The following is a 56,323-nucleotide window of genomic DNA, read 5'->3' on the forward strand; positions in this document are numbered from 1 at the left end:
GGCCCGCGCCGCCCCCACCCCAACCGCCCCCCGCCCCGCCGCCCCACCCCCCCCAACCGCCCCCGGCCCCCCGCCAGGGGGGGGGCCCCGGCGCTCCGAGCGGGATCAGTCGGGGATCAGTCCTGCTTCTCGATCTCACCGCGCATGTTGACGAACTCCGACTGGAGCTCGGACACGGACTTGAAGTAGACGACCACCATGCCGAGGCTGCCCTTGTCGGACCAGATGCAGACACCGACCGGGATGTCCTGGGCCTTGCCGTCGCCGCACTTGGCGTCGCCGCCGAGCGGGCCGGCGTCGACCGTCTTGAACTCCTTGGTGCCCAGGTCCGGGGTGACCGCGGCGATGGCGTCCGCCATCTCCTTCTTCGGGTCGGCGATGACGCCGGAGACGGCGACGATCATGACCAGGTCCTTCTTGGCCGGGTCGCCGTAGAACGCGCCCGCCGTGCTGGTCGCGTTCGGCACGTCCTTGCCGAGCTCGGACTTCATCTGGAGCGCGGTCGACTGGAGCTGCGGCTCGGTCGCCTTCGGCCGGCCGCCCAGCGTCGTCGGCTCGACGACCCGGGTCTTGGTGGCGGTGACGACGTCCTTGACGTCGTCACCGGCGGCGAGCCAGAAGGCGACGCCGCCGCCGACGCAGAGCACCAGCACCACGGCCAGGACGATCAGCAGGATCTTGCCGACCCCGAACTTCTTCTTCGGCGGGACCGGGGCGCCGAACTGGTCGCCGCCGTACTGCGGCTGCTGCGGGTAGTCACCGCCGTACTGCTGCTGCGGCGCCGGCGGGTGCTCACCGCCGTACTGCTGCGGCGGCTGGTAGCCACCCGGCTGTGCGGAGGGGGAGGGGTTGTGGCCGGGGTAGGGATTGGACGGCGGCTGGGACATGAAGGCAGCTCCTGTGAAGATTCTGGACGCGTGATGGTAGCCAGAGCCGCCGACACCCTGCCGTCCGGTCCGGGGCGGTGTGATCAAACCGGAACCGTCCCGTGACCGGCCCCGGAACGCCGATCGCGGTGCCCGCACCGTCCGGAACGGACGACGCGGGCACCGCGATCGATGCGTGGAACGGTCAGCGCAGGCTGGCCACACCGCGCGGCAGGAACCGCCGGCCGGTCACCCGCTCGGAGGTGCCGGTCCGGTCCAGGTACGGCGTGACGCCGCCCAGGTGGAACGGCCAGCCGGCGCCGAGGATCATGCACAGGTCGATGTCCTGTGCCTCGGCGACCACACCCTCGTCGAGCATCAGCCCGATCTCCTGCGCCAGCGCGTCGAGCGCGTTCTGCCGCACCTGCTCGGCGGTGAGCGGCTGGTCGCCGACCACGAGCAGCTTGGCGACCTCCTCGTTGACCTGGTCGTCGACCACGATCGGCTGGCCGGAGTCGGCGATCCGCTTGAGGTTCTCGCTGACCGTGAACCGCTCCGGGAACGCCTCGTGCAGGGTGCCGCCCACGTGGTACGCCACCGCCGGCCCGACGAGCTGGAGCAGCGCGAGCGGGCGCATCGGCAGGCCCAGCGGGTCCAGCGCGCTGTCCGCGACGTCCAGCGGGGTGCCGGCGTCGACGGCGGCGAAGACGGTGCCGAGGAAGCGGGTCAGCAGCCGGTTCACCACGAACGCCGGGGCGTCCTTGACCAGCACCGACGACTTCTTGAGCTGCTTGCCGACCGCGAACGCGGTGGCCAGCGTGGCGTCGTCGGTGCGCTCGCCGCGGACGATCTCCAGCAGCGGCAGCACCGCCACCGGGTTGAAGAAGTGGAAGCCGACGACCCGCTCCGGGTGCTCCAGGTCGGCCGCCATCTCGGTGATCGACAGGGAGCTGGTGTTGGTGGCGAGCACCGCCTCCGGCGCGACGATCTTCTCCAGCTCGGCCCAGACCTGCTTCTTGACGCCCAGGTCCTCGAATACGGCCTCGATGACGAAGTCGGCGTCGGCGAACACCGACTTGTCGACCGAGCCGGACACCAGGCCGTACAGCTTGGCGGCGGTGCCCTTGTCCATCCGGCCCTTGCTCACGGCCTTCTCGACCTGGGTGTGCACGTAGGCCACGCCCTGGTCCACCCGGGCCTGATCAAGGTCGGTCAGCACCACCGGCACCTGGAGCCGGCGGGCGAACAGCAGCGCGAGCTGGCTGGCCATCAGGCCGGCGCCGACGATGCCCACCTTGGTCACCGGCCGGGCCAGGCCCTTGTCCGGCGCGCCGGCCGGGCGCTTGGCCCGCCGCTGCACCAGGTCGAACGCGTACAGGCCGCTGCGCAGCTCCTCGGAGAAGACCAGGTCGGCGAGCGCCTCGTCCTCCGCCGCGGTGCCGGCCGCGAAGTCCGCGTCCTTCGCGGTCTCCAGCAGGTCCAACGCCTTGTACGCGGCCGGGACCGCGCCGTGCAGCCGCTGGTCGAGGGTCTGCCGGGCGAAGTAGAGCACGCCCGCCCACATGTCCTTGTCGACCTCGGGGCGGGTCACGGTGACCTCGCCCCGGACCACGCCGGCGGCCCATTCGAGCGACTGCTCCAGGAAGTCGGCCGGCTCCAGCAGCACGTCCGCGATGCCCATCTCGGCCGCCTGCTTCGGCTTGAGCATCCGGTTCTGCATCAGCGGGTTCTGCAGGATCACCTGGGTGGCGGCGGGAATGCCGATCAGGTTCGGCAGGAGCTGGGTGCCGCCCCAGCCGGGCACCAGGCCGAGCGAGACCTCGGGCAGCGCCAGCGCCGCCGCGCCGGCCGACAGCGTCCGGTAGTGGCAGTGCAGCGCCAGCTCCAGGCCGCCGCCCATGGCCGCGCCGTTGACGAACGCGAACGTCGGGACGTCGCTGTCCTTGAGCCGGGCGAAGACCCGGTGGCCGAGCCGGCCGACCTCCAGCGCCTGCTCGCGGTTCTCCAGCTGGGGCAGGCTGGTGATGTCCGCGCCCACGCAGAAGATGTACGGCTTGCCGGTGACCGCGACGAACGCCGGGTTCGCCGCCAGGGCGGCGGTGATCGCCTCGTCCAGGCTGGTCAGGCCGCCCGGACCGAAGCTGTTCGGCTTGGTGTGGTCGAAGCCGTTGTCGAGGGTGATCAGGGCGGCCGGGCGGTCCAGCCCCGGTACGGCCACCTGACGCAGCAGCGCCCTGGTGACGACCTCGTTCGGTGCCGCGAGCGCGCTCACTTGTCCTCACCCTTCCAGTTCGGGTTCTCCCAGATGACCGTGCCGCCCATGCCGATGCCGATGCACATGGCGGTGACGCCGTAGCGGACCTCGGGGTGCTCGGCGAACTGCCGGGCGAGCTGGGTCATCAGTCGCACGCCGGAGGACGCGAGCGGGTGCCCGATGGCGATCGCGCCACCCCAGGCGTTGACCCGGGGGTCGTCGTCGGCGATGCCGAAGTGGTCGAGGAACGCGAGCACCTGCACCGCGAACGCCTCGTTCAGCTCGAACAGGCCGATGTCGTCGATGCTCAGGCCGGCGATGCGCAGCGCCTTCTCGGTGGAGGGGATCGGGCCGACGCCCATCACCTCGGGCTCGACGCCCACGAAGCCGTACGACACCAGCCGCATGCCGACCGGCAGGCCCAGCTCGCGGGCGGTCTCCTCGGCGACCAGCAGCGCGGCGGTGGCGCCGTCGTTCAGGCCGGCCGCGTTGCCCGCGGTGACCTTGCCGTGCGGGCGGAACGGGGTCTTCAGGCCGGCCAACTTCTCCAGTGAGGTGTCCCGCGGCGCCTCGTCCACGGTCGCCAGGCCCCAGCCACCGTCGGCGTCCCGGATGGCCACCGGCACCAGGTCGCCCTGGAGCTTGCCGTTGGCGTACGCCTTGGCGGTCTTCTGCTGCGAGGCGAGCGCGAACGCGTCGGTGCGCTCCTTGGTGATGTGCGGGACCCAGTCGTGGAGGTTCTCCGCGGTGGCGCCCATCACCAGGGCGGACGGGTCGACCAGCTTCTCCGCGACGATCCGCGGGTTGGGGTCGACACCCTCGCCCATCGGGTGGCGGCCCATGTGCTCCACGCCGCCGGCGATGGCCACGTCGTACGCGCCCACGGCGATGCCGGAGGCCACGGTGGTGACGGCGGTCATCGCGCCCGCGCACATCCGGTCGATGGCGAAGCCGGGCACGGTCTTGGGCAGGCCGGACAGCAGGGCGGCGGTGCGGCCGATGGTCAGGCCCTGGTCGCCGATCTGGGTGGTGGCGGCGATCGCCACCTCCTCCACCTTCTCCGGCGGCAGCTGCGGGTTGCGGCGCATCAGCTCGCGGATGCAGCGGATCACCAGGTCGTCGGCGCGGGTGTTGGCGTACATCCCACCCGCCTTGCCGAACGGCGTTCGGACGCCGTCGACGAAGACGACATCTCGGACTTCACGGGGCACTTGGAGCCTCCCTCGGCACTGGCCATTTCTCCGGATGCTACTCGCCAGTAACCAGTGGCGTCACCACCCCCCGTGTGGCCCACCTCACAACCCGCGTCGGGCCGGCTCAGGACGCCGGGGTGCGCAACGCCTCGGTGAGCGCCGGCAGGAGCAGGCCGAGCTGCCACTCGCGGGCACCCAGCGTGCGCAGGGTCTCCGCCACCGTGTCGTCGGTGATCTCCTCCGGCGGCTGCCAGGCCAACCGGCGGATCGAGTCCGGCGCGATCAGGTTCTCCGCCGGCAGCCGGTGCGCCGACGCGGTGCCGACCACCACCTCCCGGCAGCGGGCCAGCCGACCCGCCGCGACCGGGTCGCGCTCCGCCCACCGGTGCGGTGGCGGCGGGCCCTCCACCGTCGGACTCACCGGCAACGCGTCGTCCGGCAGTTGGCGTGCGTCGTCCAACGCCGCCAACCAGGTACGCGCCAGCCGGCGCACCGAGCGACCACCGAACCCGGGCAGGGTCAGCAGCGTCTTCTCGTCCTTCGGGTCCAGCTCGGCCGCCGCCACGATGGCCGAGTCGGGCAGCACCCGCCCCGGCGCGGCGTCCCGACGGGCGGCGATCTGGTCCCGCGCGTACCAGAGGGAACGCACCCGGGCCTGGGCGCGGGCGCCGCGGACCCGGTGGATGCCGGACGTGCGCCGCCACGGCTCGGCGCGGACCCGGGGCGGGCGGGCGCCGTTGCGCACCAGCGCGGCGAACTCCTCCGCCGCCCAGCCGGACTTGCCCTGCCTGTCGAGTTCGGCGTCGAGCGCGTCGCGCAGGTCGACAAGCAACTCCACGTCCAGGGCCGCGTACGTCAGCCAGGACTCCGGCAGCGGCCGGCTGGACCAGTCGGCGGCGGAGTGGTGCTTCTCCAGGCTGAAGCCGAGCAGCTGTTCGGTCAGCGCGGCCAGGCCGACCCGCTCGAAACCAGCCAGCCGGGCGGCCAGTTCGGTGTCGAACAGCCGGCGCGGGCGCAGCTCCAACTCGGCCAGGCAGGCGAGATCCTGGCTGGCGGCGTGCAGCACCCACTCCGCCTCGGCGATCGCCGCGTCGAGCGCGGACAGGTCGGGCAGCGGCAGCGGGTCGATCAACGTGGTGCCGGCGCCGGCCCGGCGCAGCTGCACCAGGTAGGCCCGCTGGCTGTAGCGGTAGCCGGAGGCGCGTTCGGCGTCCAGGGCCACCGGGCCGGTGCCGGCCGCGAAGCGGGCCACGACCGCGTCCAGCTCACTGGGGGTGGCCACCGGCGCGGGGGTGCCGTCGCGCGGGGCGGTCAGCGGAACGGCTGCGCTCGCGTCGGTCTCGGTCCCCGCGCCCGCCGGCTCCGGCACGGCCGTCGACGGATGCGGAGACACCTCTCCCGTACGGCTTTCGGCGGCCCGACGGCGCAGGGGTGGTTCGTCGGTCACCTGACAACCCTAGTAGGCCGGACGATCCGGTGCGCGCAGCCGGTCCGTTGCGTGTCGACGAGATGTCCCCCAGGTGTCCGGAACGCGCCGGGTTGCGCGGGGGTGAGAGGGTCGGACATCGGGGAAGACAAACCCCGTTCCCGCCGGTACGGTCCATCGAGCCGTGGGCGGCGCGGGGGCGGCCGGGTAACGGTCGGCGCGCCGGCGGAGCCGGCGGGGGAGGACAGGCGATCATGGCAGGCGGGTACGAAACCGGCGACGGCGTGCCGGGGCAGGGCGGCGACGGAACGGCCGACCGGCCGGGGCCACTGCCGCCACGCATCGCTCCGCCCGGCCGGGCGGCCCCGTTCCCCGGCGCGCCCACCGGCCCCGAATTTTTCTCCGGGGGCGTCGCCGCACCGGAACCACCGGCCCGGGGCACTGCCGCGCCCGGCTCGACCTGGGACGCCGCGCCCGGTCCGGCCTGGGACGCCGCCGCGCCCGACCCGGGTCGGGGCGTTGCCACGCCGGATTCGGCCTGGGGCGGCGGGGCGGGCCACGCCGGTCACCCGCCGTTCGGCGGGGCGTCCGCGGCATCGCCCGTGCCGACCCAGCCGAATGCCGGTTCGGCCTGGTCGGGCCAGCCCGCCGCGGGGTCGGCCTACCCGTCTCGACCGGCCCCGGCCGCGCCGTCGACCGGTCAGCCGCCGTCCGGTCCGGCATATCCGGGTCAACCGGTCTCCGGTCCGGCGTATCCGGGTCAACCGGTCTCCGGTCCGGCGTATCCGGGTCAACCGGTCTCCGGTCCGGCGTATCCGGGTCAGCCGGTGTCGAGCCCGGGTCAGCCGACGTCGAGCCCGGCGTTCCCGGGTCAGTCGCCGTCCGGTCCGGGATATCCGGGTCAGCCGACGTCGAGCCCGGCGTTCCCGGGCCAGTCGCCGTCCGGTCCGGCGTCTCCCGGTCAGCCGACGTCCGGTCCGGCGTTCCCCGGTCAGCCGTCGTCCGGGCCGGCCTGGCCGGGTCAGTCGGGCTCCGGGTCGGCCTGGCCCGGTCAGCCCACACCGGGGTCGGCGTATCCGGCCGGCGTGTCCGGCCAGACCGGATTCGGCGGGTCGCCGCTCGCCGGTGGCCCCGACCCCGCCCGCCGCCGGGGCCGGCTGCCGGTGGTGGCGCTCGTGCTGGCCGGTGTGCTGGCCGTGGTCACCGGCGTGCAGGCGTACCAGATCCACCGGCTCGACGACCGACTCGCCGCCGCCGACCGGCGGACGGCCGAGGCCCAGGGCGCGGACGCCCGCCGGCTCGACGGGCTGGAGCAGCGCGCCGGAAGCCTGGAGAAGCAGGCCGGCGCCGCGTTCAATCCCGAAGCGGTGGCGAGCGCGGTGCTGCCCAGCGTGTTCCGGGTCCGGGCCGGCCAGTTCACCGGCACGGCGTTCGCGGTCGGCAAGGCGCCGGCCGGCGGTGGCACCACGCTGCTCACCAACTTCCACGTGGTGGAGTCGGTCTTCGCCGCAGGCGAGCGCAAGGTGTTCCTGGAGCGCACCGACCAGCGGTTCGAGGCGACCATCATCGACACCGACAAGGAAAAGGACCTGGCGCAGTTGCGCACCACCGCGACGTTCGGCGGCCTGGTCGCGGCCCGGACGCCGGTGAAGTCCGGCCAGCAGATCGTGGTGGTCGGTGCCCCGCTCGGCCTGCAGGACAGCGTCACCACCGGGGTGGTGAGCGCGTTCCGCAAGGACGAGGGAGGCTCCGGCCCGGTGATCCAGTTCGACGCGCCGATCAATCCCGGCAACTCCGGCGGTCCGGTGATCAACGGGTCGAAGGAGGTCGTCGGCATCGCCACGGCCAAGGCCCGTGACGCCGAGGGCATCGGGCTGGCGGTGCCGATCAAGACCGCCTGCGACCGCTTCAAACTCTGCTGAGTCGCGGCTCAGCGCGGCGCGCGCCGTGCGGGTGTGGCCCCGACCACGCCCCGTCGACCCCGGCCCACCGGGCCACCCCGCGGGGACCAGCACAACTGGAGGAACGACATGTCCCAGCCACCCACCGGAGCGGAGGGCCACCCGCCCCAGCCGCCGGGCGGCACGGTCTACGGCAACCCGTACGGGAGCCAGCCCTCGCCCCCGCCGTACGGCCCGGCGCACCCCGACCCCACCCGGCCCCAGCCGCCCGTGTCCGGCCCCGGCGACCACGGTTCCGGCGCACCCGGCCCGGGCGCGTACGGTTCCGGCGGGTACGGCGCGGGCGGTCCCGCCCCGGGCGGGACCGGTCCCGGTGCCTACGCGCCGGGCGCCGCCCCCGTCCCGGCGCAGCCGATGTCCGCGCCGCCGGTCTCCGGCGCCGGCTACCCCCCGCAGCCGATGTCGGCGCCGCCCGTCTCCGGGCCGGGGTTCGGCCCGCAGCCCGTCTCCGGTCCCGGGTTCGGCCCCCAGCCGATGTCCGGGCCGCCCGGCGCCGCGCCCCCGTACGGCCCGGCCGGTTACGGCACGCCGACGGGTGCGCCGGCCGGCGGTGGCCGGGGCCGGGGCCGGACCACGCTGATCCTCGCCCTCGTCGCCGGGCTGCTCCTCGTCCTCGGCGGCGTGATGACCGGTCTCTACGTCACCACCAACGGCAAGCTGACCAGCGCCGAGCGGCAGGTCAGTCAGCGTGACGGCACCATCTCGGCGAACCAGCGGGAGATCGAGAAGCTCAAGGGTGAGGTCAAGGCGGTGCAGGAGCGCCTGGCCGACACCGAGCAGGACCTGACCGGCACCAAGAACGATCGGGACGAGCAGGCCCGGCAGAAGAAGGTCATCGCGAACTGCCTGGACAAGCTGACCACCGCCATCACCGCGGCGTCTCGTGGCGACAAGGCGGGCTTCGAGGCGGCCAACAAGGGTCTCGACAAGATCTGCGACGAGGCCGAGAACTACCTCTGAGCCCCACCCACCTGATCGATCATGAAGTTGGCGGCCGTCCGGATCTCCGGAACGGCCGCCAACTTCATGGTCAACAGAGCTGGCCGAAGGGCCGGGTCAGGCGGCGCCGGCGGGGCGGCGGATGGGCAGCGCGGTGACGCCCGGTGGGGGCAGACCGGCTGTCGAGGCCAGCAATGTGCACCAGCCGAGCAGGTGCGGCCCCAGGTCGGCGCGGAGCGGCGTCCAGGAGGCGCGGATCTCGATGTCGCCGGCGGCGGGTGGCCCGGCCAGCTCACCGAACCGGGTGGAGAGCGTCTGGGTGACCGTGCCGCCGATCGCCCGGTGCCCGGCGCCCTGCGCGTCCAGCGCGTCGGTCAGCCAGGTCCAGCCCACGCCGGGCAGCAGCGGGTCGCTGGCCAGGTCGACCTCCAGCTCGGCGGTGACGTACGTGACCAGGCGCAGCGTGCCCTGCCAGGCCTCGTGCCCGGCCGGGTCGTGCAGCAGGATCAGCCGGCCACTGGCGATCTCGTCGTCGCCGCGCATGACCGCCGCGGAGAGGGCGAACGCGTACGGGGCCAGCCGCTGCGGAGCGCCGACCTCCTCCAGCAGGATCTCCGGCCGGGGTGTGGCCGACCGCAGTCCCGCGACCGCGCGGGCGAACGTTTCCGGGAGCGCGATCGGGGGGGCCATGCCGGCAGCCTATGCCGCCTCCGCCGCGCGGTGGGTGACGCCGCGCCGGGCGCGTCGCGGACCCGGGTGTTAAGCGGGGCCCCCTCCTCTACCGGATGCGTTAAGCGGGGGCCCCTCCTTTCACGTCACATGTGGGGGCGGGGGCGTGAGGGTGGGCGGGGGGCGTGGCACGATTGCGGCGATGACCACCGACACCACGGGCACTGCCGCCCGAGACGGAGAACCCCGCCGCGGCGGGCCGGCCGACTCGCCGTTCGTGCGCGCCTGCCGGCGCGAGCCGGTCCCGCACACCCCGGTCTGGTTCATGCGCCAGGCCGGCCGGTCCCTGCCGGAGTACCGCGAGATCCGGGCCAGCGTGCCGATGCTGGAGTCGTGCCGCCGCCCCGAGCTGGTCACCGAGATCACCCTCCAGCCGGTCCGCCGGCACGGGGTGGACGCGGCGATCCTGTTCAGCGACATCGTGGTGCCGGTGGCGGCGGCCGGGATCGACCTGGACATCGTGCCCGGAACCGGGCCGGTGGTGGCCGAACCGGTGCGCACCGCCGCCGACGTGGAGCGGATCACCCCGATCGGCCGCGACGAGGTGTCCTACGTGGACGAGGCGGTCCGGCTGCTCGTCGCGGAGCTGGGCGACACCCCGCTGATCGGCTTCGCCGGCGCGCCGTTCACGCTGGCCAGCTACCTGGTCGAGGGCGGGCCGTCGCGGACCCACGCGAAGACCAAGGCGCTGATGTACGGTGACCCCGACCTGTGGCACACGCTCTGCGGCCGGCTGGCCGACGTGACGCTGTCGTTCCTGCGGGTGCAGATCGAGGCGGGCGTCTCCGCCGTGCAGCTCTTCGACTCATGGGCCGGCGCGCTCTCCGAGGCCGACTACCGCCGCTTCGTGCTGCCCCACTCGGCGTACGTGCTGGGTGGCCTGGAAGCCGCCGGCGTGCCGCGCATCCACTTCGGGGTGGGCACCGGCGAGCTGCTCGCCGCGATGGGCGAGGCCGGCGCCGACGTGGTCGGCGTCGACTGGCGTACGCCGCTTGACGTCGCCACCGGCCGGATCGGGCCGGACAAGGCGGTGCAGGGCAACCTCGACCCGACCGTGCTGCTCGCACCCTGGCCGGTGGTCGAGGCCGAGGTGCGGCGCATCGTCGAGCAGGGCCGCGCCGCGCCCGGCCACGTGTTCAACCTCGGCCACGGCGTCCTGCCGGAGACCGACCCCGACGTGCTGACCCGGGTGGTCGCGCTGGTGCACGAGCTGTCCGCGCGACCGGCCCGCTAGGGGGAGCCGTGGCGCGGCCGTGGCGGGTGGCGATCGTCGGTGGCGGGATCACCGGGCTGGCCGCCGCCGTCCGGTTGCGCGACCGCGCCCCCGTCGGCATCGAGATCACCGTGTACGAGCAGTCCGGCCGCCTCGGCGGCAAGCTGCGCACGGGTGAGCTGGCCGGCGGGCCGGTCGAGTTCGGGGCCGAGTCGTTCCTGATGCGCGACCCGGCCGGCGGGGAGTCGGCCGCGGTGACCCTCGCGCGCCGCCTCGACCTGGCCGCGCAGCTCGTGCACCCGACCGTCGGGCAGGCTGCCCTGCTCGTCGACGGCGGGCTGCGCCCGGTGCCGGGCGGCACGCTCGTCGGCGTACCCGGGGATCTGGCGAAGGTGGCGGCGGTGGCCCGGCCGGCGGCGGACGCCGACCGGGACGCGGGCCGCCCGCTGCTGGCCCCCGGCGAGGACCTCGCGGTCGGCCGGCTGGTCCGGGAGCGGCTCGGCGACGCCGTGGTGGACCGGCTGGTCGACCCGATGCTCGGCGGCGTGTACGCGGGCCGCGCCGACGACCTCTCCCTGGTCACCACCATGCCGGCGCTGGCCCGTGCGGCCCGTCGGGAGCACACGCTCGTCGGTGCGGTACGCGCCGCGCAGGCCGCCGCGCCGCGCGCGCCCGGCGCCCCGGTCTTCGGCACCCTGGCCGGCGGGCTGAGCACGCTCGTCGAGGCGGCGGCGCGGGCCAGCGGGGCGACGATCCGCCGGGACGCGGCGGTACGGGAGCTGCGCCGCACCCCGGACGGCTGGCGGCTCACCGTCGGCCCGACCCGGGACTCCGAGCTGGTGGACGCCGACGCGGTGGTGCTGGCGGTGCCGGCCCGGCCGGCGGCCCGGCTGCTGGCTGGCGAGGCGCCCGAGGTGGCGGCGACCGTCGGCGCGCTCGACTACGCCAGCGTCGCGCTGGTCACGCTCGCGCTGCCCGCGCCGGAGCTGCCGGAGCTGTCCGGGTTCCTGGTGCCGGCCGGCGAGGGCCTGCTGATCAAGGCGGCCACGTTCTTCACCACCAAGTGGGGGCACCTGCGCCGGCCCGACGGGTTGGCGCTGGTGCGCGCCTCGGTCGGCCGCTACGGCGACGAGACCTCGCTCCAGCTCACCGACGACGACCTGGCCGCCACCGTACGCCGGGAGCTGTCGGCGGCGCTGGGCACGGCGCTGCCCGACCCGGTGGCCCGGCACGTGCAGCGGTGGGGCGGCGCGCTGCCGCAGTACCCGCCCGGGCACACCGGCCGGGTGGCCGGGGCACGGGCGGCGTTGCGCGCCGCGCACCCGACGCTGACGCTGGCCGGGGCCGGCTACGACGGGGTCGGCATTCCGGTCTGCGTCCGCTCCGGCGAGACGGCGGCCGAAGAGATCATCACAGCACTGGGAGGATCGGCGACATGACCGAGCAGACCAACGCGGCCCGGCTGCGGGAGCTGAACGAGACCATCCGCTACACCATGTGGTCGGTGTACCGGGCGTCGAGCCCGTTGCCGTCGCTGCGGGAGAACGTCGTCGACGAGGTCGAGTCGCTCTTCACGGAGCTGGCCGGCAAGGACGTCACGGTCCGGGGCACGTACGACGTGGCCGGGTTGCGCGCCGACGCCGACCTGATGATCTGGTGGCACTCGTCGTCGAGCGACGCGCTCCAGGACGCGTACCTGCGGTTCCGCCGCACCACGCTGGGCCGGGCGCTCACCCCGGTCTGGTCGCAGATGGCGCTGCACCGGCCGGCCGAGTTCAACCGCAGCCACATCCCGGCGTTCCTGGCCGACGAGCAGCCGCGCGCCTACCTCTGCGTCTACCCGTTCGTCCGCTCGTACGAGTGGTACCTGCTGCCCGAGGGGGAGCGGCGGGAGCTGCTGGCCGAGCACGGGAAGATGGCCCGCGGCTACCCGGACGTGCGGGCCAACACGGTCGCCTCGTTCGCGCTCGGCGACTACGAGTGGATGCTGGCGTTCGAGGCCGACGAGCTGCACCGCATCGTCGACCTGATGCGCGACCTGCGGGCGTCCCGGGCCCGGCGACACGTCCGCGAGGAGATCCCCTTCTACACCGGCCGCCGCCGCCCCGTCGCCGACATCGTCACCTGCCTGGTGTGAAAGGAGGGGCCCCCTTTTAACGCCTGCGGTAGAGAAGGGGCCCCCTCTCACACCGGAGTGTTAAAAGGGGGCCCCTCCTTGCCGGCCGGCCGGGGTCAGGCTGGCGGCCTGGCGGTCAGGCGGTCGTCGTGCAGGAGAGGATCCCGGGCACCGGGTTGGTCCCGCTCGACGAGCCGGTGAAGCCGAACGAGGTGCTGGCCCCCGGGGCGAGCGCGCCGTTGTAGGCCGCGTTGCGTGCGGTGACAAGCGTTCCGCTCGTGGTGACCGTGGCGTTCCACGCCGAGGTGACCTGCTGGCCGTTCTGGTAGTTCCAGCTCACCGACCAGCCGCGGATCGCACCGCCGCCGTTGGTGACCTTCACCTCGGCCTGGAAGCCGCCGCCCCACTGACCGGTGACCTGGTAGGTCGCGGTGCAGCCCCCGGCCGGGTTCGGCGTCGTCGGTCCACCGGTGGGGGTGGCGGTCGGCGACGTGGTCGGGCTGGTCGTCGGCGACGCGGTCGGCGAGGTGGTGGGGGAGGCGGTCGGCGACGGGCCGCTGCCGCCGAAGTCGACGTCGCTGCACAGGTAGTAGGACTGGTCCAGGTGGCTGGCCTGCCAGATGGTGTAGACGATGTGCCGGCCGGTCCGGCCCGGCGCGTTCGCCGGCACCTGGATCGACACGCCCGACGTCTCGGGCGTCCACTGGCTGGCCGGGGTGTTGCCGATCTGGCCGACCTGCTCCAGGTCGCTCCAGCGCAGCGGCGAGGTCAGCGCGTTGAAGCCCTGCTTGGTCACGTACACCCGGATGTAGTCGGCGCCGTGGCTGGCCTGGTCGTACAGCTTGATCCGGAAGTTGTTGGAGATCGGCGTGGTCTTCCAGGCGCCGACCGTGTCGAGCGCGTTGTAGCGGCCGCTGGAGGTGCGCCCTCCGCTGCACAGCTGGCCGTCCGGGATGGCGCCCTGGTGGTTGCCGGCGACGCCCTCACGGAACAGGCCGTTCCAGTTCCACATGGCGGCCGGGTCGGCCTGCCAGGCCTGCCAGCACATCGGGTCCTGGGTGGCCATCGCCGGGTTCTGGAAGTCGCTGCCCCAGCGCTGCCAGCAGCCGTAGTTGCGCGAGGCCGGGTCGACCACCGATCCGTGCGCCGAGGCCGGGCCGGAGAACGCGGTGGTGAGCAGCGCCGCGACGACCGCGCAGACGCCGAGGATCGCCGCGCCGAGCGGTATGCGGCGACGGTACGGAGTGGACATGGGAAGCCTCCGGGGGTGGGGTGTCGGTGCACGACGCCCGGACTGTGGGGAGTTGCCCTCTCCCGCGTGGCGGCTCGACCCGCACGCTGCCACAGAAAACGATACACGTCAATTAGTTGGGATTCCGGCGCATCGGGGTGTGCGGGATGCCGTCCTCGACGTAACCGGGCCCGCTGACCGTGAAGCCGTGGCCGGCGTAGAGACCCACCAGGTGCGTCTGCGCCTCCAGCACGCACGGCCGTTCACCCACCACGGCCAGCGCCTCGGTCAGCAGCGCGCCGGCCAGGCCCGCGCCCCGGGCCGCCGGCGCCACCACCACCCGGCCGATCCGCGCCACGCCGTCGGGGTCGGCCAGGATCCGCAGGTACGCCGCGACGGCGCCGTCGCGGGCCAGCCAGAGATGGCGCGTGCCGGGCTCGACGTCCCGACCGTCCAGCTCCGGGTACGCGCAGGACTGCTCCACCACGAACACGTCGATGCGCAGCCGGAGCAGGTCGTGGAACGTACGGGTGTCCAGCTCGGCGAAGCCGGCCTGGTGGAACTCGACGGACATGCCGCCAGGTTAGGCCGCGGTCCGCCGGTGATCCACGCCGGTCCGACCCGCCGGGCCGGCGGTCAGCGCGCCGCCGCCCGCAGGTCGGCTCCGGTGGCGACGGCGGCCCGGTCGAACCAGGTCGCGGTGGCGGCGGTCGAGCGCGTCCACACCCCCACGCACTGGGTCACCCGCCCCCGGTGCAGACAGCCGTAGCGGTGCGGGAAACGGGTGCCGTCGGGCAGCGTCATGGTGGCGGCGACCGCGCGGCCCGACACGCCCACCCCGGCGGGCAGGTCGACGGCGGAGTGCCCGGCGGTCACCTGCCCGTCCTCCTCGTCCCGGTCGCACGCCGCCAGCACCTCGAAGATCCGGCGTACGGCGTCGGCGGCCACCGTCGCGTCCGGGTAGACCACGGTCTCCTGGGCCAGCTCGACGAACTCCTCCGGCGGAGCGCCCTTCGGTGTGCCGAAGACCCGGGTGGAGGCCACCAGCCTGCGGTCGAGCAGCGGCAGCGGCCGGCCGCAGGCGATCCCGTCCGAGTCGAGCCGCTCGCTGGCGTGCTCGGGCTTCTCGGCCAGGCCGGCGAGGCTGCCGGTGGCGGCATGCCGGTCCCGCAGCGCGAGAGCGACGCCGCCGTCGGTGGGCGCCGGTGCGGCGAGAGCCGGTGCGGCGTCGGCCGGCCCGCTCGGAGCGGGAGTCGGGGCGGAGGTCGGGGCGCAGCCGGCCAGCGTGGCGAGGATCGCCGTCGCGGCGATCATCCGTCGGTTCACCGGAGGATGCTAGCCGTCGATGAACGCGGGCCGCCGCACCGGACAGCCGGCAGTGTGGGCGGGCTGGCCGGCCGGTCGCGTGGCCGTGGCGTTAGCGGTAGCCGTGCCGCCCGGTCGTGCAGGTCGCGGGGTGGCTGTTTCGGCGCGAGCCGGCCCGCCGGCGTGGCGGACGCCCGGCTCCCGGGTCGGGCCGTCCGGTCAGGCGGGACGGGCGCCGACCGCGTCGCGGATCTCGGCGCCCTGGTCGCCCTCGACCGCGCGGGCGCAGTGGGCGCAGCAGAAGAAGCGGCCGGAGACCTCGACGCCGTGTCCGACGATCTTGATCTGACAGTGTTCGCAGATCGGTGCCATCTTGTGCACCGCGCACTCGAAGCAGTCGAACGTGTGCCGGGCCCCGTCGACCGTGCGCACCTCGAACGCCATCCAGTAGTCGTTGCCGCAGACCTCACAGGCAGCCATACGAAACCCCCCGAAAACGGACTTGTGATCCCAGGGTCGGGCAACGGACGTGCCGGAGCGACCGGAACGGCGAACCCGGGCCGGCCCCGACGGCGTGTCGCTGCCGGCGTGTCGCGCGTTGACCCGGGTGGACGGCGAGAATCAGGAGGAACCGCGCCGGGACGGCACCCGGACCGTGACCGTACGGCTCGGCCCGGGTGAGTACCGCTTCCGCTACCTCGCCACCGGCGGCGTGTGGCTGGACGACGAGAGCGCCGACCGGGTCGACGAGGCCGGCAGACTGCTGCGCCTGTAGGGCCGCGCGGTCAGCCGCCGCTCGGCTCCAGCCGTACCGAGATCGAGTTGACGCAGTGCCGGGTGTCCTTAGGGGTGAAGCCCTCGCCCTCGAAGACGTGCCCCAGGTGGCTGTCGCAGCGCGCGCAGCGGATCTCCACCCGCCGCATGCCGAGCGTGTTGTCCGGGATCTCCTTGACCGCGCCGGGAATGGCGTCGTCGAAGCTGGGCCAGCCGCAGTGCGAATCGAACTTGTCGTCGCTGCGGAACAACTCGGCCCCGCAGGCCCGGCAGTGGTAGACGCCAGGGGTCTTGGTGTCGACGTACTCACCGGTCCAGGGCGCCTCGGTGCCGGCCTCGCGGAGCACCCGGAACTCCGCCGGGCTCAACCGGACCCGCCACTCGTCCTCGGTGCGGGGCAGTTCATTGTCGGAAAGACTCACCGCTCCACGGTACGTCGGCTGTCGGTGGCATCGCATATGGTCGCCTGATGGCGGGCAGCAGAAGCGCGGTCGAGGAGATCGAGGTCGCCGGCCGGGCCGTGCGGCTGAGCAGCCCGGGTCGGGTGATCTTCCCGCAGCACGGCTTCACCAAGGCGGACGTCTTCCACTACTACCTGGCGGTGGGCGAGGGCATCACCCGGGCCCTGCGGGACCGGCCCACCACCCTGCAACGCTTCCCCGAGGGCATCGAGGGGGAGATGTTCTTCCAGAAGCGGGTGCCCGCCCGTGGCGTACCCCCGTGGGTCCGCACCGCGGAGATCAGCTTCCCCAGCGGCCGGACGGCTCAGGAGCTGTGCCCGGCCGACCTGGCCCACGTGGCCTGGGCGGCGCAGATGGGCACCGTGGTGTTCCATCCCTGGCCGGTGCGGGCCGCCGACACCGACCGTCCCGACGAGCTGCGCATCGACCTCGACCCGCAGCCCGGCACCGACTTCGCCGACGCGGCGACCGCCGCCGGTGAGCTGCGCGGGGTGCTGGACGAGCTGGGCGTGCCGGGCTGGCCGAAGACCTCCGGCGGCCGGGGCGTGCACGTCTACCTGCGCATCCAGCCGCGCTGGACGTTCGTCGAGGTGCGCCGGGCCACCATCGCGCTGGCCCGGGAGCTGGAACGGCGCCGGCCCGAGCTGGTCACCACCGCCTGGTGGAAGGAGGAGCGGGGCCGCCGGGTCTTCGTCGACTTCAACCAGATGGCGCGGGACCGCACCATCGCGTGCGCGTACTCACTGCGGGCCAACGGGCGGGCCACCGTCTCCACCCCGGTCGACTGGGACGAGCTGCCCGAGGTCGACCCGGACGACTTCCACCTGGGCACGGTGCCGGCCCGGTTCGCCGAGCGGGGCGACCCGCACGCCGGCATCGACGACGCCCCGTGGGACATCACGCCGCTGCTGGAGTGGGCCGAGCGGGACGCCGCCGACGGTCTCGGTGACCTGCCGTACCCGCCGGAATACCCGAAGATGCCCGGCGAGCCGAAGCGGGTCCAGCCCTCCAAGGACCGGGACCGCCCGAAACCGTCCTGACCACCCCGTCCCTGCCCCGCATTCAGAGGAGCGCCCGGACGGACCTCCGGATGTGGTTCGGGCGGCGGTAGAGATCGGTGGCGGTGTAGATCCGGATACGCCAGCCCTGCTCGGCCAGCCAGTTCAGCCGGGAGCGGTCGTGGTGCAGGCGGTCGGGGTCGAGGTGGGAGCGGCCGTCGTACTCCACGCCGACGCGCTGCCGGCGGTAACCCAGGTCGAGCCGGTACACCGGCACGCCCTCCTCGTCCGGCACCCAGAGCTGCGGCTCCGGCGCGGGCAGCCCGGCGTCGATCAGCAGCAGGCGTAGCTGGCTCTCCTGCCGGCACTCCGCACGCGGATCGGCCAACTCGGCCAGCCGGCCGGCCTGGCGTACCCCGCGCAGCCCGGCGTGCCGGGTCACCTCCGCCAACAGGTCCGCCCGGCGGCACGCGCCCACCCGTAGGCACAGGTCCAGCACCGGGAGGGCGTCCGGCCGACGGAGCACCCGGGCCAGGTCGACGGCGCAGCGGGCGGCCGGTGCGCACGGCACCCCGGCGACCTCCACCGCGTCCCTGACCGGCAGGACGGTCTGATGAACGGCCACGCCCCGGATGCGCGGCACCGGGCCACCGGCCGGAACGACCACGTGCACCTTGTCGCCGGACACGGCACCGAAGCGGTGCAGCCGGGCACCGGTGTGGAACCCCGCCACGGCGTCGGGCGGCAACCGGCGGAAGAGCGCCCGCAGCCGGCCCGTCTCGTCGTCCGCGCGTCCGTAGACACCTCTCGACAGCCGGCCCAGACGCCCCGCCTCCACGCGGTGTCGCACCGCCCCGCGGCTCACCCCGCCGGCCCGCAACTCCTCGTACCGCCACACCCCGCCACCCTCCCGCGCCTCCCGTCCCCCCGTCCGCCCCTGTGGACAACCCCGCCCCCCGCCTCGTCGATCTAGCAGTTGTGGCACCTCACAAAAGCCGCATGAAGCGCATTCCATGGCACCACAACTCCAAGATCGACGAGGCGGGGTGGGGGCGGGGGTGGGCGGGGGTGGGGGTGGGGGTGGGGTAACGATCATGTAACGGGTGCGAACCTTTTCGTGGGGGTGGCGGGTCTTCCTGGTCATCGGCTCACCCGGGCCAGGGAAGGACGTCGGATGAAGCTGGTGTGGAGGCGGGCGGTCGAGGCCCGTGGGCTGCTGCTCGCCGCCGCGGTCGCGGCGCTCGTCGCGGTCGGGCTGGTCACCGGGCTCTCCGACTACAACCGGCGGGCGGTCGAGGCGGGCGCCCGGGCGGTGCTCGACGCCGCCCCGCCCGAGGAGCGCAGCCTGCTGGTCAGCGGCTCCGGCGGCGCCGACGCGGCGGCGTTCGCGGAGCGGGACCGTGCGGTCCGGGCGCAGTTCGCCGGCCGGTTGGGCGGGGTCCCGGTCACCGTGGCCGCCGCCCGCTACGGCACCGGGCGGGAGCTGACCGGCGACGTGGGCGCCGCCCGCACCGACGACGACCCGATGTTCGCCAACCTCGCCACCCTTGACGACCTGCCGGCGCGTGCCGAGTTGACCGCCGGGACGTGGCCCACGCCCGGCGCCGCGCCGTTGCAGGTGACCGTGCCGGAGAAGGTGGCCGCGCGGCTCGGCCTGGTGGTCGGGGAGCGGGTGCCGCTGTTCGACCGGGCGGCGGAACGGCCCGGCGCGGTGACTGTCGTCGGCACGTGGCGGCCCCGCGACGCGGCCGACGCGTACTGGCGGCTCGCCCCGGGCGTCGGCGACAGCCAGGGCGACGCGGCGAGCACCTCGTACGGGCCGTTCGCGCTGGATCCGGCGGACTTCGCGCGTACCTTCCCGGGCTCGGTCTCGGCGGCCTGGCTGGCCGTCCCGGTCCTGACCGGCGTGGAGCCGGGCCGGCTGCCCGCCGTCACCGCCGCGCTGGCCGACGTCACCGGGCGGCTGCCCGCGGCCACCGGCCTGGGTTCCTCCGCGCAGCAGGTCAGCCACCTGGACCGGCTGGTGGACCGGCTCGGCCGGGCCGACCTGGTGGGCCGGTCCGCCCTGCTCACCCCGCTGCTGCTGATCGTGGTGCTCGGCGGGTACGCGCTGGTGCTGGTCGCCGCGCTGCTCAACGAGGACCGGCGGGCCCAGACCGCGCTGCTGCGGGCCCGGGGCGCCGCGCGTGGCCAGCTCGCCGGGCTCGCCGTACGCGAGGCGACGCTCGTGGTGGCGCCGGCCGTGCTGCTGGCCCCGGTGCTGACCGGGCAGGCGGTCCGGCACCTCGGCGCGGACCTGGGGCTGGCCGACGGCGGCGCGGCCCGGGTCTGGCTGGTGGCGCTCGCCGCCGCGGTCGGTTGCCTGCTCGCCATGGTGGTGCCGGCCCTGCGCCGGGCCGGCACCTACGTCGCCGACATGGCCGCCCGCTCCCGGCCGAGTCGGGGTGCGGCCGTGCAACGCGCCAGCGTCGACGTGGCCCTGGTGGCGCTGGCCGTGCTCGCCTGGACCCAGCTGCGGCAGTATTCCTCGCCGCTGGCCGGCGCGAACGGCAGCCTCGGCATCGACCCGCTGCTCGCCGCCGCGCCCACCATCGGTGTGCTGGCCGGCGCCGTGATCGCGCTGCGGCTGCTGCCGCCGGCCACCCGGCTCGCCGAACGGCTCGTCGACCGGCGACCGTGGAACGCGACCATGTTCGGCATGTGGCAGGCGGGCCGCCGCCCGCACGCCGGGCCGGTGCTGCTGCTCGCGCTCGCCGTCGGCGGCAGCACGCTGGCCTGGTCGCTGGTGGCCTCCTGGGAGCGGTCGCAGCGGGACCAGGCCTGGCACACGGTCGGCACCGACCTGCGGTTGACCGAACGCGACGGCACCGCCCCCGACGGCCGGGCCGCCGCGCTGGCCGCCGCCCCCGGGCTGGACCGGGTGCTGCCGGCCTGGCGGGACGACATCCGGGTCGGTCGGGAGGCCCGCCCGGCCACCGCGGTCGCGTTGGACGCCGCCGCCGCGCGCGGGATGCTCCGGCTCGACGACGCCGACGGCGGGGCGTCCACCGCCGCGCTGCTGGACCGGCTGGCGGGCGGCCGGGGCACGCCCGCCGGGACCCTCCTGCCGGCGGCGGCGCGCACGCTGTCCGGGACCGTCAGCACCCCGGTCGACACCGGGTACACGCCGCCCACGGTGGCCGTGACCGCGCTGTTCACCACCGACGCCGGTGCCGCCTGGCGGGTGCGGCTGGCCGAGGCCGACGGCGACGGCCGGCCGGTGCGCTTCTCCGTCGCGCTGCCCGACACCGGTGGCGTGCCGCTGCGGCTGGTCGGCTTCGAGGCCGACGGCGGCGACGTGGTCGGCCGCTCCTACCGGCTGCTGGTGGCGGGGCTGCGGCTCACCGACGCCGGGGGCGTCGCGCTGCCGCTGCCACGCACCGGCGCCTGGCAGGTGGTCGATCCGGCGAGCGGGCCGCAGGGCGGCGCGCAGACCACCCCGACCACCGTGGACGCCACCCGGAGCTTCCGGGTGCCCGACGGGCTCCTCCAGTACGCGGGCACGCCGCCGTCCCGTTTCGCGGTGGTGCCCCGCTCCGACGCCCCGCCGGTGCCGGTGCTGATCACCCCGGGCGTGGCGGCGGCGCTGAGCGTACGCACCGGTGACTCGCTCAAGCTGTCGCTGGCCGAGGTGACACTGGACGTCACAGTGGTCGGTCAGGTCGCCGCGATCCCCGGCACCGAGGGCGACGGGGTGCTCCTCGACCTGCCCGCCGCCGCCGGCCAGATGCTCCAGCAGCGCGGCGGCGTACGGTCGGTGGCCGAGTGGTGGCTGCGGACCGGGCCGGGCGGGCACACCGCCGCCGCGCGGGCGCTCACCGGGGCCGACGGAACCGTCCTGCACGACCGGCGACAGGTGGCCGAGGAGGCCGCCCGGGACCCGTACTGGCGGGGGGCCCGCACCGGGCTGCTCGCCGCCGCGCTCGGGTCGGTGCTGCTGGCCCTGGTCGGCCTGGCCGTGGACGGGTGGGCCACCACCCGACGCCGGCTCACCGAGTTCGCCGTGTTCACCACGCTCGGCGCGACCAGCCGGTTGCTGGCCCGCGCGTACCTGGCCGAGCAGACGTTTCTGGCCGCGATCGGGGTCGGCGTCGGGCTGCTGGTCGGAGCCGTGGTGGCGGCGACCATGGTGCCGCTGGTGATCCTCACCCCGGCGGCCGGCCGGCCGGTGCCCGAGGCGGTCTTCACGGTGCCCTGGCCGCCGGTCGGGCTGACCGCCGCCGGGCTGCTGCTCGCCGCGCTCGCGTTCGCCGCCGTCGTCACCACCGGCATCCGCCAGCGGATCGCCGCCGTGCAGCTCCGGATCGGGGGAGACCAATGAGGCTGCCAGGCGCCGCCGGGCGGGTCCGGGCGTTCGGGGGGCAGTTCCTGCTGCTCGCCGTGCTGACCGCGGTGACCGCGCTGCTGATCACCGGCGTGCCGCGGGTCGCCGACCGGCTCACCGGCCAGGGGCTCACCGAGTACGTGGCCGGGCAGCCGCCGGCCCGGCGCGACGTCACGTACGCCACCGCGCCGACCACGTTCACGACCGGCGGCCAGGTCGCCACGCAGGCGACCCAGCTCGCCGCGATCGAGGACCGGATGCCCGACGCGGTCCGGGACGTCATCGGGCAACGCTGGTACGTCGCGCAGGCCGTGCCGGGTCGGCTGCGCGGCCCGACGCTCTCCACCGACAAGGGGCTGATCGACCTCGTCCTGCGCGGCGGCACCGGGCTGCGCGAGGCGGCCACGCTGACCGGCGGGCGGTGGCCGGAACGCGGCGTCACCGAGGCCGGCGCGATCGAGGTGGCACTCGCGGAAGCGGTGGCCACCGGACTGGGCGTCAGGCCCGGCGACCGGTTCCGCCTGTCGCTGCTCGACCCGAGCGGCGCCCCGCTCGAGTCCCGCCCGATCGAACTGGTCGGCGTGTGGCGGCCGAACGACCCGGACGACGGGGTCTGGGACGCGCTGCCGTCGATGCTGCGGCTCACCCCGCCCGAGGGCGACGGCGACCCGTTCGTGGCGGTCGCCTACACGGCCGACGCCGGGGTGGATGCCGCCGCCGCGGTCGGATGGCCGGTGAGCTTCGGTTGGCGGTACCGGATCGCCCCGGACCGGCTCGCCGCCGGCCGGCTCGACGCGCTGATCGCCGGCATCGACGGGCTGGAGCGGACCCGGCCCGCCTCGGTCACGCTGACCCAGGGCGTGGACGTGCCGCTGCGCCGCTTCGCCGCCTCGCTCGCCGCCGCCCGTACGCTGCTGGCGGTCATCGCCGCCGGCCTGCTCGCCACGCTGGCCGGGCTCGCCCTGCTGGCCGCCCGGCTCGCCGCGCGTCGCCGCCGCGCCGAGTTCCACCTGATCCGGGCCCGCGGCGGCTCGACCGGCGCCGTGCTGCGTCGCGGCCTGGCCGAGTCCGCCCTGGTGCTGCCGGCGGCGGCCGGGATCGGCTGGCTGCTCGCCGGCCTGTTGCCCGGCACCGGCGCGTCGGCGTGGTGGGTGCTGGTCGCCGCGGTGCTGGCCACCCTGCTTCCGCCGCTGGCGGCGCTCGCGGTGGGCCGTCGGGTCGCCGGCCGCGCCGACCTCGGTGGCCGGTCGCCGGCGCTGCGGCTGACCGTCGAGGTGGCGGTGCTCGGGGTCGCCGTCCTCGGGGCGTTCCTGCTGCGTCGGCGGGGGCTCACACCGGGCTCGGTGGATCCGCTGCTGGTCTCCGTGCCGGTGCTGCTGGCGGTGGCCGCGGCGTTGCTGGCGCTGCGCGCGTACCCGTGGCCGTTGCGGCTGCTCAGCCGCGTGACGGCGCGGGCGCGCGGCAGCGTCGCGTTCCTCGGCACCGCCCGCGCCGGCCGGGCCGCCAGCACCGGACCGCTGGTCGTGGTGGTGCTGGCGGTCGCCACCGCCGCGTTCTGCGGGGTGGTGGCCACCGGCATCGAGGCCGGCCGGGACACCGCCGCCGCCCGCGCCGTCCCCGGCGACCTGCTTGTCGACGGCGAGCGGTTCGCGCCGGACACCGCCGGTGAGTTGGCCGCGCTGCCCGGCGTCCGCGCGGTGGCCCCGCTGCTGGCGGTGCGGGCCCAGCGCCCGTACGTCGACCGGGCCGGCCGGCCGGCCCCGATCCGGGAGCTGCGGGTGCTGATGGTCGACGGTGACCGGTTCGCCGAGGTGGCCCGACGCGCCGGCGTACCCGTGCGCGTGCCCGGCCCGCTGCTCGGCGGCGGTGACGGCAGCGCCCCGCTGCCGGCGCTGGTGTCCCCGACGGTCGCCGCGGAGCTGGCCGACGCCGGGCTCGCGGACGCCGAGGGGCGCCGTCCCGCCTGGCTGGACGTGCAGGGCAACCGGCTGCCGTTGCGCGTCGCCGCCACCGTCGACGGGTTCGCGCTCGTCGACCGCGAGGCGACCCGGTTCGTGGTGCTGCCCTGGCCGCGCCTGCCGGCGGACGCCGCGCACCCGCTCGCCCCCACCGGCTTCGTGCTGGCCGGGCCCGGCGCGGACCGGGCCGAGGTGAACCGGGTGGCGGCCGAGGGGCAGCGCCGCTACCTGCGGATCGGAACGGTGGAGAACGGGGACCGGGCCCGCCCGCCGCAGGTGACCAGCCGCGCCGACGTCCGCGCCGAGCTGGGCGGCAGCGGCGTGAACGGGCTGCTGGTGTTCGGGTTCGTGCTCGGCGCCGGCGGCGGCGCGGTGCTGGGCCTGCTCGGGCTCGCGTTCGCGGTGCTCGCCGGCGCCCGGTCCCGGGGGCAGGTGCTGTCCCGGCTGCGCACCATGGGCCTGTCCCGACGGCAGTGGCGCGGCCTGTTGCTGGTCGAGCTGACGCCGCTGGTGCTGGTGTCGGTGCTCACCGGGGCGGTGGTCGGCGCGCTGCTGCCGCTGCTGCTCACCCCGGTGCTCGGACTGCCCGCGTTCACCGGCGGGGTGACCGTGCGTCCGGCGTTCGAACCCGGCCTGGTGGCCGGGGTGTCCGCCCTGGCCCTGCTGGCCCTCGGCTTCGCGATCACCGTGGAGGCCGTGAACAACCGCCGGATGCGCCTCGGCGAGGTGCTGCGGCTCGGAGAGGAGAGCTGAGATGACCGCGACCGCCTCCGGCTCGGCGCGTCCGGCGCCGCGCCACGATCCCGGACCGCCGACGGCCGTGCCGGACCTGGCCGCCCTGCAACAGCGCGCCGCGGAGCGCGCCGCCGAACGGGCCGGCGGACGGGACCGGCTGCGCGGGCACATCGTCTGCGACGGGCTGGTGCGCATCTTCAAGACCGAGGGCGTCGAGGTGGTCGCACTCCAGGGTCTCGACCTGGTCATCGACCGCGGCGAGTTGGTTGCGATCGTGGGCGCCTCCGGTTCCGGCAAGTCCACCCTGCTCAACATCCTGTCCGGGTTGGACACCCCGACCGCCGGTATCGCCCGGGTCGCCGAGTACGACCTGCTCGCCCTGTCGAACCGGAAGCGGCTGGCGTACCGGCGGGAGATGGTCGGCTTCATCTGGCAGCAGACCGGCCGCAACCTGCTGCCGTACCTGACCGCGGTGGAGAACGTGGAGTTGCCGATGCGGCTGGCCCGGCGATCCGGCGGCCGGCGGGGCCGGCGGGAGCGGGCCCGCCGGCTGCTCGACCTGGTCGGGGTCGGCTACTGCGCGGACCGCCGGCCGGGTCAGATGAGCGGCGGCGAGCAGCAGCGGTGCGCGGTGGCCGTGGCGGTGGCCAACGACCCGGAGATCCTCTTCGCCGACGAGCCGACCGGCGAGCTGGACGAGGCCACCGGCGCGGAGGTCTTCGCCGCGCTGCGCACCATCAACGCCGAGCTGGGGGTGACCATCGTGGTGGTCACCCACGACCACGCCGTGTCCGGCCAGGTCCGCCGGACCGTCGCCATCCGCGACGGCCGGACCGCCTCCGAGGTACGCCGGACCGCGCGGGTCACCGCCGACGGCGGCACCGAGCTGGTCAGCGAGGAGTACGCGGTGCTCGACCGGACCGGCCGGATGCAGTTGCCGGCGCCGTTCGTGGAGGCGCTGGCCCTGCGCGACCGGGTCCGGCTGGACCTGGAACCCGACCACGTCGAGGTCCGCCCCGGCGACCGGACGTACGCCGAGGAGAACGAGCGATGACCGATCGGGCTGTGGTGCTGCCGGCGACGCCGGTCGAGGACGTGGTGCGGGTCGAGGGGGTGAGCCGTACGTTCGGCCGGGGGGAGCACGCCGTGCACGCCGTACGGGACGTCTCGCTCACCGCCGGCCGGGGGGAGCTGGTCGCCGTACGCGGCCGGTCCGGGGCCGGCAAGACCACGCTGCTGAACCTGATCGGTGGGCTGGACCGGCCGGACGCCGGCCGGATCGAGGTGGCCGGGCACGACGTGACGTCGGCGGGGGAGCGGGAACTGCTGGCGCTGCGCCGGGGCACCGTCGGTTTCGTCTTCCAGACGTTCGGTCTGGTGCCGATCCTGTCCGCGGCGGAGAACGTCGGGGTGCCGCTGCGGCTGGCGAAGGTGCCGGCGGCGGAGCGGGAGCAGCGGGTGGCGGTGCTGCTGGAACTGGTCGGGCTGGGCGCGCACGCGGCGCAGCGCCCGTACGAGTTGTCCGGCGGCCAGCAGCAGCGGGTGGCGGTGGCCCGGGCGTTGGCGAACGAGCCGGACCTGCTCATCGCCGACGAGCCGACCGGTCAGCTCGACTCCGAGACCGGCCGCTCGATCATGGACCTGATCCGGGCCGTGGTGCACGCCCGAGGCATGACCGCGCTTGTCGCCACGCACGATCCGGCGCTGATCGAGCTGGCCGACCGAACCCTGGTCCTGCGCGACGGCCACCTGCTCACCGACTGACCCGCGCCGTTCGCCCGACGCCCTCGCCCTCTGTCGCGCGCCAGGTTCACGGAAAGCGTGGTCATTCGGGCCCGGATGGCCACGCTTTCCGTGAATCAGGGCGCGAAGGTGCCGGGGGTGGGGTGGGGTGGGGTGGGCGCGGGTGTGCGGCGGCGGTGGTAGGCCCAGGTGACGGCCAGCAGGAGCGGGCCCCAGAGCACCAGCGGGGCGTAGCAGCCGACCAGGAGCGCGAAGCCACCTGTCGGCAACCCCAGGTCGTTGCCGTGCACCAGCGCGCCCCACATCGCGTACCCCCAGATCAGGGTGAGCGCGACGGCGCCGGCGGTGGCGGCGGTGACCGCGAACGGCGGCGGCACCCGCCGGTTACCGAGCCACGGGAGCCGGCGGGGGAACACCTCGCCCCACGGGCGGACCAGGCCCAGCGCGAGCAGCGCCAACCCCTCCGAGACGAGGCTGAGCGCGACGATGTAGACGCTCTCGCCGAACCCGGGCCGGATCGGGACGCCGGCCACCACGGCGCCGATCGGCAGACCGGCCACCAGCGCGATCCGCCACAACCCGGACGGGAGCACGACGAGCGGGATCAGGTGGGCGGCGCGGACCGCCCACCGTGGTGGCGGCCGGCCGTCGTGGGGGTGGACGGCAGGCGGGGACAGCGTGTCGGCGGGCATCGGGCCTCCTCGGCGGTGGATGCCCCCAGCCTGGTCGGCGGTCGGGCGTGCGGCCTCCCCCGCCGGCGGGAGCCGGGACCCCCTACAGGGCCAGCTTCATCCCCTCGTGGCTGGCCACGAAGCCCAGGTCGCGATAGAAGCGGTGGGCGTCGGCGCGTTGCTTGTCGGTGGTGAGCTGCACCAGCGCGCAGCCCCGCTCGCGGGCCCGGTCGATCGCCCAGCGCATCATCGTCCGGCCCAACCCCCGGCCGCGCCGGTCGGCGCGGACCCGCACGGCTTCGATCAGCGCACGCTCCGCGCCGTGCCGTCCCAACCCCGGGATGTACGTGAGCTGGAAGCAGCCGACCAGCTCACCGCCATCGTCGGCGACGATCAGGTGGTTGCGCGGGTCGGCGTCCAGATCGGCGAACGCCCGCTCGTACGCCGCGTCGACCTCGGGCCGGTCGCGGGTACGGCCCAGCACGTCGTCGGCGAGCAGGGCCAGCACGTCGGGCAGGTCGGCGCGGACCGCCTCCCGGAAGATCACCTCGGTCATCCGACCAGCCTGGCACAACGGCGGGTGGCGATGGCCGGGCAGCATGGCGCCATGGACCTTCTGCTGCTGCCGTTCCGCTGGATCTACCGAGGGCTGGTCTGGTTCGCCAACTCGCCCCGGACGCTTATCACCTCGTACCTGTTGATGATCGTGGTGGCCGGCGTGCTCTACAGCCAGGCCGAGCAGAAGGGCGCCGCCGACTCGGTGTGGTGGGCGGTGGTGACCGCGTCCACGGTCGGGTACGGCGACATCTCCCCGACCACGTTCGCCGGCCGGTTCCTCGCCGCGTTGCTCATCTCCACCATGGTGCTGCTGGTGATCCCGCTGATCACCGCGCACTTCGCCAGCCGGCTGATCGTCGACGACGACGCCTTCGAGCACGCCGAGCAGGAGGAGTTGAAGGCCGACGTCCGGCGGCTGCGGGCGCTGGTGGAGGAGATGGCCGCCCGGCAGGGCGTCGTGCTGCCCGAACCGCCCCGCCCGACGCCCGAGACCGGGCCCGGCGGGCCCCGGGTCCGGCGCCGCCGCCGGTGAGGCCCACGGGTCAGCACCCGTCCAGCCAGCTCCGCAGCGCCCACCACCAGTGCACGGTCTCCGGCACCGTGCACCGGGCGCCCTCCTCGACCGGCGGCCCGCCGGTCACCTCCCGGAGCCGGCGCAGCCGGTACCGCACCGTGTTCGGGTGCACGTGCAACGCCGCCGCGGTCTGGTCCAGCCGCTGGCCGTGATCCAGCCAGGCGAGCGCCGTGGCCGCAAGTTCCCGGTGGAACTCGTCGGCCGGGTCGAGCGCGCCGAGCAACGCGCCCCGCAGCAGCTCGGCCAGCGCCGGCTGGGCGGCCAGCGCGGTCTCCCCGGCCAGGTCCGTCACCCGACGCAGGCCGCGCAGCCGGCGACGGGTCGCGGTGCGCAGCGCCGCCAGGCAGAGCGCGTACATGGTCGGGGCCCGCTCCAGCGGTTGCGCGGGCGCCACCAGCGCCAGCAGGCCGGCCGGGGCGGCGTCGGGCAGCCGGGGGAGCAGGCCGGCCAGCCGGTCCTCGACGGTGCCGACCAGACCCCCGTGCCGGGTGAGCTGCCGGTGCAGGGTGTGCGACCGCACCGGGTCGGGATGCGCGGTGACCAGGCAGTGGTAGCGCCCGTCCGGCCGTAACCCGAACCGGGCCAGCTCGGCCGGGGCCGCGCCGGCCGGACCGTCGAGCAGCAGCCGGCGCAGCAGCCGCGCCCGGACCGTCGCGCCGGTGCCGGCCAGTTCCCGCTCGGCGGCGCGGTGCCCGTCCACCACCGCCCGCTCCACCGCGGCGGCGTACCGGCCGATGACGAGCAGCCCCTCCAGCAGCACCTCATCCGGGATGCCGGCGGCTCGGCCGTGCCGGACCACCAGCTCCACCGCCCGGTCCCGGCCGGCCTGCACGCCGCGCAGCAGGCCGGCGACGGAGATGCCCTGCGCCGCCCGGTCGGCGCCCAGCCGGCGGGCCTCGGTGAAGTCCCGCCCGGCCGGGTCCTCGTGCCGTTCCAGCGCGCCGAGCCCGCTGGTCAGCAGCAGGACCACCTGCCGGCGGACCTCGCCGGCCGGCAGGCGGGCCACCTCCGGGGAGTCGGCGCGGGCGGCCCGCGCGACCTCCTCCACGGCGGCCGCGTCGCCGGCCAGGTCGCGCAGCAGCGCGCCGAACGTGGGGGCGTCTCCGGTCCGGGTCATCGGTGCCCGCTTCCCGTTGTCGTCGCGGCACAACCGGACCGGTCGGGCGTTGGCGTCCGGTTCCTAGCCGCCGTGGCCGGCCGGTTGCTCTCCTGGTTGTTACCGCAAGGTAACACCGATCGAGCCACCGAGAAACGTCGATGTCCCACCGGCTGTCAGGAGACGTCCATGACCCCCGTGCCACCCCGCCCGTCCCGATCCCGCCGCCGCGCCGGCCTCGCCGCGCTGGCCGCGCTCGCGCTCGCCCTGCCCACGCCGCTGGCCGCCCCGCCCACGCCCGCCGCCGCGGCCGTCGCGCTCCAGGAGGTGATGTTCGTCGGCAACAACTGGGACGGCACCGCCGACGTCATCCGCTCCCGCGGCGACTACGCGAAGCTCGGCCGGATCAATGTGATCCCGGACCGGGAGGCACGGCTGCGCGAGATCTACCTCAACCCGATCAAGCTGGCCTACTTCCTCGGCATCCGGCAGGGGCCGGGGGAGGGGCACGACCAGTTCGTCGACGACATGTACACCACGCCGGACGGCACCGCGCTCGTCGCGTCCCGGCCCAGCTTCGCCGACGTGGTCTCGATCGACCTGGCCACCGGCGCGATCCGCTGGCGGTTCCCGGTCTCCGGCTACCGCGCCGACCACATGGCCGTGTCGCCGGACGGCACCCGGGTCGCGGTCTCCGCCTCCACCTCGAACACGGTGCACGTGCTGGACATCCGCACCGGAGCGCAGCTCGGCTCGTTCGGCACCGGCGACAAGCCGCACGAGAACATCTTCACCCGCGACAATCGACTGTGGAACATGTCGATCGGCGAGGTCAACACCGACCTGGACGCGCCCTGGCTCGACTGGACCAAGGGCGACCGCCGGATCACCGTCGCCGACGCCACCACCTACCAGGTGGTCAAGGTGATCGACATGCGGGAGCGGCTGGACGCCGCCGGCCGCCGCGACCTCTCCGACGCGGTCCGCCCGGCGGTGTTCACCCCGGACGGCAGCCGGCTCTACTTCCAGGTGTCCTTCTTCAACGGCCTGGTCGAGTACGACGTGGCCGCCGACCGGATCACCCGGGTCGCCACGCTGCCGAAGAACCCGGCCACCAGCGAGGACCGCACCACCTGGGTGAACGACTCCCGGCACCACGGGCTGTCGGTCAGCCCGGACGGCTCGCGGCTCTGCGTCGCCGGCACCATGGACGACTACGCGACGGTGGTGGACCGGGCCACGCTGCTGCCGGGGACGCTGGTGCCGGCCAGCAAGCCGTACTGGGCCACGGTCAGCGGGGACGGCCGGGACTGCGTGATCTCCGAATCCGGTGCCGACCAGGTCACCGCCATCAACTTCGCCACCGGGCAGAAGGTGGCCAGTGTCGCGGTCGGCGACCACCCGCAGCGGGTCCGCATCGGGCACCTGCCGGCCGGCTGGACGCCCCCGCCCGCCGGCTGACCGGCCGCCGCACCCTCACCGGGCGGGGCAGCGCAGCCCCTCCCGGGGGACGGTGAGCGAGATCAGGTACGCGTCGACGGCCGCGTTCACGCACGCGGTCTGCGGGTACGCGGTGTGCCCCTCGCCCTCCCAGGTGAGCACCCGGCCGACGCCCAGCATCGAGGCCAGCGCCCCGGTCTGCTCGTACGGCGTGGCCGGGTCGCCGGTGGTGCCGACCACCAGGATCGGCGGCGCGCCGACCGCCCGCCCGGTCGGGTACGGGTCCCGCGCGCCCGGCCACTCCACGCAGCCGAGCATCCCCACCGCCAACGCCGGGCCGAACAGCGGGTATTTCTGCCGCCACTGCGACTGCAACGACCGGACCTGCTCCCGGGTCGGCTTCTCGGTCTCGTCGGCGCAGTTCACCGCCAGGTTGGCGTCGAACAGGTTGGAGTAGCGCCCGTCGTCCTCGCGACCGGCGTACGCGTCGGCGAGCTTGAACACGCCCGCCGGGTCACCGCCCTGAAGGTCGTCGATCGCGCGGGCCAGCTCCTGCCAGCCCTGCTCGGTGTAGAGCGACGAGATCACCGCGTAGAAGACCCAGCCGGCGGTGGCCTCCCGGCCGCCCGCGCCGCGGACCGGGGAGACGTTGGCCTTGTCGATGGCGGCGGTGACCGCGCCGCGGGCGTCCGGCGCGATCGGGCAGCGGCCGGCGTTCGCCGCGCACCACGCGGAGAAGTTGTCGAACGCCCGCTCGAAGCCCTTGGCCTGGCTCTCCGAGCCGGCGACGAGCTGCTGCCGGGGGTCGACCGCGCCGTCGAGCACCAGCGCGCGCACCCGCTGCGGGTAGAGCTGGGCGTAGGTCGCGCCGAGCAGCGTGCCGTAGGAGTAGCCGAGGTAGCTCAACTTCTCGTCGCCGACCGCCGCGCGCACCGCGTCCATGTCCCGCGCGGCCTGCTCGGTGCCGTAGAGCGGGAGCTGGTCGCCGTACTTCGCACCGCACCGCTGACCGATGCGGCGGTTGAGGTCGACGAAGCCGTCGAACGACGCCTGGCTCTCCGGGTCGGGGTCGTAGCCGAAACTGGCGTCCAGGTCGGCGTCCGGAATGCACTCCACCGGGCTGGACCGGGCCACCCCGCGCGGGTCGAAGCCGACGATGTCGAACCGTTCGGTGACCGCCGTGGGCAGCCCGCCGAACGCCGGGCCGAAGGAGAGGTAGACGGCGGTGTCCACGCCGGACGCCCCGGGGCCGCCCGGATTGACCACCAGCGACCCGATCCGGGCGCGCTGCTTGGTGGAACGGGCCCGGATCAGCGCGATCTCGAACGTCTCGCCGGTGCCCGGCCCGGCCGTCGCGCCCGTGGCCGCCCCGGCGCCCCAGTTGCGGGGCACCGCGATCCGGGTGCACTCGTAGCGCATGTCGGGCGCGCCCCGGCCGACCAGCTCGCCCGGCACCTCGGGGCAGGCCCGCCAGGTGGGCGCGCTGCCCGGCGGCGCCGCCTCGACCGCGCCCCCGCTCTCGGCGCGCGGCGCGAACGCCGGCAGCGTGCAACCGGCGGTGAGCACCAGCGCCGCGACGAACGCGGCCAGCGCGGGCCGGACCCGGCGGGGCCGGTCGGTCAGACGGGTCACGTGGACGCCTTCCATGATCGGGTCGACCGCCAGGCTACGCCCGGCTGCGGGTGTCGCTCACCGTCGCCGCCGGATCGCCGCGCAGCACCTCGTCGACGTCGTAGCGGATCGGGCGGTCGAGCTGGCCGTAGCCGCACGAGCGGGGATCCCGGTCGGGACGCCAGCGGAGGAACCGGGCGGTGTGCCGCAGCCGGTCGCCCTCCATCGCGTCGTAGGCGACCTCGACCACCAGCTCGGGGCGCAACGGCTCCCACTCCAGGTTCTTGCCGCCGGTCCACCGGCTCACCCCACCCGGGATGCGCTGGCCCCGCTCGTGGTCGCCGTGCGCCCACGGGTGCTCGTCGCCGACCTCGCGGTAGGGCTCCAGCTCGTCGAGCAGCTCCTTGCGCCGGGCCATGGTGAACGAGGAGCTGACGCCGATGTGGTGCAGCACCCCGTCGTCGTCGTAGAGCCCGAGCAGCAGCGAGCCGACCACCGGGCCGGACTTGTGCCAGCGGAAGCCGGCCACCACCGCGTCCGCCGTGCGGGCGTGCTTGACCTTGAACATCAACCGCTTGCCCGGCTCGTACGGCAGGTCGGCCGGCTTGACGATGAGCCCGTCCAGGCCGGCGCCCTCGAACACCTCGAACCAGCGCCGGGCCGTCGCCGGGTCGGTGGTCACCTGCGTCACGTGCACCGGCGGCCGGACCCCGGCCAGGGCCTGCTCCAGCCGCTCCCGGCGCTGCGGGTAGGGCTTGTCGGTGAGCAGCTCGTCGTCGAGCGCCAGCAGGTCGAACGCGACGAAGTCGGCGGGCGTGGTCTCGGCCAGCATGGTCACCCGGGACTTGGCCGGATGGATCCGCTGGGCCAGCAGCTCGAAGTCGAGCCGCGGCTGCCCGTCGGGACCGTCCCGGCGGATCACGATCAGCTCGCCGTCGATCGCGCACCGGCGCGGGAGCTGGCGGCGTGCCTGCTCGACCACCTCCGGGAAGTAGCGGGTCATCGACTTGCCGCCGCGACTGGCCAGCTCGACCTCGTCGCCGTCGCGGAAGACGATGCAGCGGAAGCCGTCCCACTTCGGCTCGTAGGTCAGGCCGGGATCGGTGGGCAGTTCGGCCAGGCTCTTGGCGAGCATCGGCTCGACCGGCGGGTTGATCGGCAGGTCCACGGCGACCAGTCAACCAGACCCCGCCGACACCCGTGAGCCATCTCACCGCCGCCCCGGGTGCGGCGTGTCCCGCCGCGCGCCCTTCGTCACCCGCGACCGGATGGCGAAACCGCAGGTCAGAGCTACCGTCGCGGCGTGCCGGAGTGGAGCTGCGGATGCTGCGGTCGCTGGCGGGTCAGCGTGGAACTGGTCCGGGGGCGGTACCGCTACCGCCTCGTGCACCGCTACCCGGCGGAGCACGGCGGCGGCGCGAACGTCGTCGGCGAGGTGGGCTCCGTGGCCGAGCTGGAGCGTCTGCTCCGGCGGTACGCGCCGGTCGGCCTGGCCGACCTCCACGAGGCCGCCTGACCTGCCTGAACCGGCCCTCAGCCGGCGCTGACCTTCTCCAGCACCGCCAACCGGTTGCCGTTCTCGTCCGGCCGGTGCGCCACCACCCGGTAACCGCGCCGGGCGTACAGGCTCAGGTTGTCCGCGCTCCGCGCGCCGGTGAACAACGCGAACCGCGTCACCCGGCCGGCGCAGGCGTGCTCCACCGCGGCCAGCAGCCGCCCGCCGATGCCGCGTCCCTGCTGGTCCGGGGCGACCGCGAGGCGGCCGACGTGGGCGGTGTCGCCGTCGAGGCGGGCCCGCACCGAGCCGACCAGGCGGGTCCCGCGCCGGGCGGCGAGCACCACGACCGGGCCGGCCAGCGCCGCCCGGACCTCGTCCAGCGTCTCGGTCAGCGGGGGCAGGAACACGTCCCGGTACCGCTGCGCCTCCACCAGGTACGCGGCACGTTGCACGGTGAGGATCTCACCGGCGTCCGCGACGACGGCGGGGGCGATTGTCACGTCGTCGGTCACCGGGTCAGCTCACCACATCCGCCCCGGGCGGACGTACCCTGGCGCTTGTCCCCGCGCGAGGAGGTGGCCGACGTGCCCGAGTTGACGTACCCCGAGGTGGGCGCGACCCGCGACGGCGGCCGGCCGGCCGGCTACCACCACCTGCGCCACCGGGTCCGGCTGCCGGACGGCGCGTTCCCGCTCGCGGCGGACGCGGTGCTCGGCTGGCGGCTGCACCGCGCCGCCGGCGTGGTGATGCGCGCCGACGCGCCGCGCGCCGCGCCCGGGGTGCGGGTCACGCCGGGGCTGGGCGTCGGGCCGGCGCGGATCTGGGGGCCGACCGAGGTGGTCTGGGCCGTGGACGAGCCGGACCGGGCCGGCTTCGGCTACGGCACGCTGCCCGGGCACCCGGAGATCGGCGAGGAGGCGTTCCTGGTCACCCGCGGCGCGGACGGGACCTGGTTCGAGGTGACCGCGTTCAGCCGGCCGGCCCACTGGTACGTGCGTGCCGCCGGGCCGGTCACCCGGGGCTTCCAGCTCGGGTACGCGTGGTGGCTGGGGCGGACGCTGCGTCGGCTCTGCGCCGGCGGGTGACCGCTCAGTAGCGGGCGAACGAGCGGATCGGGGCGCGCGGGCCGTACTTCGGCGCCTGCACGCCGGCGGCCTCCAGCAGCACGCACACCCGCCCCCGGTGGCCCCGGAACGGCTCCAGCAGCGCCAGCATCCGGGCGTCGTCGCCGCGCGGTTCGCCGGCCAGCGCCCAGGCCACCGTGTTCGGCACGTGGTAGTCGCCGACGCTGACCGCGTCCGGGTCCCCGTACGCGATCCGGACCACCTCGGCGGCGGTCCACGGCCCGATGCCGGGGATCGCGGTGAGCCGGCGGGTCGCCTCGGCGGCGTCCGCGCAGCGTTCCAGCCGGTCCGCGACGGCGGCGGCGCGGCGCAGCGTGTCGGCCCGCCGCTGCTCCACCCCGAACGGGTGGAACACCCAGTACGGCGTGGCGGCCACCGCGTCCGGCGTCGGCGGCAGCAGCAGCGGTTGCAGCGGCCCCGGCGCCGGCTCGCGGAAGTGCCGCACGGTCGCCGCGTACGCCCGGTAGGCCTCCTTGCCGGTGACCTTCTGCTCGAAGACGGCCCGCAGCAGCCGGGGGAACACCTGGCCGGTGGCCGGCATCCGCAACCCGTGGTGCTGGTGGGCCAGCCGGGCCACCAGCGGGTGCGTGGCGGCCAGCGCGGCGAAGCCGGTCAGGTCGTCGGCCAGCCCGGACACCCGGTCGGCGCGGTCGACCACCCACGCCGCGCCCGGGCCGTATCCCTCGGCGACCAGCTCGCCGGCCTCGGGGCGCAGCGCCAGCGTGGCCGGACCGGCCGGGGTGCGGGTGGCCCACCAGAAGCTGCCGGCGGCGATCCGCGCGCACGGGTCGTACGGGCTGAAGGTCAACGCCCGCACCGAGGCGGCCAGCCGGTAGCCGGCCGGGGGGCGCAGCGTACGGCGGGCGGCGGGCGAGGTCACCCCGCCACTCTGCCACGCGGCTCCGCCGTGACGACGGACACCGCCGCGCACCCTCGGGCGCGCGGCGGTGGGGTCGGTGCCGGGAGGCGGGGCGATGCCGGTACGCCCCGCCTCCCGGGTCCACGACGGTGACCGGCCGCGCCCTCCCCGGCGGCGGCCGGTCACCGTGTCCGGTGCGGTCAGTACGAGTAGTCCGAGCCGCCGCCCGAGTCGCCGGAGCCACCCGACGCCGGCGGGGCGACCGCCTTCGGGGTGCCGGTCGGCAGGCAGGTCAGGTTCTTCTTGCCGTTCGGGTCCACGACGAACCAGGTGCCGCCGACGCCCTGGCCCTTCCACTGGCCCGGCTTCTTGTCCCCGATGTAGCGGTAGACCGGCCAGTCCCCGATGGTGATCTGCCGGGTGCCGTCCTGGCGGGTGACGGTGCCGACCTTGTCGTCGGAGACGCCCTGGAGCTGCGGGTTGCCGTCGGTCAGCGCCGGCGGCCAGACCTCGGCGCACTTGTCCACGCAGTTGGACTGCGCCGGGTTCGACGAGTCCTTGTCGAACCGGTACAGCACCCAGCCGTCCTGGTCGGTGACGACCTTGCCCATCCGGGGCAGCTTCTTGCCGACCAGCTCGTCGGTGAGTTTCACGTCCGACGGGGGCGCCTGGTCGGCGGCGGGCGTCTCCGGGGGGGCCGACGCCTCCGGCTCGGCCGCCGCGGTGGGTTCGGCCGCGGCGACGGCGACCGGCTCCGCCGCGCTCGAGTTCGCCCCGTCGTAGCCTGCGGGGGCGCAGGCCGTAAGTGCGACCATCGCGCTCGCGACGATGACGGTCGTCCGCATGTGGTGTGCCACGTGCCCTCCTCGTTCTTGGCAGTTCGCCGGGTAGTACGGGCGACGGTGCTGTCAAGGTTGAAGTCAAAAGGGTGGGCCATTTCACAGTGGACGGATTGAACCGATCCGGTCCGTGGCCCGTGCGCCACCACGACGGGAGGGATCGGTCCGGAAACGACACGACGGCGCCGGACGGCCGTGGCCGCCCGGCGCCGTCGGCGCGGTGGGTTCAGAGGTCGGAGACGGTCACCAACGGGCTCGCCACGCCGTTGACGTCCACGGACTGCACCTGAACCTTCTCGATGTCGGCCAGCGGTGCCGAGGTCGACGCGCTCAGCTCCAGCGCGAGTGGGTTCTGGTTGGTGCCGTAGCCGCCGCCCGGCACCGACCAGGTGCCCACCACCTCGCTCGTGGCGTTCCTGCGCACCACCACCAGCCGGCAGGTGCGCGGCCCGGGCAGCCGGCTGAGCTGCACGGCGATCTGCGTGCCGTACTCCTTCTTCGCCAGCCACATCGTGGTCGTCACGCCGGTGCCCGGATCGGTGGCGTTGTGCTCGTCGCCCTCGATGTCCTTCTCGCCGCCGACACCCGGCCGGTTCGGGTCGGTCGGCTCGCTGCTCGGCGCCGCGGTCGGCACGCTCTGCGTCGGCCCGGCCTGCGGCGTCGACGGCGGGTCGTCGCCGAGGAACCCGGCCGCGACGCCGCTCAGACCGCCGAACACCACCACGGCCGCCGCGGTGGCCAGCAACTGCCGGACCCGGGTACGCCGCCGGTCCCGTCGTACCGCCACCAGCGTCCGGTCCAGCAGCGCCGGATCGGTGTGGGTCTGCTCCAACGCGGCCATCGCCTCGCCGTCGATGCCGGAGAGCATCCCCACCACCGGGACCATCGTCTCCAGCTCCGCCGCGCACGCCCAGCAGGTGGCCAGGTGCTCCTCGAACCGTTCCATGTCCTGCGGATCCAGCACGCCGAGCGCGTACGCGGCGACGTCCATGTGGTCGGCCCGGCTCATTCCGTCACCCCCCTCTCCTGCAGAGCCGTGCGCAGCGCGCGCAGCGCGTAGTAGACCCGGGACTTCGCGGTGCCCAGCGGCAGGCCCAGCTCCTCCGCCGCCTCCGGCACGGTACGACCCCGGAAGTACGTCGCCACCAGGATCTCCCGGTGCGACTGGCTGAGCGTACGCAGCGCGTCCGCGACGGTCATCGTGCGCAGCACCCGGTCGGTGCTGTCCGACTCGGCGAACGCGGTCAGGTCCCGGTCGTACGTCTCCGCCGGGCGGGCCTGTTCGCTGCGGTGCTCGTCGATGGCGATCCGCCGGGCCACCGTGACCAGCCAGGGGCGCAGCGAGCCCGGACCACCCTGCACGCCGAGGCGGTGCGCGTTGCGCCAGGCCCGCAGCAGCGTCTCCTGCACGATGTCCTCGGCGCGCTGCCGGTCCCCACCGGTCAGTCGCATCACGAACATCAGCAGCGGGCCGGCGTGCTCCGCGTAGAGCAGGCGGATCAACTGGTCGGAGTGGCTGGCCTCGGCGGAGGTCGCCTGGTGGCGTCCGGGGGCGGGTCGAGGCGGCACCGGGTCATTCTGGCGATCGGCGGGACGTGCGTCGACCCCCCGACCCGAACGTGACGCGCGGGAGTGTGGCTGTGCCCGGGCGAACATCCACCCGGGCCGCGCCACCTCGCCGTGCCAGCCGGCCGCCACCGCATGCATGCAGACCTCCGGTGTCCAATGACATCAGCCGGCCCCCCACGGGCATGGCCGCCCGGTGATACGCAGCGCCCCGCCGATCGGATCAACGTTTGACGGAAAAAATTCCCGGTGGCGGCGGGGTGGAGTCCACCGCGTCCGCGTCGGAGACCACCGGGACGCCGCCGGCGAAGCGGTCCAGCTCGTCACCGGCCACCACCCGGCCCGGGAACCAGTCGCCGGCCGCGCGCCGGGACAGCTCCGGCACCGGCGGCTCCACCCGGGACGCCACCAGCACCAGATTGCCGTACCGCCGGCCGCGCAGCACCGCCGCGTCGCCCACCAGGCAGGCTCGGGGCAGCACGGTCCGCACGGTGGCGACCTGCCCCCGGGCGTGCCGCAGCGGCGGGCCGTCGGCGATGTTCGCCAGGTAGCAGCCGTCCGGCGCCAGCACCCGGGCCACCTCGGCGGCGAACTCCACCGAGGTCAGGTGGGCCGGGGTGCGGGCGCCGGCGAAGACGTCCGCGACGATCACGTCGTAGCCGCCGTCCCGGCTGGACGACAGCGTGGCGCGGGCGTCGGCCACCCGCACCCGCAACCGGGGATCGGCCGGCCAGGGCAGCTCCCGCCGGACCAGCTCCACCAACGCGCCGTCCACCTCGGAGACCCGAGACGTCGAACCGGGCCGGGTGGCCTGCACGTACCGGGGCAGCGTCAGCGCGCCGCCGCCCAGGTGCAGCACCCGCAACGGCGCGCCGGCGGGCGCGACCAGGTCGATCGCGGCGGCCAGCCGCCGGACGTACTCGAACTCCAGGTGCGTCGGGTCGGTCAGGTCCACATGCGACTGCGGGGTGCCGTCCAGCAGCAGCGTCCACGAGCCGGGACGGTCCCGGTCCGGCACCAGCTCGGCCCGCCCGGTGTCGACGTCCGCCGCCACCCGGTCGGCGTCCCGTCGCCGGCCCATCAGCGCCGCATCCCACGCGCCGCCGAGGTGAGCACCCGGTGCAGCAGCCGCGCGTCGCCGAGCATCCCGCGCAGCTTGCGCTCCAACCCGGCGATCGGCACCAGGTTCTGCGGGGCCCGCGGGTCCTTGTACGGGGTGGACGCGAACCGGGGCAACGTGACCAGGGACAGGTCCGCCAGCGCGACCGCCTCCGGCACGGTCAGCTCGGCCGAGCACTCCATCCGGACGATGCCCGCCCACGGCGCCCCGGCGGCCACCGGCAGGCGCAGATACCACGACCAGCCGCCCCACGCCGTGCCCAGCCGGAACACCGGGCAGCGCTGGCCCGGCGCCAGCCCGGTCACCACCGCGGTCAGCCGGGCGTCGAGATACTGGCTGTGCTGGGTCTTGATGTAACCCAGGGTGCGCGGCAGGTTCCGGCGGCTGCGCAGCGGACCGTCCACCACCAGCAGGTCACCGTCGGCGCGGACCGCGTCCGAGACGGCCACCTCCAGCGCGGTCAGCGGGCCCTGCACCGCGGCCGGCAGCTTGCTCAGCTCGCCGGTGCCGCCGACCCGGTGCACCGGGTAGCGGACCGAACCGGCCACCACCTCCTGTGCCGACGGGCTGGCGGTGAACAACCCCCGGCCCACCCGGGCGCCGGCCAGCTCGGCGGCGCCCCGGTCCAGGTCGCAGCGGACCACCCCGGCCGCGTACGAGGCGGCGATGCCGGGGAACGAGCCGCCGTCCTCCTCGGCCGTCCAGACGCTGGCGTCGATCCGGCGGACGCCGTCGACGAGCAGCACCACGTCCGGCGACCGCACCCCGGGACGGGGATCGATCGCCCGCCAGTCGGTGACCGGCAGTTCGACGTCGGCCTCCACCTGGGCGCTGCTCGGCGTCGCCGGCCCGGTCCCGCCGGCCGCCTCGAACGACGCCCCGTACGCCGGGTCCCACGAGTCGACGAAGAACCGGGCGCCGGCCCGGGACGGCCCGGTCACGTGGCGTCCCGCCGCGCGCCGTCGCGCGCCCTCACCGTGCCGGCCTTTCGTTCGCGACTGCGGGGCTCCGCTGCGCTGCACTCCTCGCGCTCACAGGCCGGTCCGCTCGATGCGGGCGGTGCGGGCGTCCTTGCGGACCTCGAAGCGGACCGGGATCCGCTCGGCCAGCGCCGGCACGTGGGTGACCACCCCGACCATCCGGTCCCCCCGGGCGGCCAGGCTCTCCAGCGTGGCGGCGACCGTGTCCAGCGTGGCCGCGTCCAGCGTGCCGAAACCCTCGTCCAGCACGATCGACTCCAGGCTCGCCGCGCTCGTCGACATGCCGGCCAACTGCTCCGACAACGCCAACGCCAGCGCCAGCGACGCCTGGAACGTCTCCCCGCCGGACAGCGTCCGCACCCCGCGCCGCAGCCCGGCGTCGTGGTGGTCGACCACGAAGAACTCACCCTTGTCGTGCACCAGGTCGTACTGCCCGCCGGACAGCTCCCGCAGGATCCGCGACGCGCCGTCGACAAGCAGGTCCAGCGCCTCGGTGAGCAGCCAGCGCTCGAAGTTGTTGGCCCGCAGGTGGCTCGCGAGCGCGCGGGCCACCCGCGCCTGCTGCTCGTGGCCGGCCCGCTGCTCCCGCAGCTCGGTCGCCTGCTCGCGACGCTCGGTCAGCCGACGCAACTCCGCCTCGGCCCGCTCCACCGCCACCGCGGCGTCGCGCAGCGGATCGTCCGGCGCGTCCAGCCCGGCGGCGGTGAACAACGCGCCGATCCGGTCGGACACCTCGGCCGCCGCCCGCCGGGCCGCGTCCACCGACCCGGCCAACCCGCCCCGGTCGGCCCGCCGCCGGTCGGCCTGCTCGCCCGCCCAACCGGCCAGCGCCGCCCAGGCCGACGCCACGTCGTCCCGGTCGGCGGCCGGCGGGCCGAACCGGGCCAGCCCGTCCCGCACCGCGTCGAAGTCGCGCCACGCCCGGCGCAGCCGGTCCTGCGCGCCGTCGAGCGTGCCCCGTGCCCGCCGGGCGGCCTCCCGACCGGCCCGCACCGCGCCACCGGCCTCGTCCAACGCCGTCCGGAGCCGGGCGTGCTCGGCCAGCGACCGGCGCAGCGCCTCCGGCGCGGCGGCGTCCGCGAGCTGCCCGTCCAGCTCGGCCAGCCGCGCGGCGAGCCCGTCCTGCTCGGCCCGGACCCGCAGCAGCACCCGGTCCAGGTCACGGGCGGCGGCGTCGCGCTCGGCCACCACCCGCTTTGCGGCCTCGCTGGCCGCCCGCGCCGCCTTGCCGGCCGCGAGCGCCCGACTCACCGCCGACCCCTTCGGCACCGCCGGCACGGCGAGGACCACCTGCTCGCACACCGGGCACGGCGCGCCGTCGACCAGGTGCGCCCGCAGCGCCACCGCCTGGTCGGCGGCCTTCGCCTCGTCGTGCGCCCGGAACGCCGCCTCCAGCTCGACCTCGGCCCGCTCGGCGGCGGCCCGCGCCGCGTCCAGCGCCGCGACCGCGGTGTCGTGCTCGGCCCGCGCCGCGTCGACCGCCGCGCGGACCGTCGCCGCCTCGCCGGTCAACCGCTCCCGGTCGGCGTACGCCCGCAGCAGCAGGCGCGCCGCGCTCTCGTCGCCGGCCGCGGCCAACTCGCCGCGCAGTTTCTCCTCGCGCTCCTCGGCCAGCCCGACCGCCGCGGTCGCCTCGTCGACGGCCACCCGGGCCGCGGCCACCGCGCGGGCCAGCTCGGCGGTGCCGTCCGGCGGCCGGACCCCGGCCAGCACGCCCAGCTCGGCGTCGAGCGCGGCCAGCGCCGCGGCCCGCTCACCGGCCGTGGCCCGGGCCTGTTCCAGTTCCGGTACGGCCGCCGCGACCGCCCCGGCCAGCTCCCGCACCGCCTCGACCCGGCCCCGGGCGTCGGCCAGCCGCGCGTCGTCCACGTCGGCGAGACCGCCGAGCACCTTGTCGACCGTCTCCAGCTTCGCCTCGGCCTGCCCGGCGCGCTCGACCGCCTTCTTCTGCACGTCCTCGTAGACGCCCAGCCCGAGCAGGTTCACCAGGATCTGCTGACGGGTCGCCGGCTTCGCGTGCAGGAAGTCGGCGAACTGCCCCTGCGGCAGCACCACGCACGAGGTGAACTGCTCGTACGGCAGCCCGACCGCGTCCAGCACGGCCTGCTCCATCTCGGCCGGCGTACCGGCCACCACGTCGCCCAGATCCTCCGGGCTGAGCCCGGTGTCCAGCTTGGTCACGTCGAAGCCGGGCGGCATGAGCTGGAGCCCGGCGTTGGCCGTCTTCACCGTCCCCCGGCCGTCGCGGCGGACCACCCGGGTGGCGACGTACCGGTCGCCGGCGGACTCGAAGACCAGCCGGACCCGGGCCTCGGCGGCCGACGGGGCCAGCGCGTTGGCCAGCCCGCGCGTGCCGCCCCAGCGTGGCACCGTGCCGTAGAGCGCGAAGCAGATCGCGTCGAGCACCGTCGACTTGCCCGAACCGGTCGGCCCGACCAGCGCGAAGAAGTCGGCGTCGGTGAAGTCGACGGTGGTCTCCTCGCGGAACACGGTGAAGCCGGCCATGTCCAGCCGCATCGGCCGCATCAGTGCTCCACCTCCTCGAGCAGCTCGTCGAAGAGTTCCCGTACGCCGTCATCGGCGTGCCCACGGCTGCCCAGGTAGTCGGCGAACAGCTCGCGCGGCGAGCGGCCGGCCCGCTGGGCGGTGCGGGTGCCGCTGCCCGGCGCCGGCATCAGCTCCGGGTCGATCCGGATCTCCAGCGCGCGGGGGAGCAGCTCCTGGACCTCCTCGCGCAGCCCGGCCCGGGGTTGCTCCCGGACGAAGACCCGCAGCCAGCCGTCCGGCGGCTCGATCTCGGCGAGCTGCGCGAGAGTGCCCCGCACCGTGCGCAGCGGCACCGCGCCGGGCACCGGCACCTCCCGGATCCGGGCGGCGGTGGTGGCGGTGACCTCCACGATCGTCACCGAGCCGACGTTCTCCTGCTCGCCGAAGTCGACCGCGAGCGGGCTGCCGCTGTAGCGGATCGGGCAGGGGCCGATCACCCGCTGGGAGCGGTGCAGGTGGCCCAGCGCCACGTAGTGCGCGTTGCCCGGGAAGACGGTCGCCGGCACCGCGTAGCCGAGCACGGTGTGCGCGTCCCGCTCGCCGCCGCCGGTGCTCGCCCCGACCACGGTGAGGTGCGCGGTGACCAGGTGCACCCGGTCCGGCTCGGTGAAGCCCTCGGCCAGCTTGTCGAGCACCCGGCCGAGATGGTCGGCGTAGGTCTGGTTGGCCTCGGCCGGGGTGAGCGCGTACATCTCCACCGCGCGGACCGCGTAGCGCTGGGACAGGAACGGCAGCGCGGCGACCCGCCACCGCTCGCCGTCGCGGGTCACCCCGTCGATGACGTGCTCGGCCGGATTCTCCCGCACGCTGCCGCGCAGCGTGATGCCGGCGGCGTCGGCCCACGGGCGCAGCGCGTCGAGCGCCGCGCCGTTGTCGTGGTTGCCACCGATCGCCAGCACGTCGGCGCCGGTGCGGCGCAACGCGGTCAGCGCGCGGGTGACCAGCCGGGTCGCCTCCGGCGTCGGCGCGGCGGTGTCGTAGAGGTCACCGGCGACGATCACCAGGTCGGGCCGTTCCTCGCGGGCGATGTCGATCACCTGGGCGAGGACCTGCGTGTGCTCCTCGGCCCGGGACTGCCCCTTGAGGACCTTGCCGACGTGCCAGTCGGAGGTGTGCAGGATCTTCATGGTGGGTCGCCGCCTAGAACGGGATGTCGTCGTCGGAGGTGCCGGAGCCGACCACCGCGAACGGGTCGGCGGCCTGCGTGATCGACCGTAGCGTCTCCGACGGGGCGCGGCCCGCCTCGGAGACCCGGGTGGCCCACGCCGGGAACGGGAACTCCAGGCAGAGCGGCACCGGGATGTCCGGCTGGTTGACGAACATGGTGCCGGGCTTGGCCAGCAGCGCCCGCTGGCGTTGGGCGGGCGGCAGGAAGCCGTACTCCGGGCGGGACGCCTCGGCCGGGTCGAGCCGGCCGACCACCCGGATCGCCGAGTTGGTGACGATCCGCCGCTCCACCTCGCTCGCGGTCTGCTGCGCGCCGACCAGGATCACCCCCAGCGAGCGGCCCCGCTCGGCGATGTCGAGCAGCACCTCCTTGATCGGGGAGGAGCCCTCGCGGGGCGCGTACTTGTTCAACTCGTCGAGCACGACGAAGAGCAACGGCTTGGCGGTGCCGGCCTTCTCCTTGCGCTCGAACTCGCTCTTGAGCGTCACGCCGACCACGAAGCGCTGCGCGCGGTCCGGCAGGTTGTGCAGGTCGACCACGGTGACCTGGGCGCTCTCCGCGGTGTTGATCGAGTGCGGGCGGCGGGTGGCCAGGTCACCGCGGATGAGCCGGCCCAGGTCCTTCTTGCTGCCGATGAGCCGGCGGGCGAACGCGTTGACGGTGCCCAGGCCGACCGCGCTGCCGGCCCAGTCGCCCCGGGTCTCGTCGTCGTTGAGCTGCTCGACCACGTGGTCGACCAGGTCGGCGTAGGAGCCGAGGCGGACCCCGTCGATGCTCACCCCGCCGTCGGCGGGCTGGGCGTATCGGGCCAGGTGGGCGGCGACCGAGTGGACCACCATGGTGTATTGCTGGCGCTCGTCGTCGGCGTCGGCGAACACGTAGGGCAGCAGCCGGTCGGCGCAGAACTCGCTCAGCGTCCAGTAGAAGCTGTCCACGCCGGTGAGCCGGCTGCTCACGTCCGGCGTGCCGGAGGAGTCACCGACCCGGGGCGGGGCGTAGACCCGCACGTCGGGGAACGCGCCGGCGTCGAGACCGAGCTTCGCGTACGCCGCGCGGGTCGGGTCGTCGAGCCGGGTGTTCGGGTGGTCGAGGAAGAGCAGGTCCTCGCCCTTGACGTTGAAGATCAGCGCCTTGGCGTTGACCGCGTCGCCGCCGAGCACGCCGGAGCGGAACACCGAGTAGAGCAGGAAGGTGGCGAAGCTGGTCTTGGTGGCCACCCCGGAGATGCCGGAGATGGAGACGTGCGCGCCCCGGGTGCCGTCGAGGAAGTCGGCGTTGAGGTAGACCGGCACGCCGTCGCGGCCCATCCCCATCGGGATCCGCCGCTCCATCCGGTCGAAGTGCAGCGCCCGGGCGCGGGCGTCACCCTCGGCCCGGTGCACCACCGCGCCCGGCGTGGGCGGGACGTAGAACTCCGGATCGACCCGGGTGGTGGTGATCTCGGCGGCCTCCTGCACCTGCGCGGGCAGCGTGCCGTCGGCGATGGCGAAGACGTCGGAGTCGAACTGCGCCCCCTCGTGCCGGGCGCGCACCTGGGTCACCACGCCGGCGATGGTCACCGGCTCCCGGTCGGGCAGCTCGCGTCGGGTCACCACCACGTCGTCGAGTTGCAGGTAGCTCCCCGGGGCGACGGCCGTCCAGAAGGTGAGCGGGGTGGCGTCGGCGGTGCCGAGCACCCGGCCGACCCCCTCGCCGGGCCCGTCGAGCTGGTCGTCGGTCATCGGCGGTCTCCGGTCGGCTGGTCGTCGGATTGGCGGCGCACGTCCTGCATCCTGCCCGAGGGATGCGACAGGTTGCCACGCGACGCGTCGGACGCCACGCCGGCCGCTCGCCGGGCGGATCCGGGCGAACACGCAACGTGTGATTCCCGCTCCCGACGTGCCCCTCGGCGGGCGATCCCGCAAGAGGACGGAGAGCCGGGCCGTCACGCCGTACGACTGCGCGCTGATTCACGGAAAGCGGGCCTGTCCCGGGCGAAATGACGACTCTTTCCGAGAATCTGCGCGTCATCGGCGGGGGTGGGGTGGGGTGGGGTGGTCAGGGGGTGGGGGTGGTGGGCGGCGGGTTGCCCGGGTCGCGGGTGTAGCGCAGCATCAGCACGCCGTCGGCGGCGGCCAGTACGTGTCGCAGTGGCAGGGGGCGTGCGGCGCTGCCGGGCCCGGCGGTGATCCGGCCGGGGCCGGCGCCGGCGAGCAGCGGCGCCACGGTCAGGCACAGCTCGTCGACCAGGTCGGCGGCGGTGAGCGCGCCGAACAGGTGCGGGCCGCCCTCGCAGAGCACCTGGCCCAGCCCGCGGCGGCGCAGCTCGGCCAGCCCGGCGGCCAGGTCGACGTGGTCGGTGCCGCAAGGGATCAGGTCGGCGACCTCGGTGAGCCCGGCCGGTGGCACGGCGCCGGAGCGGGTGAGCACCAGCGGCCGGACCGGGGCGTCGGCGAAGCAGCCCTGCGCCGGGTCGAGGTCGAGCGAGCCGGAGACCACCACCAGCGTCGGGAACTCGGCCAGACCCCGCTCGCGGCGCCAGGCGCGGCGGTCGGCGCTCAGCCGGACCGCGCCGTAGCCCTCGTGCCGCAGCGTGCCGGCGGCCACCAGCAGGCCGTCGCAGAGCATCCGCAGCAGCCCGAAGACGCGCTTGTCCGGCTCGCCGGAGAGCCCGGCGGAATAGTCGTCCAGGGTGACCGCGCCGTCCGCGCTGGCGACGAAGTTGACCCGCAGGTGCGGCTGCGCCGCCCGGTCGTAGAGCGCGGTGAGTTGCGGGTCGGTGAGCGGACCGGTCCCGGGGGCGGGCCAGACCCGTTCGATCGGGGTGCCGCCGCTCATTCGCCGGCCGGCCCGGTGACCGGCGGTGTGGGCCCGGGTGCGCGGTGTTGGCAGTCGCACCACGTCCGGCCACGGCAGTCGCGGTGCCGCCGCTCCCGGCAGGCTCGGCAGATCATGCTGGCAGCCTATGCCGCGCCGGGGCGGCGGAGCGCAGGCGGTAACGAAATGGGAACGCTCCCAGCGGCCTATTGACACCCCTGTTACCTGCCGGCAATCTCATGGGAGCGCTCCCGGCTGTGGTGTGAATCTCCTTCCTGCCCGCTCCGGCCCGGCGCCAAACGCACCCCCCACCACACAGATATCTCGCCTCACCACCGAAAAGAGGGGTCTGAAGATGAGCGTCCCGATTCACCGTCGGCGCTTTGCGGCCATCGCACTCGCGTCCGCCATGGTGCTTGCCGGCGCCACGGCCTGCGGCAATGACGACGACTCGTCAGGCGGCGGGGACAGCGGCGGCCCGGTCACCCTGGTCGTCGACGTCTTCGGCGACCAGGGCTTCGGCTACGAAGACCTGTACAAGCAGTACGAAGCCGAGCACACCAACGTCAAGATCCAGGAGCGCGGCAAGGGCCTCGGTCTCGGCGACTACAACACCCGCCTGACCCAGCAGATCACCGCCGGCTCCGGCGCCGGTGACGTGGTGGCCCTCGAAGAGGGCACGATCGTCCAGTTCTACGCGCAGGCCGACAAGTTCGTGAACCTGGCCGACCACGGCGCGAACGACCTCAAGGGCAACTTCCTGCCGTGGAAGTGGGAGCAGGGCACCACCCCCGACGGCAAGGTGCTGGGCCTCGGCACCGACGTCGGCTCGATGGCGCTGTGCTACCGCACCGACCTGTTCAAGGCCGCCGGCCTGCCCACCGACCGCGAGCAGGTCGGCGCGCTCTGGCCGACCTGGGACAAGTTCATCGAGGCCGGCCAGAAGTTCGCCGGCGCCGACAAGAAGCACAAGTTCGTCGACTCGGCGACCAACTTCTACAACGTGGTGCTGATGCAGGTCGCGGGCCAGGGCACCGGCTACACGTACTACGACAAGAGCAACAAGCTGGTCATCGACCAGAACCCGGACGTGCAGGCCGCGTACCAGCTCACCACCAAGATGATCTCCGCCGGGCTGTCGAACAACCTGCAGTCCTTCTCCAACGAGTGGAACGCCGGTTTCAAGAACGGCACCTTCGCCACCATCGCCTGCCCGGCGTGGATGACCGGTGTGATCAAGGGCCAGGCCGGTGACGCGGCGGCCGGCAAGTGGGACATCGCCAAGGCCCCCGGCGCGGGCGGCAACTGGGGCGGCTCCTTCCTCGGCGTGCCGAAGTCGAGCAAGCACCAGAAGGAGGCCGCGGAGCTGGCCAAGTTCCTGACCAGCGCCAAGGGCCAGATCGGCGCGTACAAGGCGGTCGGCAACCTGCCGTCGAACCCGCAGGCGCTCACCGACCCGGCCGTGGCCGACTCGACCAACGACTACTTCAGCAAGGCCCCGGTCGGCAAGATCTTCGCCGCCGGCGCCACCGACCTGAAGCCGGTCTACCTCGGCCCGAAGAACAACGCGGTCCGCACCGCCGTGGAGAACACGCTGCGCGCCGTGGAGCAGGGCAAGTCCGCCGACGAGCAGTGGCAGGCGGCTTTGAAGAACGGTGCGGCCGCCGGTAAGTGATCCGGCTGAGCCGCTCGCGGGTGGCGTCGGCAGCCCCGTGCTGCCGGCGCCACCCGCGGTGCCCGCAGAGCCCGGCGTCGCCCGTGAGGCGGGCGACGCCGGCCGAGGAGAAGGACTCCTGATGAGCCTCGACCTGCACGCCACGGCGCCGCCCGAGCCCCGCCCGCCGCGCGCCCGCACCTCGCACCGCCGCGCCAGCTCGGCCACCAAGCTGGACCTGAAGTACTCGCCCTACCTGTACGTCCTGCCGTTCTTCCTGCTCTTCGCCGTGTTCAGCGCGTACCCGATCGTGTACACGGTCTGGATCGCGTTGACCGACCGGTCCCCGCTCAACGCGACGATCTCCTTCGTCGGGCTGGACAACTTCGTCGAACTGCTCACCGACGACCCGCAGTTCTGGAACGCGGTGGTGAACACGTTCGGCATGTTCGTGCTCTCCACCGTGCCCCAGCTGATGCTGGCGCTGATGCTGGCCAACGCGCTGAACCGGAAGCTGCGCGCGCAGACCTTCTTCCGGATGGCCATCGCGATGCCGATCATCACCTCGACCGCGGTGGTCGCGCTGATCTTCTCGATGATCTACGCCAAGGACTTCGGCCTGATCAACTGGCTGCTCGACGCCGTCGGCCTGGACCCGATCGACTGGCGGGCGAACCGCTTCGCCTCCTGGTTCGCCATCTCCACCATGGTCGACTGGCGGTGGGTCGGCTACAACGCGCTGATCTACCTGGCCGCCATGCAGTCGATCAGCAAGGACATGTACGAGGCCGCCGCGCTGGACGGAGCGTCCCGGCGACGCCAGTTCTGGTCGATCACGGTCCCGCAGCTGCGTCCCACGATCATCTTCACGCTGATCATCTCGACCATCGGCGGGCTCCAGCTCTTCACCGAGCCGCTGCTGTTCACCAGCGGATCGGGCGGCCTCTCCGGCGGCTCCGAGGGCCAGTTCCAGACCATCACGATGTACCTGCTCGACGTGATGAACCAGCGCTTCCGGTGGGGTTACGCCGGAGCGGTCGCGCTCGTGCTCTTCGTGCTCATCGCACTGATGTCGACGATCAACTACCTGCTGGCCCGTCGCATCAGCTCCGACAAGTGAAGGTGACGAGATGACGACCACCACACTCCGTCCGCCCACCCGGCCGCCCGCGCCCGCCAAGGTCAAGGCCACCCACCAGGCCGAGCGGCTCTTCAAGGCCAGCCCGCTCACCTGGTTCGGGCTGGTCCTCGGCGTGTTCCTGTCGCTGTTCCCGTTCTACTGGATGATCGTCATCGCCTCGCGGACCAACGACGCGGCCAACTCCTGGCCGCCGCCGTTCCTGCCCGGCGGCAAGCTCGGCGAGAACATCGAGCGGGTGCTGGCCAACGGAGACGCCAACGTCGTCAAGGGCCTGATGAACTCGTTCCTGGTCTCCGGGACGATCACCATCGCCACGGTGTTCTTCGGCTCGCTGGCCGGCTTCGCGTTCGCCAAGCTCCGCTTCCGGGGCAAGAACGCGCTGCTGCTGATCATCCTCGCCTCGATGATGGTGCCGATCCAACTCGGCGTGCTCCCGCTCTACATCCTGATGGCGAAGCTCGACTGGCTGAACACCATGCCGTCGGTCACCGTGCCGTTCCTCATCGGCGGCTTCGGGATCTTCATGATGCGCCAGTACGCCGAACAGGCCGTCCCGAACGAGCTGATCGAGGCCGCCCGGGTGGACGGCTGTTCGACCTGGCGGGTGTACTGGCACGTGGTGATGCCCGCGTTGCGGCCCGCCGCCGCGGTGCTCGGCCTGCTCACCTTCATGGAGCAGTGGAACCAGTTCTTCTGGCCGTTCGTGGTGCTGGCCGACCCGTCCAACCCCACCGTCCAGATCTCGCTCCGTAGCCTCAACACCGCGTACTTCGCCGACAACTCGCAGATCTTCGCCGGTACGTTGATCGCGACCCTGCCCCTGTTCATCGTGTTCGTTCTGTTCGGCCGCCAGATCATCGGCGGCATCATGGAAGGCGCCGTCAAGTCGTGAGCAACCCAGCCAGCCCGCCCGCCGTCGGCGTTCTCGACGAGGGCCCGGCCGTCACCTTCCCGCCCGGCTTCCTCTGGGGCGCGGCGACCGCCGCGTACCAGATCGAGGGCGCCGCGGCGGAGGGTGGCCGTACGCCGTCGATCTGGGACACCTTCAGCCACACCGAGGGTCGGACGGTGGCCGGGCACACCGGCGACGTGGCCTGTGACCACTACCACCGGATGTCGGACGACGTGCGGCTGATGGCCGACCTGGGGCTGCGGTCCTACCGCTTCTCCGTCTCCTGGCCCCGGGTGCAGCCGGGCGGCGCCGGCGGGGTCAACCAGGAGGGGATGGACTTCTACCACCGCCTGGTCGACGAGCTGCTCGGGCACGGCATCGAGCCCTGGGTGACGCTCTACCACTGGGACCTGCCCCAGCCGCTGGAGGACGCCGGCGGCTGGCCGGCCCGGGACACCGCCGGCCGGTTCGCGGAGTACTCGGCGCTGGTCGCCGACGCGCTCGGCGACCGGGTGAAGTACTTCACCACGCTGAACGAGCCGTGGTGCTCGGCGTTCCTCGGCTACGGCTCCGGCGTGCACGCGCCGGGCCGGTCGAACGGCGCGGACGCGGTCCGGGCCGGGCACCACCTGATGCTCGGGCACGGCCTGGCCGTGCAGGCGGTGCGGGCGGCCCGCCCGCAGGCGGAGCTCGGCATCACGGTGAACCTCTACCCGGTCACCCCGGCCACCGGGTCGGCGGCGGACGCCGACGCGGCCCGCCGCATCGACGCGCTGGCCAACCGCTTCTTCCTGGACCCGGTGCTGCGCGGCGCGTACCCGGCCGATCTGATCGCCGACCTGCGGGGCGTCACCGACCTCGGGCACGTCCGCGACGGCGACCTGGCCACCATCTCCACGCCGCTGGACATGGTCGGGGTCAACTACTACAGCCGGCACGTGGTCGCCGCGCCGGTCGAGGGCGGGGAGCCGGAGCCCTACTGGCGGGCGCCGTCCTGCTGGCCGGGCAGCGAGGACGTCCGGTTCGTCACCCGGGGCGTGCCGGTGACCGACATGGACTGGGAGATCGACGCCCCGGGCCTTACCGAGACGCTGGAGCGGGTCCACCGGGAGTACACCGACCTGCCGCTCTACGTCACCGAGAACGGCTCGGCGTTCGTCGACACGCTGGCCGACGGGCGGGTCGACGACCCGGACCGGCTGGCCTACTTCGCCGCGCACCTGCGCGCGTCGCACGCCGCGATCGAGGCCGGGGTGCCGCTCAAGGGCTACTTCGCCTGGTCACTGATGGACAACTTCGAGTGGGCCTGGGGCTACACGAAGCGGTTCGGCATGGTCTATGTCGACTACGACAGCCAGGCCCGGATCGCGAAGTCCAGCGCCAGGTGGTACGCCGACGTGATCCGACGTAACGGCTTGGCCGCACAATAAGCTGGGCCAGCCAGTAACGGGCGGCCCCGGCGCCGGAGCCTCAACCGGTGCCGGGCCCGCCCGCCCGTCGGAGGAGCACAGACGATGACAACGCAGCGCACCCGCTCGCTCGGGCGCCCGACCCTCGACGCGGTCGCGGCCCGCGCCGGCGTCGGGCGCGGCACGGTCTCCCGCGTGGTCAACGGCTCGCCGCAGGTCAGTCCGGAGGCCCGGGCCGCCGTCCAGCAGGCCATCGCCGAGCTGGGCTACGTGCCGAACCGGGCCGCCCGGGCGCTGGTCACCCAGCGGACCGACTCGGTGGCCCTGGTGGTCTCCGAGTCGGGGGAGCGGGTCTTCACCGAGCCGTTCTTCGCGGCCATCGTCCGGGGCGTCAGCTCCGGGCTGCTGGAGACGCCGATGCAGCTCTGGCTGGCCATGGTGCAGTCGCCGATCGAGCGGGAGCGGGTCGAGCACCACCTGACCAACCAGCACGTGGACGGCGTACTGCTGCTGTCCCTGCACGACTCGGACCCGCTGCCCACGCTGCTGGAGGAGCGCGGCCTGCCGGCGGTGCTCGGCGGCCGGCCGGCCCGGATGCTGCACCCGAACGCCCAGCCGGCGTGGTTCGTCGACGTGGACAACGTCGGTGGCGCCCGGCAGGCGGTGGAGCACCTGTTCGCCCGGGGGCGGCGGCGGGTCGCCACCATCGCCGGCCCGCAGGACATGGGCGCCGGCCTGGCCCGGCTCTCCGGCTACCGGGAGGCGGTGCGCGCCGCCGGGGGCATGGTCGAGAACGGGCTGATCGCGTACGGGGACTTCAGCGAGGGCAGCGGCACGGCCGCCATGCGTCGGCTGCTGGACTCCTGCCCGGATCTGGACGCCGTCTTCGTCGCCTCCGACCTGATGGCCTTCGGCGCGTTGCGCGCGCTGCGGGAGGCGGGTCGCCGGGTGCCCGAGGACGTGGCGGTGATCGGCTTCGACGACGCCCCGATCGCCCGCCAGGCCGAGCCGCCGCTGACCACGGTGTTCCAGCCGGTGGAGGAGATGGGCCGGCAGATGGCCCGCCTCCTGGTCTCCCGCATCCGCGGCGACGACGTCCCCTCCCCGCACGTCCTCCTGAACACCGAGCTGATCCACCGCGCCTCCGCCTGACGCACCCCCCGCCCCGCCCCGCCCCGCCCCACCCCCCGCACGATCCGCGCTGATTCACGGAAAGAGTGGTCATCGCACGCGGAATGAGCACTCTTTCCGTGAATCAGCGGGCAGTCGGGGTGGGGGTGGGGGAGGGGCAGGGTGGGTCAGGACCAGCGGCGGAGTTCGCGGCGGGCGAGGGACGCGCGGTGGACCTCGTCGGGGCCGTCGGCCAGGCGCAGCGTGCGGGCCTGGGCCCAGAGCGCGGCGAGCGGGGTGTCCTGGCTGACGCCGGCCCCGCCGTACGCCTGGATCGCCTTGTCGATCACCCATTCGGCCATCGCCGGAGTAGCGATCTTGATGGCCTGGATCTCGGTGTGCGCGCCCTTGTTGCCCACGGTGTCCATCAGCCAGGCGGTCTTGAGCACCAGCAGTCGGGCCTGCTCGATCCGGACCCGGGACTCGGCGATCCACTCCCGCACCACGCCCTGCTCGGCGAGCGGGCGGCCGAACGCCACCCGGTCCAGCGCGCGGCGGCAGAGCAGCTCCAGCGCCCGTTCGGCCATGCCGACCAGCCGCATGCAGTGGTGGATCCGCCCCGGACCGAGCCGCGCCTGGGCGATGGCGAAGCCGGTGCCCTCGGCGCCGACCAGGTTCTCCACCGGCACCCGGACACCCGTGAAGTCGATCTCGGCGTGCCCGCCGTGCGGGGCGTCGGAGTAGCCGAAGACGGTCATCCCGCGGCGTACCGTCACGCCCGGGGTGTCCCGGGGGACCAGGATCATGCTCTGCTGGCGGTGCCGGTCGGCGTCCGGGTCGGTCTTGCCCATCACGATGAAGACCTCGCAGCGCGGGTCCATCGCCCCGGACGACCACCACTTGCGGCCGTCGACCACGTAGTGGTCGCCGTCGCGGGTGATCCGGGTGGCGATGTTCGTCGCGTCGGAGGAGGCGACCTCCGGCTCGGTCATGCAGAACGCGGAACGGATCGTGCCGTCCAGCAGCGGCGCGAGCCAGCGCTCCCGCTGCGCGTCGGAGCCGAACTCGGCCAGCAGCTCCATGTTGCCGGTGTCCGGCGCGGCGCAGTTCAGCGCCTCCGGGGCCAGGTGCGGGCTGCGGCCGGTCAGCTCGGCCAGCGGCGCGTACTGGAGGTTGGTCAGGCCGGCGCCGTAGCGCGCGTCCGGCAGGAACAGGTTCCACAGGCCCCGGGCCCGGGCCTCGGCCTTCAGCTCGGCCATCACCGGCGGCCGGGCCCACGGGTCGCCGGCGGCGAGCACCTGCTCGTGGTGCACCGGCTCGGCCGGCAGGACGCACTCGGTGAGGAACGCCTCCAGCCGCTGCCGCAGCTCGACCGTGCGGTCGTCGTACGCGAACTCCATCACTTCTCCCTCACCGCGTGCAGACCGTGCGCGACCAGCGGCGTCACCATCTCGCCGATCCGGTCGAACCCCTCGCCCAGCGTCTGCCCGAGGGTGTGCCGGTAGTGGATGCCCTCGCAGATCACCGCCAGCTTGAAACAGCCGAGCGCCACGTGCCAGTGCAACGGTCCGACGTCGACGTCGCTGCGGCCGGCGTAGCGGTCGATCAGCTCGGCGCCGGTGGGGAAGCCGGCCCGGGGGCCGATCCCGTCGGCCACCGGGTTGCCCTCGGCGAGGTCGCTGTCGCCCAGCACGTCCCAGTAGGTCAGCAGCAGGCCGAGGTCGGCCAGCGGGTCGCCCAGCGTGGCCATCTCCCAGTCGAGCACCGCCCGCACCGTCACCGGGTCGACGGCGGCGAGCAGGTTGTCGAGCCGGTAGTCGCCGTGCACGATCCGGCCCGCGTTCGCGCCCTCCGGCACGCTGCCGGCCAGCGCGTCGCGCAGCTCGTCGATGCCGGGCAGCGGGCGGCTGCGGGACCGGTCGAGCTGCCCGGCCCAGCGCCGGACCTGCCGGGCCAGGTAACCGTCGGGGCGGCCGAAGTCGGCCAGCCCGACCTCGGCCGGCTCCACCCGGTGCAGCGTGGCGAGCGTGTCCATCATCGCCATGGCGAGGTCACGCCGCTGGCCGGCGGTGAGCGCGTCGGTCTGCTCGCGCCGCCGGTAGACCTCGCCGTCGACGTGGCTCATCAGGTAGAACGGCGCGCCGATGACGCTCTCGTCGGCGCAGAGCAGCAGCGCCTCGGGGACCGGCACGCCGGTCGGGGCCAGCGCCGAGATCACCCGGTGTTCCCGGGCCATGTCGTGCGCGGTGGCCAGCACGTGCCCGAGCGGGGGCCGGCGCAGCACCACCTCGCGGTCACCGGCGCGCAGCAGGTAGGTCAGGTTGGACTTGCCGCCGGCGATCAGCCGCGCGGAGAGCGGCCCGGCCAGCTCGGGCCGGTGGGTGGCCAGGTGGGCGGCGAGCCGGTCGAGGTCGAGCCCGCGCGGGGCCGGACCGGTCGGTGGCCGGGTGGCGTCGACGGCCGGATCGGTCATCCGGATAGTCGACGGCAGCTCAGCTTTGTTGTCAAGGTCGGATTTTCCCGGCGGGACATGCCACGGCAACGGGGACGAAACGGCCGGCCGGCAGGCTGGGAACAGCCTGCCGGCCACGCGCCGGCCCGCCGAGCGGAGGGGATCAGACATGCTGCTGAGAGTTCGGGTGACCCTGCCCGACCGACCGGGCACGCTCGGCCAGGTGGCCCGGACACTCGGTGTCTCCGGGGCGGACATCGTCCAGGTGGTGGTCCTGGAGCGGCTCGGTGGGCGGGCGGTCGACGACTTCACCGTGGTCTGGCCGGGCGCGGCGCGGGTGGAACGGCTGCTCGCCGGGCTGGCCGCGATCCCCGGCGTCCGGGTGGACGGCGTGTGGCGGGCGATCGGCACGCCGACCACCACCGGTCAGGACGCGGAGCTGCTCGCCCAGGTGGCGGCGAACCCGACCGACGGCGTGGCCACGCTCGTCGACGCCGTGCCCGGCCTGCTCGCCGCGGACTGGGCGGTGGCCGCGGTGGTGCCGCTGGACTGGGCCGCGCGTCCCGGTGGGGCCGGCTCGGCCACGGTCGGGCACGCGAGCTGGCGGGCCCCGACGCCACCCCGGTTGCCCGAGGTGACCCCGCTGCGCGCCCGCGCGCTGACCAGCCCGGAGGGTCACCACTACGCGGTGGCGCCGTTCGGCCGGGCCGGGCTGGTGCTGGTGGTCTCCCGCGACCACGGCGAGCCGCTCTCGGCGGCCGCGTTCCACGCCATCGAGGTGGACCGGCTCGCCCAACTCGTCCGCGCCAGCGCGGTGATCCTCGGTGACCGGCTGGACCTGGTGGGCGCGCCGCCGGTGACCACCGTCACCTGACCCGGTGGCGGGGCGTCACCCCGGGGCAACGGGCACGCAACAGGCGACCGGCATGGTCGGTGGTGAGGAAGGGAGACAA

The 56,323-nt window shown here is 74.5% G+C and carries 50 protein-coding genes; 21 read left to right on the forward strand and 29 right to left on the reverse strand.

The genetic code is table 11. The features are described 5' to 3' along the window. Nucleotides 1-116: 116 nt before the first annotated feature. From ACLQ2W_RS30005 to ACLQ2W_RS30020, 4 genes are all read right to left on the reverse strand, one after another. Complete coding sequence (locus tag ACLQ2W_RS30005) at nt 117-887, reverse strand: hypothetical protein (protein WP_281935295.1); 771 nt, start codon at nt 885-887, stop codon at nt 117-119. 184 nt (nt 888-1,071) lie between these two features. Further along, nucleotides 1,072-3,138 carry a 3-hydroxyacyl-CoA dehydrogenase NAD-binding domain-containing protein gene (locus ACLQ2W_RS30010; protein WP_425790736.1) on the reverse strand — a complete coding sequence of 689 codons (2,067 nt, stop codon included), beginning with the start codon at nt 3,136-3,138 and terminating at the stop codon, nt 1,072-1,074. Continuing rightward, on the reverse strand, nt 3,135-4,331 hold the full coding sequence (locus ACLQ2W_RS30015; protein ID WP_425790738.1) for a thiolase family protein: 1,197 nt from the start codon (nt 4,329-4,331) through the stop codon (nt 3,135-3,137). Before ACLQ2W_RS30015 ends, ACLQ2W_RS30010 begins: the two co-directional genes overlap by 4 nt. A 106-nt stretch (nt 4,332-4,437) precedes the next feature. Next, nucleotides 4,438-5,760: a ribonuclease D gene (locus ACLQ2W_RS30020; protein ID WP_405093033.1), complete on the reverse strand. Its 1,323-nt coding sequence runs from the start codon at nt 5,758-5,760 to the stop codon at nt 4,438-4,440. Between the two features lie 806 nt (nt 5,761-6,566). Here ACLQ2W_RS30020 and ACLQ2W_RS30025 point away from each other — a divergent pair. After that, nucleotides 6,567-7,661, forward strand: a complete 1,095-nt coding sequence (locus ACLQ2W_RS30025) for a trypsin-like peptidase domain-containing protein (RefSeq protein ID WP_425790740.1) — start codon at nt 6,567-6,569, stop codon at nt 7,659-7,661. 108 nt (nt 7,662-7,769) lie between these two features. Next, nucleotides 7,770-8,660: a hypothetical protein gene (locus tag ACLQ2W_RS30030; RefSeq protein ID WP_425790742.1), complete on the forward strand. Its 891-nt coding sequence runs from the start codon at nt 7,770-7,772 to the stop codon at nt 8,658-8,660. A 96-nt stretch (nt 8,661-8,756) separates the two neighbouring features. On the opposite strand, the gene ACLQ2W_RS30035 is transcribed toward ACLQ2W_RS30030, so the two are convergent. Next, nucleotides 8,757-9,329 (reverse strand): DUF3000 domain-containing protein, encoded by a 573-nt coding sequence (locus ACLQ2W_RS30035; protein WP_425790744.1) that lies wholly within the window; start codon nt 9,327-9,329, stop codon nt 8,757-8,759. Between the two features lie 181 nt (nt 9,330-9,510). Between ACLQ2W_RS30035 and hemE the strand changes: the two genes are divergently transcribed. From hemE to hemQ, 3 genes are read left to right on the forward strand one after another with little or no spacing between them, the layout of a single operon-like run. Then, nucleotides 9,511-10,602: a uroporphyrinogen decarboxylase gene (gene hemE, locus ACLQ2W_RS30040; RefSeq protein WP_425790746.1), complete on the forward strand. Its 1,092-nt coding sequence runs from the start codon at nt 9,511-9,513 to the stop codon at nt 10,600-10,602. 8 nt (nt 10,603-10,610) lie between these two features. Beyond that, nucleotides 10,611-12,020, forward strand: coding sequence for a protoporphyrinogen oxidase (hemG, locus tag ACLQ2W_RS30045; RefSeq protein ID WP_425790748.1), 1,410 nt, complete (start codon nt 10,611-10,613; stop codon nt 12,018-12,020). After that, on the forward strand, nt 12,017-12,718 hold the full coding sequence (gene hemQ, locus ACLQ2W_RS30050) for a hydrogen peroxide-dependent heme synthase (protein ID WP_281935281.1): 702 nt from the start codon (nt 12,017-12,019) through the stop codon (nt 12,716-12,718). Before hemG ends, hemQ begins: the two co-directional genes overlap by 4 nt. Nucleotides 12,719-12,833: 115 nt before the next feature. Here the strand turns inward: hemQ and ACLQ2W_RS30055 are convergent, their stop codons facing one another. From ACLQ2W_RS30055 to ACLQ2W_RS30070, 4 genes are all read right to left on the reverse strand, one after another. Then, nucleotides 12,834-13,949: a lytic polysaccharide monooxygenase auxiliary activity family 9 protein gene (locus tag ACLQ2W_RS30055; protein ID WP_425790751.1), complete on the reverse strand. Its 1,116-nt coding sequence runs from the start codon at nt 13,947-13,949 to the stop codon at nt 12,834-12,836. A 112-nt stretch (nt 13,950-14,061) separates the two neighbouring features. After that, on the reverse strand, nt 14,062-14,502 hold the full coding sequence (locus ACLQ2W_RS30060; protein WP_425790753.1) for a GNAT family N-acetyltransferase: 441 nt from the start codon (nt 14,500-14,502) through the stop codon (nt 14,062-14,064). A 62-nt stretch (nt 14,503-14,564) separates the two neighbouring features. Continuing rightward, nucleotides 14,565-15,254 carry a hypothetical protein gene (locus ACLQ2W_RS30065; RefSeq protein ID WP_425790755.1) on the reverse strand — a complete coding sequence of 230 codons (690 nt, stop codon included), beginning with the start codon at nt 15,252-15,254 and terminating at the stop codon, nt 14,565-14,567. A 198-nt stretch (nt 15,255-15,452) separates the two neighbouring features. Further along, complete coding sequence (locus ACLQ2W_RS30070; RefSeq protein ID WP_107159255.1) at nt 15,453-15,713, reverse strand: Prokaryotic metallothionein; 261 nt, start codon at nt 15,711-15,713, stop codon at nt 15,453-15,455. 94 nt (nt 15,714-15,807) lie between these two features. Between ACLQ2W_RS30070 and ACLQ2W_RS30075 the strand changes: the two genes are divergently transcribed. Continuing rightward, nucleotides 15,808-16,008 (forward strand): hypothetical protein, encoded by a 201-nt coding sequence (locus tag ACLQ2W_RS30075; protein WP_425790845.1) that lies wholly within the window; start codon nt 15,808-15,810, stop codon nt 16,006-16,008. A gap of 10 nt (nt 16,009-16,018) precedes the next feature. On the opposite strand, the gene msrB is transcribed toward ACLQ2W_RS30075, so the two are convergent. After that, on the reverse strand, nt 16,019-16,429 hold the full coding sequence (gene msrB, locus ACLQ2W_RS30080) for a peptide-methionine (R)-S-oxide reductase MsrB (RefSeq protein WP_107159259.1): 411 nt from the start codon (nt 16,427-16,429) through the stop codon (nt 16,019-16,021). Nucleotides 16,430-16,476: 47 nt separating this feature from the next. Here msrB and ligD point away from each other — a divergent pair, with 47 nt between their 5' ends. After that, nucleotides 16,477-17,508, forward strand: coding sequence for a non-homologous end-joining DNA ligase (gene ligD / locus ACLQ2W_RS30085; RefSeq protein ID WP_405093042.1), 1,032 nt, complete (start codon nt 16,477-16,479; stop codon nt 17,506-17,508). 22 nt (nt 17,509-17,530) lie between these two features. Here the strand turns inward: ligD and ACLQ2W_RS30090 are convergent, their stop codons facing one another. Then, complete coding sequence (locus ACLQ2W_RS30090) at nt 17,531-18,364, reverse strand: hypothetical protein (RefSeq protein ID WP_425790758.1); 834 nt, start codon at nt 18,362-18,364, stop codon at nt 17,531-17,533. Between the two features lie 276 nt (nt 18,365-18,640). On the opposite strand from ACLQ2W_RS30090, the gene ACLQ2W_RS30095 reads away from it, so the two are divergent. Genes ACLQ2W_RS30095 through ACLQ2W_RS30110 form a run of 4 tightly spaced genes read left to right on the forward strand, consistent with a single transcriptional unit; the run spans nt 18,641 to nt 26,286 of the window. After that, a complete protein-coding gene (locus ACLQ2W_RS30095) occupies nt 18,641-21,826 on the forward strand; it encodes an FtsX-like permease family protein (RefSeq protein ID WP_425790760.1) in 3,186 nt (1,061 codons plus the stop codon). Beyond that, complete coding sequence (locus ACLQ2W_RS30100; RefSeq protein WP_425790762.1) at nt 21,823-24,540, forward strand: FtsX-like permease family protein; 2,718 nt, start codon at nt 21,823-21,825, stop codon at nt 24,538-24,540. Before ACLQ2W_RS30095 ends, ACLQ2W_RS30100 begins: the two co-directional genes overlap by 4 nt. A gap of 1 nt (nt 24,541) precedes the next feature. Beyond that, nucleotides 24,542-25,576, forward strand: a complete 1,035-nt coding sequence (locus ACLQ2W_RS30105) for an ABC transporter ATP-binding protein (RefSeq protein ID WP_425790764.1) — start codon at nt 24,542-24,544, stop codon at nt 25,574-25,576. After that, nucleotides 25,573-26,286 (forward strand): ABC transporter ATP-binding protein, encoded by a 714-nt coding sequence (locus ACLQ2W_RS30110; protein ID WP_425790766.1) that lies wholly within the window; start codon nt 25,573-25,575, stop codon nt 26,284-26,286. The genes ACLQ2W_RS30105 and ACLQ2W_RS30110 overlap by 4 nt, the downstream gene beginning before the upstream one ends. Before the next feature lie 95 nt (nt 26,287-26,381). On the opposite strand, the gene ACLQ2W_RS30115 is transcribed toward ACLQ2W_RS30110, so the two are convergent. Then, nucleotides 26,382-26,957: a hypothetical protein gene (locus ACLQ2W_RS30115; RefSeq protein ID WP_425790768.1), complete on the reverse strand. Its 576-nt coding sequence runs from the start codon at nt 26,955-26,957 to the stop codon at nt 26,382-26,384. A gap of 82 nt (nt 26,958-27,039) precedes the next feature. Further along, entirely contained in the window at nt 27,040-27,492 is a 453-nt protein-coding gene (locus ACLQ2W_RS30120; RefSeq protein ID WP_107162214.1) for a GNAT family N-acetyltransferase, read from the reverse strand. Nucleotides 27,493-27,543: 51 nt separating this feature from the next. On the opposite strand from ACLQ2W_RS30120, the gene ACLQ2W_RS30125 reads away from it, so the two are divergent. Continuing rightward, the gene (locus ACLQ2W_RS30125; protein ID WP_396859869.1) at nt 27,544-28,026 is read left to right on the forward strand and encodes a potassium channel family protein; all 483 of its coding nucleotides are present in this window, start codon (nt 27,544-27,546) and stop codon (nt 28,024-28,026) included. A 10-nt stretch (nt 28,027-28,036) separates the two neighbouring features. Here ACLQ2W_RS30125 and ACLQ2W_RS30130 read toward each other — a convergent pair whose 3' ends face one another. Further along, nucleotides 28,037-29,185, reverse strand: a complete 1,149-nt coding sequence (locus ACLQ2W_RS30130; RefSeq protein ID WP_425790770.1) for a helix-turn-helix domain-containing protein — start codon at nt 29,183-29,185, stop codon at nt 28,037-28,039. Nucleotides 29,186-29,353: 168 nt separating this feature from the next. Between ACLQ2W_RS30130 and ACLQ2W_RS30135 the strand changes: the two genes are divergently transcribed. Then, nucleotides 29,354-30,625 carry a YncE family protein gene (locus tag ACLQ2W_RS30135; RefSeq protein ID WP_425790772.1) on the forward strand — a complete coding sequence of 424 codons (1,272 nt, stop codon included), beginning with the start codon at nt 29,354-29,356 and terminating at the stop codon, nt 30,623-30,625. A gap of 15 nt (nt 30,626-30,640) precedes the next feature. On the opposite strand, the gene ACLQ2W_RS30140 is transcribed toward ACLQ2W_RS30135, so the two are convergent. Both ACLQ2W_RS30140 and ACLQ2W_RS30145 read right to left on the reverse strand, forming a co-directional pair. After that, nucleotides 30,641-32,227 carry an alpha/beta hydrolase gene (locus tag ACLQ2W_RS30140; RefSeq protein ID WP_425790847.1) on the reverse strand — a complete coding sequence of 529 codons (1,587 nt, stop codon included), beginning with the start codon at nt 32,225-32,227 and terminating at the stop codon, nt 30,641-30,643. Nucleotides 32,228-32,270: 43 nt separating this feature from the next. Then, complete coding sequence (locus ACLQ2W_RS30145) at nt 32,271-33,383, reverse strand: ATP-dependent DNA ligase (protein WP_425790774.1); 1,113 nt, start codon at nt 33,381-33,383, stop codon at nt 32,271-32,273. Nucleotides 33,384-33,518: 135 nt separating this feature from the next. On the opposite strand from ACLQ2W_RS30145, the gene ACLQ2W_RS30150 reads away from it, so the two are divergent. Next, a complete protein-coding gene (locus tag ACLQ2W_RS30150; protein ID WP_425790776.1) occupies nt 33,519-33,731 on the forward strand; it encodes a hypothetical protein in 213 nt (70 codons plus the stop codon). A 17-nt stretch (nt 33,732-33,748) separates the two neighbouring features. Here the strand turns inward: ACLQ2W_RS30150 and ACLQ2W_RS30155 are convergent, their stop codons facing one another. Continuing rightward, a complete protein-coding gene (locus ACLQ2W_RS30155) occupies nt 33,749-34,225 on the reverse strand; it encodes a GNAT family N-acetyltransferase (protein ID WP_425790777.1) in 477 nt (158 codons plus the stop codon). Between the two features lie 45 nt (nt 34,226-34,270). Between ACLQ2W_RS30155 and ACLQ2W_RS30160 the strand changes: the two genes are divergently transcribed. Further along, nucleotides 34,271-34,798, forward strand: a complete 528-nt coding sequence (locus ACLQ2W_RS30160) for a DUF1990 family protein (RefSeq protein WP_425790779.1) — start codon at nt 34,271-34,273, stop codon at nt 34,796-34,798. 4 nt (nt 34,799-34,802) lie between these two features. Here the strand turns inward: ACLQ2W_RS30160 and ACLQ2W_RS30165 are convergent, their stop codons facing one another. The 10 genes from ACLQ2W_RS30165 to ACLQ2W_RS30210 form a co-directional block, all read right to left on the reverse strand. Continuing rightward, nucleotides 34,803-35,717: a DNA-3-methyladenine glycosylase family protein gene (locus ACLQ2W_RS30165; RefSeq protein ID WP_425790781.1), complete on the reverse strand. Its 915-nt coding sequence runs from the start codon at nt 35,715-35,717 to the stop codon at nt 34,803-34,805. 179 nt (nt 35,718-35,896) lie between these two features. Continuing rightward, nucleotides 35,897-36,553, reverse strand: coding sequence for a COG4315 family predicted lipoprotein (locus ACLQ2W_RS30170; protein WP_405093059.1), 657 nt, complete (start codon nt 36,551-36,553; stop codon nt 35,897-35,899). Nucleotides 36,554-36,761: 208 nt separating this feature from the next. Then, nucleotides 36,762-37,544 (reverse strand): anti-sigma factor family protein, encoded by a 783-nt coding sequence (locus ACLQ2W_RS30175; RefSeq protein WP_425790783.1) that lies wholly within the window; start codon nt 37,542-37,544, stop codon nt 36,762-36,764. Next, nucleotides 37,541-38,242, reverse strand: a complete 702-nt coding sequence (locus tag ACLQ2W_RS30180) for a sigma-70 family RNA polymerase sigma factor (RefSeq protein WP_425790785.1) — start codon at nt 38,240-38,242, stop codon at nt 37,541-37,543. The genes ACLQ2W_RS30175 and ACLQ2W_RS30180 overlap by 4 nt, the downstream gene beginning before the upstream one ends. 82 nt (nt 38,243-38,324) lie before the next feature. Continuing rightward, a complete protein-coding gene (locus tag ACLQ2W_RS30185; protein WP_425790787.1) occupies nt 38,325-39,182 on the reverse strand; it encodes a spermidine synthase in 858 nt (285 codons plus the stop codon). Then, complete coding sequence (locus tag ACLQ2W_RS30190; protein ID WP_281935222.1) at nt 39,182-40,162, reverse strand: hypothetical protein; 981 nt, start codon at nt 40,160-40,162, stop codon at nt 39,182-39,184. Before ACLQ2W_RS30190 ends, ACLQ2W_RS30185 begins: the two co-directional genes overlap by 1 nt. Nucleotides 40,163-40,252: 90 nt before the next feature. Next, nucleotides 40,253-42,727: an AAA family ATPase gene (locus ACLQ2W_RS30195; protein WP_425790789.1), complete on the reverse strand. Its 2,475-nt coding sequence runs from the start codon at nt 42,725-42,727 to the stop codon at nt 40,253-40,255. After that, nucleotides 42,727-43,875 (reverse strand): exonuclease SbcCD subunit D, encoded by a 1,149-nt coding sequence (locus tag ACLQ2W_RS30200; protein ID WP_281935218.1) that lies wholly within the window; start codon nt 43,873-43,875, stop codon nt 42,727-42,729. Before ACLQ2W_RS30200 ends, ACLQ2W_RS30195 begins: the two co-directional genes overlap by 1 nt. 13 nt (nt 43,876-43,888) lie before the next feature. Continuing rightward, on the reverse strand, nt 43,889-45,637 hold the full coding sequence (locus tag ACLQ2W_RS30205; protein WP_281935217.1) for an ATP-binding protein: 1,749 nt from the start codon (nt 45,635-45,637) through the stop codon (nt 43,889-43,891). Between the two features lie 316 nt (nt 45,638-45,953). Further along, nucleotides 45,954-46,733, reverse strand: coding sequence for a pyrimidine reductase family protein (locus ACLQ2W_RS30210; protein ID WP_425790849.1), 780 nt, complete (start codon nt 46,731-46,733; stop codon nt 45,954-45,956). A gap of 334 nt (nt 46,734-47,067) precedes the next feature. On the opposite strand from ACLQ2W_RS30210, the gene ACLQ2W_RS30215 reads away from it, so the two are divergent. The 5 genes from ACLQ2W_RS30215 (at nt 47,068) to ACLQ2W_RS30235 (ending at nt 52,960) form a co-directional block, all read left to right on the forward strand. Continuing rightward, nucleotides 47,068-48,387 carry an ABC transporter substrate-binding protein gene (locus ACLQ2W_RS30215; RefSeq protein WP_425790792.1) on the forward strand — a complete coding sequence of 440 codons (1,320 nt, stop codon included), beginning with the start codon at nt 47,068-47,070 and terminating at the stop codon, nt 48,385-48,387. A gap of 121 nt (nt 48,388-48,508) precedes the next feature. Continuing rightward, a complete protein-coding gene (locus ACLQ2W_RS30220) occupies nt 48,509-49,486 on the forward strand; it encodes a carbohydrate ABC transporter permease (protein WP_405093066.1) in 978 nt (325 codons plus the stop codon). A gap of 10 nt (nt 49,487-49,496) precedes the next feature. Continuing rightward, complete coding sequence (locus ACLQ2W_RS30225) at nt 49,497-50,399, forward strand: carbohydrate ABC transporter permease (RefSeq protein WP_396776187.1); 903 nt, start codon at nt 49,497-49,499, stop codon at nt 50,397-50,399. Further along, nucleotides 50,396-51,829, forward strand: a complete 1,434-nt coding sequence (locus ACLQ2W_RS30230; RefSeq protein ID WP_425790795.1) for a GH1 family beta-glucosidase — start codon at nt 50,396-50,398, stop codon at nt 51,827-51,829. Before ACLQ2W_RS30225 ends, ACLQ2W_RS30230 begins: the two co-directional genes overlap by 4 nt. Before the next feature lie 84 nt (nt 51,830-51,913). Continuing rightward, complete coding sequence (locus ACLQ2W_RS30235; protein ID WP_425790797.1) at nt 51,914-52,960, forward strand: LacI family DNA-binding transcriptional regulator; 1,047 nt, start codon at nt 51,914-51,916, stop codon at nt 52,958-52,960. A 146-nt stretch (nt 52,961-53,106) separates the two neighbouring features. Here ACLQ2W_RS30235 and ACLQ2W_RS30240 read toward each other — a convergent pair whose 3' ends face one another. Then, complete coding sequence (locus tag ACLQ2W_RS30240) at nt 53,107-54,318, reverse strand: acyl-CoA dehydrogenase family protein (protein WP_425790799.1); 1,212 nt, start codon at nt 54,316-54,318, stop codon at nt 53,107-53,109. Next, complete coding sequence (locus ACLQ2W_RS30245; protein WP_425790801.1) at nt 54,318-55,391, reverse strand: phosphotransferase family protein; 1,074 nt, start codon at nt 55,389-55,391, stop codon at nt 54,318-54,320. The genes ACLQ2W_RS30240 and ACLQ2W_RS30245 overlap by 1 nt, the downstream gene beginning before the upstream one ends. 148 nt (nt 55,392-55,539) lie before the next feature. Between ACLQ2W_RS30245 and ACLQ2W_RS30250 the strand changes: the two genes are divergently transcribed. Further along, complete coding sequence (locus tag ACLQ2W_RS30250; protein WP_425790803.1) at nt 55,540-56,244, forward strand: amino acid-binding protein; 705 nt, start codon at nt 55,540-55,542, stop codon at nt 56,242-56,244. The last annotated feature ends 79 nt before the right edge of the window (nt 56,245-56,323 follow it).

The sequence above is a fragment of the Micromonospora sp. DT227 genome (assembly GCF_049841835.1).
Taxonomy (GTDB): domain Bacteria; phylum Actinomycetota; class Actinomycetes; order Mycobacteriales; family Micromonosporaceae; genus Micromonospora.

Bases quoted from the DNA above. Each gene is read 5' to 3' on its own strand.
- ACLQ2W_RS30215 (WP_425790792.1), top strand. From the start codon at position 47,068: ATGAGCGTCCCGATTCACCGTCGGCGCTTTGCGGCCATCGCACTCGCG.
- ACLQ2W_RS30175 (WP_425790783.1), bottom strand. From the start codon at position 37,544: ATGAGCCGGGCCGACCACATGGACGTCGCCGCGTACGCGCTCGGCGTG.
- ACLQ2W_RS30035 (WP_425790744.1), bottom strand. From the start codon at position 9,329: ATGGCCCCCCCGATCGCGCTCCCGGAAACGTTCGCCCGCGCGGTCGCG.
- ACLQ2W_RS30235 (WP_425790797.1), top strand. From the start codon at position 51,914: ATGACAACGCAGCGCACCCGCTCGCTCGGGCGCCCGACCCTCGACGCG.
- ACLQ2W_RS30070 (WP_107159255.1), bottom strand. From the start codon at position 15,713: ATGGCTGCCTGTGAGGTCTGCGGCAACGACTACTGGATGGCGTTCGAG.
- ACLQ2W_RS30100 (WP_425790762.1), top strand. From the start codon at position 21,823: ATGAGGCTGCCAGGCGCCGCCGGGCGGGTCCGGGCGTTCGGGGGGCAG.
- ACLQ2W_RS30135 (WP_425790772.1), top strand. From the start codon at position 29,354: ATGACCCCCGTGCCACCCCGCCCGTCCCGATCCCGCCGCCGCGCCGGC.
- ACLQ2W_RS30030 (WP_425790742.1), top strand. From the start codon at position 7,770: ATGTCCCAGCCACCCACCGGAGCGGAGGGCCACCCGCCCCAGCCGCCG.
- ACLQ2W_RS30195 (WP_425790789.1), bottom strand. From the start codon at position 42,727: ATGCGGCCGATGCGGCTGGACATGGCCGGCTTCACCGTGTTCCGCGAG.
- ACLQ2W_RS30205 (WP_281935217.1), bottom strand. From the start codon at position 45,637: ATGACCGACGACCAGCTCGACGGGCCCGGCGAGGGGGTCGGCCGGGTG.
- ACLQ2W_RS30220 (WP_405093066.1), top strand. From the start codon at position 48,509: ATGAGCCTCGACCTGCACGCCACGGCGCCGCCCGAGCCCCGCCCGCCG.
- ACLQ2W_RS30125 (WP_396859869.1), top strand. From the start codon at position 27,544: ATGGACCTTCTGCTGCTGCCGTTCCGCTGGATCTACCGAGGGCTGGTC.
- ACLQ2W_RS30240 (WP_425790799.1), bottom strand. From the start codon at position 54,318: ATGGAGTTCGCGTACGACGACCGCACGGTCGAGCTGCGGCAGCGGCTG.
- ACLQ2W_RS30210 (WP_425790849.1), bottom strand. From the start codon at position 46,733: ATGAGCGGCGGCACCCCGATCGAACGGGTCTGGCCCGCCCCCGGGACC.
- ACLQ2W_RS30180 (WP_425790785.1), bottom strand. From the start codon at position 38,242: ATGCATGCGGTGGCGGCCGGCTGGCACGGCGAGGTGGCGCGGCCCGGG.
- ACLQ2W_RS30185 (WP_425790787.1), bottom strand. From the start codon at position 39,182: ATGGGCCGGCGACGGGACGCCGACCGGGTGGCGGCGGACGTCGACACC.
- ACLQ2W_RS30115 (WP_425790768.1), bottom strand. From the start codon at position 26,957: ATGCCCGCCGACACGCTGTCCCCGCCTGCCGTCCACCCCCACGACGGC.
- ACLQ2W_RS30225 (WP_396776187.1), top strand. From the start codon at position 49,497: ATGACGACCACCACACTCCGTCCGCCCACCCGGCCGCCCGCGCCCGCC.
- ACLQ2W_RS30060 (WP_425790753.1), bottom strand. From the start codon at position 14,502: ATGTCCGTCGAGTTCCACCAGGCCGGCTTCGCCGAGCTGGACACCCGT.
- ACLQ2W_RS30110 (WP_425790766.1), top strand. From the start codon at position 25,573: ATGACCGATCGGGCTGTGGTGCTGCCGGCGACGCCGGTCGAGGACGTG.
- ACLQ2W_RS30250 (WP_425790803.1), top strand. From the start codon at position 55,540: ATGCTGCTGAGAGTTCGGGTGACCCTGCCCGACCGACCGGGCACGCTC.
- ACLQ2W_RS30130 (WP_425790770.1), bottom strand. From the start codon at position 29,185: ATGACCCGGACCGGAGACGCCCCCACGTTCGGCGCGCTGCTGCGCGAC.
- ACLQ2W_RS30245 (WP_425790801.1), bottom strand. From the start codon at position 55,391: ATGACCGATCCGGCCGTCGACGCCACCCGGCCACCGACCGGTCCGGCC.
- ACLQ2W_RS30200 (WP_281935218.1), bottom strand. From the start codon at position 43,875: ATGAAGATCCTGCACACCTCCGACTGGCACGTCGGCAAGGTCCTCAAG.
- ACLQ2W_RS30055 (WP_425790751.1), bottom strand. From the start codon at position 13,949: ATGTCCACTCCGTACCGTCGCCGCATACCGCTCGGCGCGGCGATCCTC.
- hemE (WP_425790746.1), top strand. From the start codon at position 9,511: ATGACCACCGACACCACGGGCACTGCCGCCCGAGACGGAGAACCCCGC.
- ACLQ2W_RS30095 (WP_425790760.1), top strand. From the start codon at position 18,641: ATGAAGCTGGTGTGGAGGCGGGCGGTCGAGGCCCGTGGGCTGCTGCTC.
- hemQ (WP_281935281.1), top strand. From the start codon at position 12,017: ATGACCGAGCAGACCAACGCGGCCCGGCTGCGGGAGCTGAACGAGACC.
- ACLQ2W_RS30105 (WP_425790764.1), top strand. From the start codon at position 24,542: ATGACCGCGACCGCCTCCGGCTCGGCGCGTCCGGCGCCGCGCCACGAT.
- ACLQ2W_RS30005 (WP_281935295.1), bottom strand. From the start codon at position 887: ATGTCCCAGCCGCCGTCCAATCCCTACCCCGGCCACAACCCCTCCCCC.
- ligD (WP_405093042.1), top strand. From the start codon at position 16,477: ATGGCGGGCAGCAGAAGCGCGGTCGAGGAGATCGAGGTCGCCGGCCGG.
- ACLQ2W_RS30120 (WP_107162214.1), bottom strand. From the start codon at position 27,492: ATGACCGAGGTGATCTTCCGGGAGGCGGTCCGCGCCGACCTGCCCGAC.